The 56,588-nt window shown below is 57.6% G+C and carries 55 protein-coding genes (2 of these 55 running past the window's edge); 13 read left to right on the top strand and 42 right to left on the bottom strand.

Annotation, left to right across the window (positions count from 1 at the left end; all coding sequences use genetic code 11):
- Both BLR97_RS01115 and thiS read right to left on the bottom strand, forming a co-directional pair.
- Positions 1-298, bottom strand: partial view of a thiazole synthase gene (locus tag BLR97_RS01115; RefSeq protein ID WP_089701625.1) — the start only. The gene continues 497 nt to the left of window position 1, outside the view; 298 of the gene's 795 nt are visible here — the first part of the coding sequence; it begins with the start codon at positions 296-298; the stop codon falls past the left edge of the window.
- A 38-nt stretch (positions 299-336) separates the two neighbouring features.
- Positions 337-558, bottom strand: coding sequence for a sulfur carrier protein ThiS (gene thiS, locus BLR97_RS01120; protein WP_089701627.1), 222 nt, complete (start codon positions 556-558; stop codon positions 337-339).
- Positions 559-714: 156 nt separating this feature from the next.
- On the opposite strand from thiS, the gene BLR97_RS01125 reads away from it, so the two are divergent.
- Positions 715-1,104: a DUF423 domain-containing protein gene (locus BLR97_RS01125; protein ID WP_089701629.1), complete on the top strand. Its 390-nt coding sequence runs from the start codon at positions 715-717 to the stop codon at positions 1,102-1,104.
- Here the strand turns inward: BLR97_RS01125 and BLR97_RS01130 are convergent.
- From BLR97_RS01130 to BLR97_RS01180, 11 genes are all read right to left on the bottom strand, one after another.
- A complete protein-coding gene (locus BLR97_RS01130; RefSeq protein ID WP_089701631.1) occupies positions 1,081-3,393 on the bottom strand; it encodes a heavy metal translocating P-type ATPase in 2,313 nt (770 codons plus the stop codon). The two genes, BLR97_RS01125 and BLR97_RS01130, sit on opposite strands and share 24 nt — an antisense overlap.
- On the bottom strand, positions 3,386-3,844 hold the full coding sequence (locus BLR97_RS01135; protein ID WP_089701633.1) for an ATPase: 459 nt from the start codon (positions 3,842-3,844) through the stop codon (positions 3,386-3,388). Before BLR97_RS01135 ends, BLR97_RS01130 begins: the two co-directional genes overlap by 8 nt.
- A 28-nt stretch (positions 3,845-3,872) precedes the next feature.
- Positions 3,873-5,210, bottom strand: a complete 1,338-nt coding sequence (locus BLR97_RS01140; RefSeq protein WP_089701635.1) for an APC family permease — start codon at positions 5,208-5,210, stop codon at positions 3,873-3,875.
- 165 nt (positions 5,211-5,375) lie between these two features.
- Entirely contained in the window at positions 5,376-6,131 is a 756-nt protein-coding gene (locus BLR97_RS01145) for a MauE/DoxX family redox-associated membrane protein (RefSeq protein ID WP_211605018.1), read from the bottom strand.
- A 147-nt stretch (positions 6,132-6,278) separates the two neighbouring features.
- Entirely contained in the window at positions 6,279-7,781 is a 1,503-nt protein-coding gene (locus BLR97_RS01150) for a methyl-accepting chemotaxis protein (RefSeq protein ID WP_089701636.1), read from the bottom strand.
- A gap of 136 nt (positions 7,782-7,917) precedes the next feature.
- On the bottom strand, positions 7,918-10,401 hold the full coding sequence (locus tag BLR97_RS01155) for an EAL domain-containing protein (RefSeq protein WP_089701638.1): 2,484 nt from the start codon (positions 10,399-10,401) through the stop codon (positions 7,918-7,920).
- Positions 10,402-10,603: 202 nt separating this feature from the next.
- Complete coding sequence (locus tag BLR97_RS01160; RefSeq protein WP_089701640.1) at positions 10,604-11,374, bottom strand: copper resistance protein B; 771 nt, start codon at positions 11,372-11,374, stop codon at positions 10,604-10,606.
- 10 nt (positions 11,375-11,384) lie between these two features.
- Positions 11,385-13,202 (bottom strand): copper resistance system multicopper oxidase, encoded by a 1,818-nt coding sequence (locus BLR97_RS01165; RefSeq protein ID WP_089701642.1) that lies wholly within the window; start codon positions 13,200-13,202, stop codon positions 11,385-11,387.
- A gap of 69 nt (positions 13,203-13,271) precedes the next feature.
- Positions 13,272-14,606 carry an ATP-binding protein gene (locus tag BLR97_RS01170; RefSeq protein WP_089701645.1) on the bottom strand — a complete coding sequence of 445 codons (1,335 nt, stop codon included), beginning with the start codon at positions 14,604-14,606 and terminating at the stop codon, positions 13,272-13,274.
- Positions 14,593-15,258, bottom strand: a complete 666-nt coding sequence (locus BLR97_RS01175) for a response regulator transcription factor (protein WP_089701647.1) — start codon at positions 15,256-15,258, stop codon at positions 14,593-14,595. The genes BLR97_RS01170 and BLR97_RS01175 overlap by 14 nt, the downstream gene beginning before the upstream one ends.
- A 9-nt stretch (positions 15,259-15,267) precedes the next feature.
- Positions 15,268-15,777, bottom strand: coding sequence for a cupredoxin domain-containing protein (locus BLR97_RS01180; protein ID WP_089701649.1), 510 nt, complete (start codon positions 15,775-15,777; stop codon positions 15,268-15,270).
- 204 nt (positions 15,778-15,981) lie between these two features.
- Between BLR97_RS01180 and BLR97_RS20080 the strand changes: the two genes are divergently transcribed.
- Positions 15,982-16,116: a hypothetical protein gene (locus BLR97_RS20080; protein ID WP_280140167.1), complete on the top strand. Its 135-nt coding sequence runs from the start codon at positions 15,982-15,984 to the stop codon at positions 16,114-16,116.
- Between the two features lie 28 nt (positions 16,117-16,144).
- The gene (locus BLR97_RS01185) at positions 16,145-16,591 is read left to right on the top strand and encodes a DUF411 domain-containing protein (RefSeq protein ID WP_089701651.1); all 447 of its coding nucleotides are present in this window, start codon (positions 16,145-16,147) and stop codon (positions 16,589-16,591) included.
- 6 nt (positions 16,592-16,597) lie between these two features.
- On the opposite strand, the gene BLR97_RS01190 is transcribed toward BLR97_RS01185, so the two are convergent.
- The gene (locus tag BLR97_RS01190) at positions 16,598-17,014 is read right to left on the bottom strand and encodes a PaaI family thioesterase (RefSeq protein ID WP_089701653.1); all 417 of its coding nucleotides are present in this window, start codon (positions 17,012-17,014) and stop codon (positions 16,598-16,600) included.
- 139 nt (positions 17,015-17,153) lie between these two features.
- Positions 17,154-19,328, bottom strand: a complete 2,175-nt coding sequence (locus BLR97_RS01195) for a malate synthase G (protein ID WP_089701655.1) — start codon at positions 19,326-19,328, stop codon at positions 17,154-17,156.
- Positions 19,329-19,558: 230 nt separating this feature from the next.
- On the opposite strand from BLR97_RS01195, the gene BLR97_RS01200 reads away from it, so the two are divergent.
- Both BLR97_RS01200 and BLR97_RS01205 read left to right on the top strand, forming a co-directional pair.
- Entirely contained in the window at positions 19,559-20,584 is a 1,026-nt protein-coding gene (locus BLR97_RS01200) for an alpha/beta hydrolase (RefSeq protein ID WP_089701657.1), read from the top strand.
- Between the two features lie 112 nt (positions 20,585-20,696).
- A complete protein-coding gene (locus BLR97_RS01205; protein WP_089701659.1) occupies positions 20,697-21,278 on the top strand; it encodes an NADPH-dependent FMN reductase in 582 nt (193 codons plus the stop codon).
- Here BLR97_RS01205 and BLR97_RS01210 read toward each other — a convergent pair.
- The 7 genes from BLR97_RS01210 to BLR97_RS01240 form a co-directional block, all read right to left on the bottom strand.
- Entirely contained in the window at positions 21,275-22,783 is a 1,509-nt protein-coding gene (locus tag BLR97_RS01210; protein ID WP_089701660.1) for a YifB family Mg chelatase-like AAA ATPase, read from the bottom strand. The two genes, BLR97_RS01205 and BLR97_RS01210, sit on opposite strands and share 4 nt — an antisense overlap.
- A 119-nt stretch (positions 22,784-22,902) precedes the next feature.
- A complete protein-coding gene (locus tag BLR97_RS01215; RefSeq protein WP_089701662.1) occupies positions 22,903-23,787 on the bottom strand; it encodes an ABC transporter substrate-binding protein in 885 nt (294 codons plus the stop codon).
- Positions 23,788-23,993: 206 nt separating this feature from the next.
- A complete protein-coding gene (locus BLR97_RS01220; RefSeq protein WP_089701665.1) occupies positions 23,994-24,407 on the bottom strand; it encodes a type II toxin-antitoxin system VapC family toxin in 414 nt (137 codons plus the stop codon).
- Positions 24,404-24,634: a type II toxin-antitoxin system VapB family antitoxin gene (vapB, locus tag BLR97_RS01225; protein WP_089701667.1), complete on the bottom strand. Its 231-nt coding sequence runs from the start codon at positions 24,632-24,634 to the stop codon at positions 24,404-24,406. The genes BLR97_RS01220 and vapB overlap by 4 nt, the downstream gene beginning before the upstream one ends.
- A gap of 873 nt (positions 24,635-25,507) precedes the next feature.
- Positions 25,508-27,616: a TonB-dependent siderophore receptor gene (locus BLR97_RS01230; RefSeq protein WP_089701669.1), complete on the bottom strand. Its 2,109-nt coding sequence runs from the start codon at positions 27,614-27,616 to the stop codon at positions 25,508-25,510.
- Between the two features lie 100 nt (positions 27,617-27,716).
- Positions 27,717-28,736, bottom strand: a complete 1,020-nt coding sequence (locus tag BLR97_RS01235; protein WP_244511098.1) for a helix-turn-helix transcriptional regulator — start codon at positions 28,734-28,736, stop codon at positions 27,717-27,719.
- A gap of 115 nt (positions 28,737-28,851) precedes the next feature.
- Positions 28,852-29,217 carry an accessory factor UbiK family protein gene (locus BLR97_RS01240; protein ID WP_089701671.1) on the bottom strand — a complete coding sequence of 122 codons (366 nt, stop codon included), beginning with the start codon at positions 29,215-29,217 and terminating at the stop codon, positions 28,852-28,854.
- 332 nt (positions 29,218-29,549) lie between these two features.
- Here BLR97_RS01240 and BLR97_RS01245 point away from each other — a divergent pair, with 332 nt between their 5' ends.
- From BLR97_RS01245 to glnK, 3 genes are all read left to right on the top strand, one after another.
- Positions 29,550-29,888: a P-II family nitrogen regulator gene (locus BLR97_RS01245; protein WP_089701673.1), complete on the top strand. Its 339-nt coding sequence runs from the start codon at positions 29,550-29,552 to the stop codon at positions 29,886-29,888.
- A gap of 45 nt (positions 29,889-29,933) precedes the next feature.
- On the top strand, positions 29,934-31,181 hold the full coding sequence (locus tag BLR97_RS01250) for an ammonium transporter (RefSeq protein ID WP_089701675.1): 1,248 nt from the start codon (positions 29,934-29,936) through the stop codon (positions 31,179-31,181).
- A gap of 191 nt (positions 31,182-31,372) precedes the next feature.
- The gene (gene glnK, locus BLR97_RS01255; protein ID WP_089701677.1) at positions 31,373-31,711 is read left to right on the top strand and encodes a P-II family nitrogen regulator; all 339 of its coding nucleotides are present in this window, start codon (positions 31,373-31,375) and stop codon (positions 31,709-31,711) included.
- Positions 31,712-31,817: 106 nt separating this feature from the next.
- Here glnK and BLR97_RS01260 read toward each other — a convergent pair whose 3' ends face one another.
- Entirely contained in the window at positions 31,818-32,594 is a 777-nt protein-coding gene (locus tag BLR97_RS01260; RefSeq protein WP_089701679.1) for a ferredoxin--NADP reductase, read from the bottom strand.
- Between the two features lie 161 nt (positions 32,595-32,755).
- Between BLR97_RS01260 and BLR97_RS01265 the strand changes: the two genes are divergently transcribed.
- Entirely contained in the window at positions 32,756-33,682 is a 927-nt protein-coding gene (locus BLR97_RS01265) for a LysR family transcriptional regulator (RefSeq protein ID WP_089701681.1), read from the top strand.
- Here BLR97_RS01265 and BLR97_RS01270 read toward each other — a convergent pair.
- From BLR97_RS01270 to phnD, 7 genes are all read right to left on the bottom strand, one after another.
- Positions 33,679-35,778: a methyl-accepting chemotaxis protein gene (locus tag BLR97_RS01270; RefSeq protein WP_089701683.1), complete on the bottom strand. Its 2,100-nt coding sequence runs from the start codon at positions 35,776-35,778 to the stop codon at positions 33,679-33,681. The two genes, BLR97_RS01265 and BLR97_RS01270, sit on opposite strands and share 4 nt — an antisense overlap.
- Positions 35,779-35,792: 14 nt before the next feature.
- Positions 35,793-37,640, bottom strand: coding sequence for a methyl-accepting chemotaxis protein (locus BLR97_RS01275; RefSeq protein WP_089701685.1), 1,848 nt, complete (start codon positions 37,638-37,640; stop codon positions 35,793-35,795).
- A 116-nt stretch (positions 37,641-37,756) separates the two neighbouring features.
- On the bottom strand, positions 37,757-38,188 hold the full coding sequence (locus BLR97_RS01280; RefSeq protein WP_089701687.1) for a host attachment protein: 432 nt from the start codon (positions 38,186-38,188) through the stop codon (positions 37,757-37,759).
- A 92-nt stretch (positions 38,189-38,280) separates the two neighbouring features.
- Positions 38,281-39,090, bottom strand: coding sequence for a phosphonate ABC transporter, permease protein PhnE (gene phnE, locus BLR97_RS01285; RefSeq protein ID WP_089701689.1), 810 nt, complete (start codon positions 39,088-39,090; stop codon positions 38,281-38,283).
- Positions 39,084-39,896 carry a phosphonate ABC transporter, permease protein PhnE gene (phnE, locus tag BLR97_RS01290; RefSeq protein WP_089701691.1) on the bottom strand — a complete coding sequence of 271 codons (813 nt, stop codon included), beginning with the start codon at positions 39,894-39,896 and terminating at the stop codon, positions 39,084-39,086. The genes phnE (BLR97_RS01285) and phnE (BLR97_RS01290) overlap by 7 nt, the downstream gene beginning before the upstream one ends.
- Positions 39,883-40,680, bottom strand: a complete 798-nt coding sequence (gene phnC / locus BLR97_RS01295) for a phosphonate ABC transporter ATP-binding protein (RefSeq protein WP_089701693.1) — start codon at positions 40,678-40,680, stop codon at positions 39,883-39,885. The genes phnE (BLR97_RS01290) and phnC overlap by 14 nt, the downstream gene beginning before the upstream one ends.
- 56 nt (positions 40,681-40,736) lie before the next feature.
- Positions 40,737-41,726: a phosphate/phosphite/phosphonate ABC transporter substrate-binding protein gene (gene phnD / locus BLR97_RS01300; protein WP_089701695.1), complete on the bottom strand. Its 990-nt coding sequence runs from the start codon at positions 41,724-41,726 to the stop codon at positions 40,737-40,739.
- Positions 41,727-41,895: 169 nt separating this feature from the next.
- Here phnD and BLR97_RS01305 point away from each other — a divergent pair, with 169 nt between their 5' ends.
- Positions 41,896-42,489, top strand: coding sequence for a histidine phosphatase family protein (locus BLR97_RS01305; RefSeq protein ID WP_089701944.1), 594 nt, complete (start codon positions 41,896-41,898; stop codon positions 42,487-42,489).
- On the opposite strand, the gene BLR97_RS01310 is transcribed toward BLR97_RS01305, so the two are convergent.
- The 7 genes from BLR97_RS01310 to hemE all read right to left on the bottom strand — a co-directional run bounded on the left by BLR97_RS01310 (position 42,486) and on the right by hemE (position 49,443).
- Positions 42,486-42,884: a RidA family protein gene (locus BLR97_RS01310; RefSeq protein WP_089701697.1), complete on the bottom strand. Its 399-nt coding sequence runs from the start codon at positions 42,882-42,884 to the stop codon at positions 42,486-42,488. The genes BLR97_RS01305 and BLR97_RS01310 overlap by 4 nt on opposite strands.
- 123 nt (positions 42,885-43,007) lie before the next feature.
- On the bottom strand, positions 43,008-43,769 hold the full coding sequence (locus BLR97_RS01315) for an amino acid ABC transporter ATP-binding protein (RefSeq protein WP_280140168.1): 762 nt from the start codon (positions 43,767-43,769) through the stop codon (positions 43,008-43,010).
- A 48-nt stretch (positions 43,770-43,817) separates the two neighbouring features.
- On the bottom strand, positions 43,818-44,918 hold the full coding sequence (locus BLR97_RS01320) for an amino acid ABC transporter permease (protein WP_089701699.1): 1,101 nt from the start codon (positions 44,916-44,918) through the stop codon (positions 43,818-43,820).
- Between the two features lie 15 nt (positions 44,919-44,933).
- The gene (locus BLR97_RS01325; protein WP_089701701.1) at positions 44,934-46,124 is read right to left on the bottom strand and encodes an amino acid ABC transporter permease; all 1,191 of its coding nucleotides are present in this window, start codon (positions 46,122-46,124) and stop codon (positions 44,934-44,936) included.
- A gap of 88 nt (positions 46,125-46,212) precedes the next feature.
- Entirely contained in the window at positions 46,213-47,238 is a 1,026-nt protein-coding gene (locus tag BLR97_RS01330) for an amino acid ABC transporter substrate-binding protein (protein ID WP_089701703.1), read from the bottom strand.
- Positions 47,239-47,464: 226 nt separating this feature from the next.
- Complete coding sequence (speE, locus tag BLR97_RS01335) at positions 47,465-48,331, bottom strand: polyamine aminopropyltransferase (protein ID WP_089701705.1); 867 nt, start codon at positions 48,329-48,331, stop codon at positions 47,465-47,467.
- Positions 48,331-49,443: a uroporphyrinogen decarboxylase gene (hemE, locus tag BLR97_RS01340; protein ID WP_089701707.1), complete on the bottom strand. Its 1,113-nt coding sequence runs from the start codon at positions 49,441-49,443 to the stop codon at positions 48,331-48,333. The genes speE and hemE overlap by 1 nt, the downstream gene beginning before the upstream one ends.
- A gap of 229 nt (positions 49,444-49,672) precedes the next feature.
- On the opposite strand from hemE, the gene ribA reads away from it, so the two are divergent.
- Both ribA and trhA read left to right on the top strand, forming a co-directional pair.
- Positions 49,673-50,308 carry a GTP cyclohydrolase II gene (ribA, locus tag BLR97_RS01345; RefSeq protein ID WP_089701708.1) on the top strand — a complete coding sequence of 212 codons (636 nt, stop codon included), beginning with the start codon at positions 49,673-49,675 and terminating at the stop codon, positions 50,306-50,308.
- Between the two features lie 34 nt (positions 50,309-50,342).
- The gene (gene trhA, locus BLR97_RS01350; protein WP_089701710.1) at positions 50,343-51,041 is read left to right on the top strand and encodes a PAQR family membrane homeostasis protein TrhA; all 699 of its coding nucleotides are present in this window, start codon (positions 50,343-50,345) and stop codon (positions 51,039-51,041) included.
- Here the strand turns inward: trhA and BLR97_RS01355 are convergent.
- The 5 genes from BLR97_RS01355 to BLR97_RS01380 form a co-directional block, all read right to left on the bottom strand.
- On the bottom strand, positions 51,038-51,562 hold the full coding sequence (locus tag BLR97_RS01355; protein WP_089701712.1) for a metallophosphoesterase family protein: 525 nt from the start codon (positions 51,560-51,562) through the stop codon (positions 51,038-51,040). The two genes, trhA and BLR97_RS01355, sit on opposite strands and share 4 nt — an antisense overlap.
- A 279-nt stretch (positions 51,563-51,841) precedes the next feature.
- Positions 51,842-52,600, bottom strand: coding sequence for a co-chaperone DjlA (gene djlA / locus BLR97_RS01365; protein WP_089701714.1), 759 nt, complete (start codon positions 52,598-52,600; stop codon positions 51,842-51,844).
- Positions 52,601-52,627: 27 nt separating this feature from the next.
- Positions 52,628-54,553, bottom strand: a complete 1,926-nt coding sequence (dxs, locus tag BLR97_RS01370; protein ID WP_089701716.1) for a 1-deoxy-D-xylulose-5-phosphate synthase — start codon at positions 54,551-54,553, stop codon at positions 52,628-52,630.
- A gap of 3 nt (positions 54,554-54,556) precedes the next feature.
- Entirely contained in the window at positions 54,557-55,450 is an 894-nt protein-coding gene (ispA, locus tag BLR97_RS01375; RefSeq protein WP_089701718.1) for a (2E,6E)-farnesyl diphosphate synthase, read from the bottom strand.
- Complete coding sequence (locus BLR97_RS01380; protein ID WP_089701720.1) at positions 55,444-55,731, bottom strand: exodeoxyribonuclease VII small subunit; 288 nt, start codon at positions 55,729-55,731, stop codon at positions 55,444-55,446. Before BLR97_RS01380 ends, ispA begins: the two co-directional genes overlap by 7 nt.
- A gap of 290 nt (positions 55,732-56,021) precedes the next feature.
- Here BLR97_RS01380 and serA point away from each other — a divergent pair, with 290 nt between their 5' ends.
- Positions 56,022-56,588: the 5' end (the start) of a phosphoglycerate dehydrogenase gene (gene serA / locus BLR97_RS01385; protein WP_089701949.1), read on the top strand. It continues 678 nt past the right edge of the window; 567 of the gene's 1,245 nt are visible here — the first part of the coding sequence; its start codon is at positions 56,022-56,024; its stop codon lies beyond the right edge, outside the window.

Consider the following 56,588-nt stretch of genomic DNA (forward strand, 5'->3'; position numbering starts at 1 on the left):
CGTCAAGCAGCTCGCGGGCCAGGCGGCAGGTGCGCACGGCGTCCTTGGCGGTGTAACAGCCAGCGGTATTGGGTAGCAGGGTGTAGCGCTTGGGCGAAATGACGTCCAGCAGGTTGGGCGCATCAGTCTCTTGGCCAAGGTTGGTGCGACGCACGGCAAAAGTGACAATCTCGGCACCGCTTTGCTCAACGGCAGCACCGGTTTCGGTAAAGTCTTTGTATTTGCCGGTGCCGACCAACAAGCGGGAGCTGAAGTGGCGTCCGGCAATGTTAAACGGGGTATCGGTCAGTGACGTCATAGCGATTCCTTGATAAAGCGCAAGCGGATAAAAACGGTTTAGCCGCCGCCAATGGCATGGACGACTTCTATTTGGTCGCCGCTGGTCAAATGGGTATCAGCGAGCTGGCTTTTGGGCACAATCTGCTCGTTGATTTCCACAGCGATACGACGTCCGCTCAGGCCTAGCTGTTCCACAAGGTCAGCGGCCGTGGCATCAGCGGCAAGGGAATGGGGTTTACCGTTGAGCGTAAGGTGTATCGACTCATTCGAGGTAGACATAAACTAGGCGCGTCCCGTGGTGTGGTAACAAAACGAGTAAGGCGAATCATCTTCTATTGTAGCGGTTTCGAGTCGTTCAAGGTACGCCATGGGTGTAATCAGCACGATGGACGTAAACGAAAATGGGGGGGCAGAGACGTGGCGTCGGAGAGCAACGTGCAACGAACAGAGAAAATGTGGTGGTGTATCGCGGCGCTTTCGGGCGCCATGATGGTGATGCTGGGTGCCTATGCAGCCCACGGCCTGTCAGCGCGAACAACCGAGGCTATGGTGAGCGCTGTTGAAACTGGCGTACGTTACCAAGCCTGGCACACGCTTGCCATGATGATCGTCCTGGTGTGGCGCCAGGTGCAGCCGTTTGCCGGTCAGCGCTGGGTATTGGCGCTGTGGGGGCTGGGCATTGTGTGCTTCTCAGGCTCGCTCTATCTAATGGCGCTAGCGGGCCTTAATTTGGGTATCGTGACCCCCATCGGTGGACTGCTGCTTATGGCAGGTTGGCTGGCGCTGGGGGTGGTGACGTTGCTAACGCAGCTTCGTCATGCGTAATCGTAATGCGTTGCCAATAACGCTCACTGAGGATAGCGACATCGCCGCGGCTGCGATAATCGGCGACAAAAGGATGTCAGTGAATGGGTACAGAATCCCGGCAGCAATGGGAACGCCCGCCGCGTTGTAGGCAAAGGCAAAAAACAGATTCTGGCGAATGTTGCGCATAGTGGCTTTGGAAAGCTGGTGCGCTGTTGCAATGCCGGTAAGTTCGCCTCGCAGCAGAGTTATCCCGGCGCTTTCTATCGCTACATCGGTGCCGGTACCCATGGCAATACCTACATCCGCCGTCGCAAGCGCTGGGGCGTCGTTCACGCCGTCGCCCGCCATAACCACGATGCGGCCTTCATCGCGCAGCCGCTGAATCACTCGGCCTTTATCTTCCGGAAGAACTTCGGCTTCAATCTCGTCAATGCCCAGTCGGCGGCCGACGGCCTCGGCAGAGGTTCGATTATCCCCTGTCAGCATTACCATGCGAATGCCGTCGGCCTGCAGAGACCTGATGGCTTCTTCGGTGGTTTCCTTAACAGGATCGGCGATGGCGAGAAGTCCGGCTAAGCGCCCGTCGACACTGGCAAAAATGACCGTGGCACTGTCGCCACGCAATTGATCGGCGTGGGCGTCTTGAGACTGGGTGTCAACGCCTTCGCTTTCCATCAACAGCCGGTTGCCAAGGGCCACACGCTGGCCATCAACCTGGCCGATTACGCCCTTGCCGTTGGGGGCTTCAAAGTCTGATGCTTCGGTCACTTTAACGTCTGACTGCTTAGCCTTCTCGATAATCGCATGGGCCAAAGGATGTTCGCTACCGCGCTCTAGACTGGCCGCCAGGCGCAGCAGTTCCGCTTCAGCGATGCCTTCGGTGGGCACCAGTTCGGTCACCCGCGGCTTGCCTTCAGTGAGCGTGCCGGTTTTGTCGACAACGACGGTGTCTACCTTTTCCATGCGTTCAAGTGCTTCGGCATCGCGAATCAATACGCCTAACTGGGCACCACGTCCCACACCCACCATAATCGACATAGGAGTGGCGAGCCCCAGTGCACAGGGGCAGGCGATAATCAGAACGCTAACCGCCGCAATTAGCCCGAACGCCATCGGCGGTACAGGGCCCCACACTGACCAGGCAATGAAAGCCACAACAGCAATGAGAATAACGGCGGGCACAAAGACGCTAGCGACTTTATCGGCAAGCCCTTGAATGGGAGCGCGGCTGCGCTGCGCACTGGCCACCATTTGCACAATTTGTGACAGCATGGTGTCGCGGCCCACTTTGTCGGCGCGCATGACAAAGGATCCTTGGCCGTTGATACTGCCGCCGATAACGCTATCGCCTGCTGATTTTTTCACCGCCAGCGGCTCGCCAGTAACCATCGATTCATCGATATTCGAGCGGCCTTCCAGCACTTCGCCGTCCAATGGCACTTTGTCACCTGGGCGCACCCGCAACCGATCCCCCACCTGAACGTTATCGAGAGACACATCCTCCTCATTGCCCTGGTCGTCTAACCGCCTTGCGGTAGCGGGAGCCAGGTCGAGTAAGGCACGGATTGCCCCGGAGGTTTTTTCCCGAGCGCGTAGCTCCAATACTTGACCAAGTAAGACCAGAACGACGATGACCGCCGCCGCCTCAAAATAAACCGCGACCGAGCCGTCGGCTTGGCGAAAGGTATCGGGAAAAATGCCGGGCACAAGAGTGGCCAACAGACTGTAAATCAGTGCGGCCCCGGTGCCGATGGCGATCAGTGTGAACATGTTGAGACTGTGCCGCACAATAGAGCGCCATCCGCGCACAAAGAACGGCCAACCTGCCCAGGCAACCACTGGCGTTGCCAGTACCAGTTGAATCCAGTTAGAGGTTTGTTGGGAAATGAGATAGCTAAGCCCGATCAGGTGGCCGCCCATTTCCAGCACAAACACGGGCAGGGCGAGCGCCAGCCCAATCCAGAAACGCCGGGTCATGTCCTTGAGTTCGTCCGACGGTCCGTTGTCCGCAGACACGGTCTCGGGCTCTAGTGACATACCGCAAATGGGGCAGTCTCCAGGGCCTTCTTGGCGAATTTCCGGATGCATCGGGCAGGTATACATGGTGCCCGGCGGAGCCGGCTCTGCTGAGGGTGCGCGTTCGCTTAGGTACGCCTCAGGTTCGGCAACAAACGTATCCTGGCATTTTTGTGAGCAGAAGTACCAGGTTTTGCCCTTATGACTAGCGCGGTGGTCGGTCGAGTGGGGATCCACATCCATGCCGCAAACCGGATCTTTTACCTGATGATCGGAGCGGGCTTCAGACATCACTCATTCTCCCCGTTTGGCGAGCGAGGCGCATGGCTTCGTGTTCTTCCAGCGCCAACAGCGCTTCTACCAGTTCTTTGGCCTCGGGAATTTCCGCTTTACCGTCTAGGCTCCGATACAGGCTGATGGTTTGTTCATGTAGATCAAATACTTCGCGGCAAATGTCGTCAAAACTAAGGGTTGCATAGGGAGCGTCGCAAGTGCGGTGCGTTTGGATGGGCTGATGCTCTAGATAATCGTAAACATAGGTTTTCAAGGCCTTTTTGTCGGCCTGTTCCTCAAAACCAGCGACAACGCGCTGCATCTCGGCTTCATGGGAAGCGAGGTAATTGAGCAGCATACGAGCCCGCTCTTCTTCGTGTTCGTTGGCACAATGGGCAAGGCAGTCAGCAAGGTGTTGGTGTAGCTGGCGCGTCCAGTCGATCAACTCGCCAAAGGTTTTAATGTCCATGTAAGTCGCTCCTAGTAGGCTGCTGGGGTTAGTGCGTATGCGAATGATGACTGTCTTCTGACGGGTCGTGTTTGGCGAGAAACAGCCATTCGCCGAGCAAAAGACAGGCCATGACCACGCCGGCAACGATAAGAACCAAGGGGTCTGAGATGGCTTTTACCCAAATGAAGCCGATTAGCACAACACCGTCCAGAAGAATCGCGATGCTGGGTATGACCGGGTTGACCCCTACCCTGTCTTTGAGGTGGCGCAGCACGCCCCAGTGAATGGCGATATCCATGATCAGATAAAAAATAATGCCGAGTGCGGCGATGCGGCTTAAATCGAAAAAAGCTGTAAGCACTAAGCCTAGCACGACGGTGTAAACCAACGTGTGCTTCTGCAAGCTGCCGGGCATGTGGAAATGGCGGTGTGGCACCAGCTTCATCTCCGTCAGCATGGCGAGCATGCGTGACACAGCAAAGACGCTGGCAATAATCCCACCTGCCGTGGCCAGCATGGCGAGGATGACGGTAAACGCAACCGCGGCTTCACCGAGCGCGGGCCTGGCCGCGGCGGCCAGTGAGTAATCTTGAGTTTCAATAATTTCAGGCAGGGAAAGGTTGCTAGCAACAGCAAAGCCGACGAGCGCATAAATCACCACGCAAAGCGCAATTGAAATCGTGATGGCCTTGCCGACATTGCGTTTGGGGTCTTTAAGCTCAGAGCCGCTATTGGTGATGGTCGTAAAGCCTTTAAAAGCCAGGATGCCAAGCGCCGTAGCCCCTAAGAAGCCGGTCATCGTCGGCGCGGGTGCATCGCCACCTGAGCCCATTTCCAGGGTGTCGGCGATCAACACGCCGACAATGCCGAACACCACAATACCGCCTATCTTGATGACACCCAGCACCGACGCGACGGTCTCGATCAAACGGTTCGCCGACAAGTTGATCAAGAAGGCCGTTAGTATCAAGCCGACGCCCAGTAGCGGAACAAATAGCGAGCGGTCGCCCAAATCAACCAGCTCAAGGGTATAAGAACCAAAGGTTCGTGCCAGAAAGCTCTGCGCAATCACCATCGAGAAATACATCAGCAGGGCGTGAAAGGCGGTAGGCAGCGTTGGGCCGTAGGCTTTCTGCAAATACATGCCAATGCCCCCCGCTGAGGGGTAGGTATTGGATATTTTGACGTAGGAATACGCGCTAAATGCGACGATGACCGCAGCGGCCAGAAAAGCCAGGGGAAACAACCGGCCCGTCATTTCGGCCATTTGGCCGGTTAGCGCAAAGATACCGGCCCCAATCATAACGCCGGTACCCAGCGCAACGGCGCCTACTAAACTAAGACTCCCTTCTTCGTAATGCGGCGTTCTATCCTTATCAGCCATGGGCAAGTACTCCTTTTACTGAGCCAGCCACGGCCAAGTTCACCGCGCTGATCAGATGTTAATTAAGTCACCTTGCCTATAGCCTGGATGATGTATCTGAATGCAGCCTGAAAACGTTTAACGAAGACATGACTCCGATCAAGCGTTGGGCGAAAAGGGGCTTAATTACCCGATCAGCATGCGCAGCGGCATCCACAGGCCCATGCCCATCATGACCAGGTTTTCGGTCAGCGATACAAAGCCCAGCGGGACGTTGCTGTTGCCGCCCACGCAGGCGCACTTGAGCTCGCGCTTGTCGATGTAGACCGCCTTGAATACCGATACCGCCCCGACGGTGCCGACAAACAGCGCGAGCGGCGCGGCCAGCCAGATTAGCGTGCCCGCCAGCATCAGCAAACCCGCCAGCGTTTCGGCGTAGGGGTAAACGTAGCTGTAGGGGACATAGCGCTGGGCGAGCAGGTCGTAGTTGAGAAACATGCTGCTGAAGCTTTCCACGTCCTGCAGCTTTTGCAGCCCCAGCAGTACCATTGCCGCGGCAACGGCGTACTCCGGCATGCGTGCCGTGAATAACGTACCCTGAGCAGCCCAGCTGACGGCAAAGCCGATAAATAATGCGGTGACAAAGATGGCCAGCACCGGGCGATAGGTGGTCTCTTTGGCGTTAGGGACGCTCATCCCCAGATATTCGCGCAGCTCTTCGTAGCCACCGATACGTTCGTCGCCCAGGTACACTTGGGGTGTTGTATCGACGTTTTCCTGCTGCTTGAAAGCGTCGATTTCCTCCCGCGAGGTCAGGGTGTTGTCGTCGACGTCAAAGCCCTTGCGCTTGAGCAGGTCGACGGTTTTCAAGCCGAACGGGCACATGTGCTCCGCCGTTTTCATACGGTATACCCGGGCAGTAGTGTGCGTGGTCGATGCCATGATCAGCCTCCTTGTTGCGAATCGGCATAATTCCTAACACTAGCCTAGAACCCGGTGTTGCCCTTAGGTCAAGTTTTCGCCGGTAAACGCCGCCACCCGGCGATCTGATGGGCGCCGGGTGAGGGAGCCGTTGTGTGACACCCCGTATTAAGCCTGGGTCGGAGAGCCCAGCATACGAGTGTTGGGCAAGGAGGCGGTCGCCGGCAGGGTGAAACCACTGACGGCCTGCATCATGGCATCGGCGGTCTCGGACAGCTGTTCGGCCATGCTGTGCGAGTTATCCACCGCATCGCGGGAAAGCTCGAGAGCGTTGTAGATCTCGTTGACGCTTTGCTCCAACTCTTCAACGCCCTGATGCTGTTGCTGAACGGCGTTGTCCATATTGGTCAGCCGCATTGCCACTTGCTCAAAGCTTTGCCTCAGCGACTGGGTGGTCTCAGCGAGAGTGGACGTCTGGCTGACGCCCAGGGAAACCTGATCGGTCGTATCGGCGATGGTTTGACGAATCCGCGATGCGGTGTGCTGGGTATTTTTCGACAGCGTACGCACTTCGTTGGCCACGACCGCGAACCCCTGCCCGTGCTCACCGGCGCGCGCGGCTTCCACGGACGCGTTAAGCGCAAGCAAATTGGTCTGGAAGGTGATGTTGTCAATCTCGCTAAGCATTTCGTGGATCTTGCCCGCGTGCTGATTGAGTAAGCGCATCATTTCGCGCATTTCTTCGACCTGCGCGCCGTTCTGGCGTGCGATCTCTTCGGCATGGCCGGCCAGGCGGCGGATGTGCTGGGATTCTTCCGCCGTCTCACGGGTAGTGGCGGCAAGCTCGGCGGTGCACGTGGAGATGCGCTCGGTCTGGCTGCTGTTACGCGCCGTTTGCGTGCGCAGCTGCTCCTGGGCAACGAACAGCTGCTGGCTGTAATCGGCGACCTGACTCGCGGCGCTCTGTGTTTTACGCAGGCTCTCGGCGACCTGGTCGCGCATGTTGACCACCGCGGCGACGGCGGGTAGCTGCTGCTGTTGATCACTGAAGACCATGTCCAGCTTGCCGCCACCCGCCGCCACGGCAAAGCGCGTCACGTGCAGGCCTTCTTTGACCATGCTTTCCAATACCTTGGCCAGGTAGCCGAGGATAATGACCTGGACGACGACAGCACCGCCGTGCATCAGTAAGCAGTAGACCAAGGCGGCGACGCCCTGGCTGGTCTCACTGCTAGCCATGTTGTCCATATCGCCCATGCTGGTGTAGAGCTGGACAACGCCGTGGTATTGAAGCCAGGTGAATAGCGCGTGGTGTAGCGCAATCGTCAGGCCGCCAAACGCGATGACCCGCCAATCGCTGTAGAGAATCAATACGGCGAGCAGGATAAAGATACTGAAGTGGGCCTCGATCAACCCGCCGCTTTGTTCGATCAACACGGCGGCCCAGGCCATCATAACGGCGGCTTTGACGAAACCGTTGATAATGTGGCCGTGCCATTGGCGCTGCACGAGGTACGTCAGCGGGAGGGTTATGGCCGCTGCGACCACCGCCAGCCATAGCGTTTGCGTGAAGATACCGACAACCAGGCACAAAAAGGCGACGAAGCCCAACGGCAGCCACATCAGCCGGTCGGTGCGTGCAATATGGTTTGAAAAGGATGCATCTGACATTGTTATCGTATCCTTGCTTTTCGGGGAGGGGGAGCAGTGCAGGGGGATAAGATATTTATCGACGCAGCTTGTGATAACTTTAAAAAACCAAGCAATAACTTTTTGTTATATAAATACGCAATTATTGATACTGGTATTATTTATCTTGATGGCATTGTATAGCTTTTGAGAAACTTTCTGGCTGGACGGGTCGCCCAAACAGGAATCCCTGGTAAATACGGCAACCCAGGTTGGCAAGTACCAGGCGCTGGTCTTCGGTTTCCACCCCTTCGGCAATGACCCCCAGTCCCAGGCTCTCGGCGAGCGCCACAATGGTGGCGGCAATCGGGGTGGCTTGCATGTCCAGGGTCAAATCCCTGACGAAGGTAATGTCGATTTTCAGCGTATCCAGCGGCAACAGCTTGAGGTAGGCAAGGGATGAATAGCCGGTGCCGAAATCATCCAGCGCAAAGCTGACACCCCTTTGCTGCAGCTGCTGCATTTTGCAGATGGTGCCATCGGGGTCGCTCAGCAGCAGCGACTCGGTAAGCTCCAGCGTCAACCGCTCGGGAGGCGCATCATACTGCTGGATGACCGCCAGCACTTGATCGGCAAAATCGGGCTGCTGAAACTGACGAACGCTGACGTTCAACGACAGTTTCAAATGACAACAGGCGGGCTGATGGCGCCACTCTCCCAGCAGACGACAGCCTTCCTTCAACACCCAGTGGCCCAGCGGCAGAATGAGCCCCGTCTCTTCCGCGATGGGAATAAAGCGTCCCGGTGAGATCATGCCGCGTTCCGGGTGTTGCCAGCGCACCAGCGCCTCGGCGCCAATCACCTGCCGATGGGCATCCACCTGGGGCTGTAGATGGAGACATAGTTCGTCGTGGTCAATGGCGTGTTTCAGTTCACGTTCAAGGGTTAAGCGATCTTCCAGTTCATCTTCTTGCGCCTGCTGAAAGAACTGGGCCTCCCCGTCCCGCTGGCGCTTGGCTTCCAGCAGTGCCAGGCCCGCCCGCTTGAACAGCTGCGCGGCAGGTAGGTCTTCGTGAGGGCAGAAAACGAGCACCCCCACGTTGAGTCGGCATGGATAGGTGTGGCCCTGGAGCTGATAATCAGCCGTCAACGAGGCCTGCATCGCGTTGATTTGCCGCTGTGCTTCGCGCTCGATACCGGCGGGGTCGCGGGAGGCAAGCTCGCCGACCAGCGCGAACTCGTTGCCATCCAGGCGTGCCACGTACAGCCGGGCTCCCGACCATTGCTGCAGTCGCCTGCCCAGTTGCCGTAACAGTTCATCGCCAATGTCCTGGCCCAGGCTGTCGTTGAGCATCTTGAAGCGGTCAATATCGAGCAGCGCCAGGAAGGCATGCGCGTCGGGCGATGGGTGTTGTCTGGCGAATCCGGCTAAATGTTCCTGTAGTGCCCGGCGGTTGGGAAGCTCGGTGAGCATGTCGTGATAGGCGAGGTAACGAATTCGCTGCTGGGCTTGCTGCTCTTCCGAACGATCGCTTAAGAGCGCGACATAATCGCGGTCGTCGCTATCCGCATAGGTGACCCGGCTCACGCTCAGCCACGCCGGGAACCCGTTACCGTCCGACCGTAGGGCAGTGATCATCCCACCCCACTGGCCTTTTTTATCCAATGCTCGGCGGATGTGCTGACTCAGCGTGTGGCTATCCTCGGCGTAGGCAAGCTGTGATACGGACAGCCCCATCAATTGATCTGAACGCAGCCCTACCTGGCGTTCAAACGACGCGTTACACAGGCGAATGCGGGCCTGTTCGTCGAGCAGGATCACACTATCCTGAAGCGAGGAGACGACTTCCAGCAGACGGGTGTGGGTCATGTGTTCATGGCGCTCGCTGGCCTGAAGCCGCCTTTGCACACTGGCCGCTATCAAAGCGAGCAGGGCGGTCAGAACCCCCACGCCGCCGATCAGGAAAATGATCCAGTGGGAAGCGGGTGATATAGACGGAGTGGCATCTGGCAAGGGTAAAAACCAGGCGGCCTGCATAGCGACATAATGCATGCCACATACCGCAATGGATACGCACAGTGCGGCAATGAAGGCGCAGGTTCTGGCGCGCTGCATGCCCCACTCATGCTGGCAGAGCCGATAGGCGTAAACGCTCAACATACCCAGGCCAATCGCGACGAGCAGCGATACCAGGAAAAGATCCAGAACGTGATACAGCTCGGCCGGTGCGCGCATTGCGGCCATGCCGCTATAGTGCATCACCCCGATACCCGCCCCGAGGGCTAGCCCGGCTAACAGCAGGGCGCGATGCGATGGGGCATCACGGGAAAGCACCCACATGGCGCTAAAGCTGCCCAGTATGGCGGGAATAATCGACAGTAAGGTAGGCACCGGTGCGTGGCTAACCGGAAAATCTAGCCGGTAGGCATGCATGCCGATAAAGTGCATGCTCCAAACGCCCAGCCCCATGGCACTGGCCCCAGCCCAGAGCCATGCCCGGCGCCATGCCGGTTGAGATCCTTTGCTCACCAGCTTGATGATATCCAGGCCCGCGTAGGATGCCGCCAGCGCCACAAGCCATGAGAGCAATACCAGCGAGGCGGAGTGCTCCCCCTGCACGGCATTCAGGGTTTGAGGATCGGGCAAGATATTGAATAGCATCTAAATACGGTCAACCCATTATTCATGGTAAAAAACAGCTGTACTGACAGTAGCGCTGGCGTGGTGATGGGTCGCTGGGGCGATGGGCAGAAAATTGCACGCTGAAAACCACCGGAGATTAACATGAATAACGCCCCAGCGGCGTCGTTACACCGTTGGGGCGTTAGTGAAGGCGGTTTAACGCAGGGGGTTGACGGCAGGTTCAGAACATCAGCTTGACGCCCGCGACGACGCCGGTGTCTTCAGTACTGTCGCCGCTGGCACGAGAAAGGTCGGCGGTATCGCCATACACTTTTTGCCAGTAAGCGCCCACGTAAGGTGCTATGCGGCGAGTCACTTCGTAGCCTAATCGAAGGCCCACACGCACCGAGTTCAGGCCTTCGCCCACACCAAACTCATCGACTTCACTGGCAGCTACAGCAATTTCCGTGCGTGGTTGCAGGTAGAGTCGCTGGGTCAGGCGCAGGTCGTATTCGCCCTCGAAGCTGGCCGCCACGTCGCCGTCGTCGCTCAGCTGCAGGGCGACGTCCGTTTCGATACCGTAAGGCATCACGCCTTGCAGGCCGACCACCGCGTAGGTGCGCTCGGCGTGGTCATCGGAAAACACGCCGCCCTGGTAGCCTATACCGCCCTGTAGCTCCCAAAAGTCGGCGACCAGGCGGCTGTAGAGCAGTTCAAGCGATTCAAACTCGGCGTCTTCGCCGTCGCCCTGGACGTTCTCGCCTTCCGACTTCACGTACACGCGGTTGACGTCACCACCGTACCAGCCTTGGAAGTCCCAGACTACGGCGTCTTGGCCTTTATCGGGCACGCTGTACTCAAGGCGGTCGAACAGGCCCATGCCCATATTGTGTTCCTGCATGGGCGCGGGCCAACTGTCTGGGGCGTCGTAGCCGTCGTCGGCGTTGGCCGTTGCCATAGTGGCCACCATGAGCGCCGCGCTGGCAGCGGTTAGGAAATGCTTGATCTGCATAAATGCCTCCTTAAGAAACCTGAACAACGCGGAACATGCCGGCATCCATGTGATAAAGCAGGTGACAGTGGAAGGCCCAGCTGCCTTCGGCGTCGGCCGTGATCAACGCCGAGACGCGCTCGCCGGGTTTCACATTCAGGGTGTGCTTGCGCGGAATCAGCTCGCCCTGTCCGTTTTCCAGCTCCATCCACATACCGTGCAGGTGAATGGGGTGTTCCATCATGGTGTCGTTGACCAGGATCAGGCGCAGGCGCTCGTCCTTTTCAAAGTGGATGGGGCCGGAGACCTCGCTGAACTTCTTGCCGTCGAACGACCAAATGTAGCGCTCCATGTTGCCGGTGAGGTGCAGCTCAAGCTCGCGGCCGGGCTCGCGGCGGTCGGGCCAAGGGGTAAACGCTTTTAGGTCGCGGTAAACCAGCACGCGGCGCTCGTCGGGGTTAATACCAATACCCGCCTGGCCGTAGCGCGATCCCGGCTGGGCCTCGCCTGCCGCCAGCATGCCGTTTTCGCGGGTTTTGGCCCGTTCACTTGCCATGCCCTGCATTTCACTATCAGACATGCCTGAGTGATCCATGCCTTGCATATCACCGTGGCCCATGGCCTCCATTTCACTAGCTGACATGTTGGAGTGATCCATGCCCTCCATATTGGACATGCCCGAATGATCCATACCGTCCATGTGGACGCTCATCGCCTCCATGCCCCGGTCGGCAATCTGACGTCGCTCGGGAATTTCCGCCTGCATGCCTTCGCGAGGGGCCAGGGTGGCGCGGGCGTAGCCGCTGCGATCCATAGATTCGGCGAAAATCGTATACGCCTGATCGTCTTCGGGTGACACCAGGACGTCGTAGGTCTCGGCAACGCCGATGCGAAACTCATCCACGGGCACGGGCTGTACCGGCTGCCCGTCGGCGGCCACCACGGTCATTTTCAGCCCGGGAATACGCACGTCGAAGTAGGACATGGCCGATCCGTTAATCACCCGCAGCCGAATGCGCTCCCCGGCCTTGAACAGCGCGGTCCAGTTTTCCTCGGGGGAATGGCCGTTGAGCAGATAGGTGTAAGTGCTGCCGGTAACGTCGGCAATATCCCTCGAGCTCATGCGCATCTTGGCCCACATGCCACGCATTTCGGCTGTTTGTTCCAAGCCGTTTTGGCGCACGTCGGCGAAGAAATCGGCAATCGTGCGTTCCTGGAAGTTGTAATAGCCTTCCATGGTTTTAAGGTTGCGAAACACCGACATGGGGTCTTCAAAGGTCCAGTCTGTCAGCAACAGCACATGCTCGCGGTCGTAGCGGAAGGGTTCGCGTTCGGCGGCGTCGATAATCAGTGGCCCCACATGCCCCACCTGTTCCTGAAGGCCCGAGTGGCTGTGGTACCAGTAAGTGCCGTTCTGGCGCACCGGGATACGGTAGGTGAAGGTTTCCCCGGGAGCGATACCGGCAAAGCTGACCCCCGGCACACCGTCCATTCCCGGAGGCAGAATCAAGCCGTGCCAGTGGATAGAGGTCGGTTCATCAAGCAGATTGGTGACGCGCAGTACCGCGTCCTGTCCTTCCTTCAAGCGGATCAGCGGGCCAGGGCTGGTGCCGTTAATGCTGAAGGTACTAGCCGTCTTGCCGTCAATCGGGAGGATTTCGCGGCGGATGGCCAGCGCTATCTCAGGCCCTTCTTCAACGCCCTTGGAATAGACGCTTGAGTGGCCCCAGGGGGTGGCCCAGGCGGGGCTCAACCCCATGGCGGCAGCCGAACCTAGCCCCAACGCCGCGCTGCCTTTCAGCACCTGACGGCGCGAAAGTGGGTGACGGATAATGGTCGAACGCGACATGTGCAACTCCCCTCAATGATCAATATCGCCATCTTGCGGGAGTAAGCTGAATCAAGGCTGAAAAAGCCGTCAGGGGGATTTAATGTCCGGCAATGGCAGGCAGGTAACGACCCGCAAGCCGCCGAGTGGGCTGCGCTCGAACCGGCAGTGCCCCGCGTAACGCGCCACCAGCTGGGCCAGGATGGCAAGACCCAGGCCGTAACCGGGGTGGCGCTCATCCAAACGTGTGCCGCGCTCGCCGAGGCGTCCCATGTCGTTTTCGGCAACGCCGGGGCCGTCATCGTCGATCGTCAGGGTCAGGGCCTCGGAGGTAGCGCTGACATGACAACGCACCTCGCCGACGGCCCATTTGCCAGCGTTATCCAGCACAATGCCCAGCATCTCGGCGTAATCATGGGCGTCGATGGGTACTTGGTCGCGGTCGTTGAGCGACTGCGTGAGCTTGAACCCCTTTTGAGGGTGAAGGCTGCGAAACATGTCTATCAGGCGCTGGCTGTCACGCGTCAGGTGCGTCATGTGTCCCGTATGGGGGCCAGCAATCCGCGCGCGGCGAAGTTCGGCATCCAATTGGGCGTTGATGTTTTCTATGCGCATCAGTAGTTTGCGACGACGGTCGTCGTCTATCGGTCGGCCACCTCTGAGCACCTGGGTGATCGCCGCCAGTGGGGTCTTAAGAGCATGAGACAGGTTAGCGACCGACTCCCGCGAGCGCTGTAATCGCAGGTCGATATCATCCATAAAACGGTTGAGCTGGGCGACGAGGGCGTCAAGCTCGGCGGGCGCGGTGAGAGACAGGCGTTGGCGCTTCCCTGCTTGTAGGTCTTCAAGCTGGTGGCGCAACTGCCAAAGCGGCCGCAAGCCGCGGTTAACCGCCAGCATGTTAAGCGTGACCAGCATCGCAAGCAGGCCCGCGGCAATCCCGCCCACCCACCAGTGCAAAGTGGCAAGCCCCGCTTCCACCTGGGAAAAATCCTCACCAATCAGCAATACGCCATTGGTGTCTTGCCACTCAAAGTGGCGGCGATACACCAGCAAATGGTGCTCACCGCGTTCCACCTCAAGGAGCGCGTTACCATCATCGTCGAGCAGCGGGGCAAGCTGGCGCTGCCAAGCTGGGTCTGAGGCGCTGAGCTCACCGTTGAGTTGCAGCAAGTAAAGATGGTGGAAGACTTGATAGCCCTGGCTTGTCGAGGCGAGCGATGCGGGAACCGCCAGGCGGTCTTGTTCCAGCTGTGCCACTGCGTGGTCGGCTTCACGCTTGAGGCGCTCACCCAGGAAATCCTTGGCCAGATTTTGCAAAAATACACCGTGTAGTAGCCACGTCAGGCCAACCACCAGTATTGCGACGCCGCCCAGCCAGGCCAGTAGGCGAAACCGGAGACTGCGTTTATCAACGTGAAACAAAAACGTACCCCTGACCGCGTCGCGTCTGGATGATCGATTTGCCAAGATAACGTCGCAGGCGCGCAACGTATACTTCGACCAGATTGGGGGCTGCGGCGTCTTGCTCCAAGGCGTAAAGCTGTTCCAACAACCGCTCCTTGGAGTGAATGCGGTCGGGGTGGAGCATCAGGTAGCGCAGTAGTCGAAACTCGGTGGCGGTTAGCAGACGCCACGCGCCCCCGTCGCTGGAAACGCGCTGGCCAGCCTCTTCCAGGGATACGCCGTTAAGCGTGATTACCTGGGAGAGTTGGCCGGATTGCCTGCGTAGAAGGGCCTTCAGGCGGGCCATGAGTTCGGCTTCGTGGAAGGGTTTGGTGAGGTAGTCGTCGGCGCCGGTTTCCAGGCCGACCACCTTGTCCTCCCAGGTATCGCGCGCGGTGAGTATCAAAATAGGGATGGCGCGTTTTTGTTGGCGCCATTGGCCGAGCAGTTCCAGCCCTGAGCCATCGGGCAGCCCAATGTCGAGAATGGCAAGCGCGTATTCTTCGGTGGCCATGAACGACGCTGCCGCCTTGACTGAGGCGGCCACGTCGACCAGGTAACCGTTGTCTTTCAGACTCTCCGCGAGGCTTTCGGCCAGCAGGTCATCATCTTCTAATAGCAACAGTTTCATCGCATAGCGTCACAGGTTGATGGTGCCGTACATGCCGGATTCGTAGTGCCCTGGAATATTGCAGGCGTATTCAAGGCGCTCGACTTTTTCGGGTGCTGTCCATATCAGCGTTTTGGTTTCACCCGCCCCAATCGTAACCGCAGGCATCTGACCACCGTGCTCGCCTTCGGCCATATTATGACCGCCATGGCCACCGTGGCCACCCTCGTGATGACTGCTGCCCATCATATCCTGCATCATTTCCCGGTGTGCTTCCTGAGCTGCCTTGTCGCCAATCACGAACTCATGCTCTAGATGACCATTGTTGGTGATTTCGAATTGGACAGTTTCGCCCGCGGCGATGCTCATGTCCTCAGGGTCGAACCACATGTCGCCCGCTTCAACGCTGATGGTGCGTTCAACGTCGGCGTCGTTGGCCACACCATGGCCGCCGCTGTGCTCGCCTGAAGCCCCAGCGGTGGCAACCATGCCTGTCATGGCAATGGCAAAAAGGGCTAACGTCATGGATGTGTTACGCATAGTGGATAGTCTCGCAAAGAGGGTTTAAAAAACTGACAAGGTGTTTATAAGCTACCAACCTGAAATGAGCCTGAACCCAACGGGGCGATATTGATCTGCGTCAAACAATACGCGGCGTTCACTGCCTTCGCTTGACCTTGGGGTAACCCATAGGTTGTAAGCTTTTAACGAACATGTTCATCACGCTATTGTCAGGAGGCTATCATGATGAATGCAGATTGTTTCGCGCTAATGGGTTCAATGGGCTGGTTGGGCTGGCTCATGCCGCTCACAATTTTGCTGCTCGCCGGGTTGGGTATCGCCTCGCTGGCCAAATACCTGTTCAGCCGGGCTAATTGATCTCGTCGTTACCACTGAGGAAATGCTCATGAATCGAAAAACTGCCTCGCTATGGGTGTCTGGTGTGCTATTGCTGGGCGCCACTACGGCGCATGCCGACTTGCCTGACGAAGCCACGCTGTACAAGAACCCCCAGTGTGGCTGCTGCGATGGCTATGCTCGACACCTGGAGGAACTGGGGATCGATGTCACCATTGTGGATAACGTTGAGCTGGGCGACATCAAGCTGCAGGCGGGCGTGCCCTATGGCCTGGGCTCATGCCACACCATCGAAATCGGCGAGTATTGGATTGAGGGGCACGTGCCGATGGAAGCCGTCACCAAGCTGTTTGAAGACCAGCCCGATGTCGGTGGCATTGGTCTGGCCGGTATGCCCATCGGCACGCCAGGCATGCCAGGGCCGCAGGCAGAGCCCTACAACGTCTACGCGTTTAGCGACCAAGAAAACGAGCCGTTTATGACGCTTGAGCCGTGAAGTAGGCTAGGACTTATCCGGCAGCATATAGCTGGCGGTGACGTGTATCACCGGCTTGGTCTCATCGGCGGCAGAGACAATCTGAACTTCGCCGACTGCTAAGCGGCGGCCGAGCTTGAGCAGTTTGGCATGGGCGATGATGTCGTGATCACCCGATGCTGCGCGTAAAAAGTGGCAGTTCAAGTCGCTGGTCACCGCCATGGGCTCCGGGCCTATCTGCGCCAGAATGGCCACGTACATCGCCACGTCGGCAAAGCCCATCATGGTGGGCCCGGAAACCCGCGGGCCAGGGCGCAGATGTTCAACGCCAATGCTCAGGCGCATGGTGGCGCTCATCTCGCCTACGCTTTCGATCTTGCCTATCCGCTGGGGAAACACTTCGTCTAAAAAGTGTTCTATTTGCTCGGCAGTCATTACCGTCATTGTTGTTATTCCTCGCTGTTTTTCTTCTAGGCACTGGGCCTGTAGCGCCATCTTCCCTTAACGTTAAGGTAAGTCAGCATAAATAAAAAAGCCCCAAGGCGCGAGCCTTGGGGCTTAGGTGGCCAGTGCGCGATTGCGCTTATTTGGCCTTATGCACCTGACGCCACTCGTGGAGTAGCGGTTCGGTGTAACCCGAAGGCTGTGCGCGGCCTTTGAAGATCAGGTCGGACGCGGCCTTGAACGCGGTAGAGTCTGCAAAGTTAGCGCTCATGGCGGTGTAGGTGGGGTCGCCGGCGTTCTGCTCGTCGACCACCTTGGCCATGCGCTTGAGGGTTTCTTCCACACGCGGCGCATCGACAATGCCATGGTGCAGCCAGTTGGCAATGTGCTGGCTGGAAATGCGCAGCGTGGCGCGGTCTTCCATCAGGCCGACGTTGTGGATATCCGGCACCTTCGAGCAGCCGACGCCGTGTTCGACCCAGCGCACTACGTAACCCAAGATACCCTGGCAGTTGTTGTCCAGCTCCTGCTGAATCTCGTCATCTGACCAGTTGGCGTTTTCGGCTACCGGCACAGTGAGTAGATCATCTAAGTAGTCAGGCTCACCCAGCTCTTCCAGCTCGCGCTGAACGTCAGTCACGTTGACCTGGTGGTAGTGCAGCGCGTGCAGCGCCGCGGCTGTCGGCGAGGGCACCCAAGCGGTGTTAGCGCCGGCTTTTGGATGACCGATCTTCTGCTCGAGCATGTTGTGCATCAAATCGGGCATCGCCCACATGCCTTTACCGATCTGGGCGCGACCGCGCAGACCACAGGCCAGGCCTACCTGCACGTTGTTCTTCTCGTAGGCGGTAATCCAGGCGGCGCTCTTCATGTCGCCCTTGCGCACCATCGGGCCGGCTTCCATGGCGGTGTGCATCTCGTCGCCGGTACGGTCGAGGAAGCCGGTGTTGATAAACACCACGCGCGAGGTAGCCTCGGCGATACTCGCCTTGAGGTTGACGGTCGTGCGGCGTTCTTCGTCCATGATGCCCATTTTCAGGGTGTCACGGCTCATGCCCAGAATATCTTCCACGCGGCCAAACAGCTCGTTGGCAAACGCGACTTCTTTAGGTCCGTGCATTTTCGGCTTAACGATATACACCGAGCCGGTACGCGAGTTACGCGGCTGGTCGGCGTCTTTCTTGAGATCGTGCAACGCCAGCAGCGAGGTCACCACGGCGTCCAGAATGCCTTCCGGCAGCTCATTGCCGTTCTCGTCGAGAATCGCCGGGGTGGTCATCAGGTGGCCGACGTTACGCACGAACATCAGCGAACGGCCCGGCAGGGTAACGCTGCTGCCATCGCTGGTTTGCCAGGTACGGTCGGCGTTAAGCTTGCGGGTGAAGGTCTTGCCGCCCTTGTCGATGTTCTCTTCCAGGTCGCCCTTCATCAGGCCGAGCCAGTTGCTGTACACACCGACCTTGTCTTCCGAGTCCACCGCGGCGACAGAGTCTTCGCAGTCCATAATCGAGGTCAGTGCCGCTTCGACGACCACGTCCTTAACGCCCGCCGGATCGGTTTTACCGATCGAGTGGTTGGCGTCGATCTGGATTTCCAGGTGCAGGCCGTTATTGCCTAGCAGGATCGCATCAGGCGCGGCGGCATCGCCGTTAAAGCCAATCAGCTTGCCCGCGTCTTTCAGGCCGGTTTCGCGGCCGCCTTCCAGGGTCACGACCAGGTGCTCGTCGCGGATGGCGTACTTCACCGCATCGCGGTGTGAACCGGTCGCCAGTGGTGCCGCGCGATCTAGCACGCCACGGGCGTAAGCAATGACTTTTTCGCCCCGCTTGGGGTTAAAGCTGGTGCCTTTTTCCGCGCCGTCTTCCTCGGAAATCACGTCAGTGCCGTAGAGCGCGTCGTAGAGGCTGCCCCAGCGAGCGTTGGCGGCGTTGAGCGCGTACCGCGCGTTGCTCATCGGCACGACCAGCTGTGGGCCTGCCTGGACGGCGACTTCGCGGTCAACGTTGGCCGTGGTGGCGCTGACGTTGGCGGGGGCGTCCACCAGGTAGCCGGCGTCTTTCAGGAAGCGCCGATAGCCGGGCATATCGCTCACCGGGCCGGGGTTTTCGCGGTGCCAGGCATCTAGCTTTTCTTGAAGCACATCACGTTCTTCTAGTAGTTGACGATTTTTGGGCGTTAAATCGTGAAATAAAGCATCAACGCCGGCCCAAAAAGCGCTTTCGTCGACGCCGGTACCGGGCAAGGCCTGCTTGCTGATGAAATGATCTAGGTCGGCGGCCACCTGTAAGCGGTGACGCGTGATACGCTCGTTCATAAAGACTCTCCTGTTAGGGTGACCATGACGCCGTGTTGCTCAGCAGATGCACCGTCACAGTCAGAATAAATACGCATTTAAAAAATATTTGTGGAAAATAATTCCACAAATGGTTGGGCATGTAAACAGCGTAGACCTTAAAGCGCCTTTATGCTCGACTAAAAGATAAGGAAACAAGGCACAGGGCAGCCACTGACCCATTGCCAACGAGCGGTTGAAGGAGAGTAGCCATGCGCGAGTTCGATCATTTAGAGGCACTGTTTCGTCACCATGCTGGCGACGCAGCACTCTCCCGCTTGGTGCCTGGTGACATCCTTGCCACGGCGATGAATGACTATTTTCAGCATTATGGTCTAGAAACGCTGCGCCATGACACTCGCGAGGTGTATGCGGGGTTTATTGATACCGGACGCTTCGCGCTGTGGTGCCAGGTATGGAGCCCACCCAACCCTAGGGGGACTGCCTTCGTCGTCCACGGTTATTTTGATCACCTAGGGCTTTACCGGCACTTGCTGGAGCGCCTGTTGGATAAGGGCTGGCGCGTGGTGCTGTGGGATCTACCTGGTCATGGGCTTTCCAGTGGGGCTCGTGCGGCGATAGATGACTTTGACGACTACCAGCACTGCCTGACGCATGTGCAAACTATCCTGTCCCAGCAGTTGATGGCCCCTGCGCCCTGGTTGGGTGTCGGGCAAAGTACCGGCGCGGCGATTTTGGCCACCGATGCGCTAAACCGCCGTGACGCAGCAGGCTGGGACGGCTTGGTACTGTTGGCACCACTGGTGCGCCCATGGGGCTGGAGCCAGTCGAGCTGGCTGCACCTAATTGCCAGCCCGTTCGTTAAAGCGTTGCCGCGCAAATATAGGGCCAACTCGACCGACGAGCAGTTCACCGAATTTTTGCGCGAGCACGACCCCTTGCAGCCCAATCAGCTGAACGTAGCTTGGATCACCGCGATGCGCCGCTGGATTCCAAGGCTGTTGGCCCGCGATCCGCTGAACTTGTCGGTGCTTATTCTACAGGGTGAGCAAGACGTTACCGTGGACTGGGAGTGGAACTTAGCGATTTTGGAAGATAAGTTTCCCGGCGCACAGATATATCGCCATCCAGATGCCCGCCATCACTTGGTCAACGAAGCCGAGCCGATTCGTCGCGCTTTGTTCGACGCCCTGGATGCCTTTGTCGATCAAGTGGCCGCTATGCCAGAGGCAAAGCCGTTGGGCGGCGTTATTCCTCATCCCCCGCACCATGATTAATAACTTTTAACTATCAATCCCTTTAGGTTCTTAAGGGTTAATGCTATCGCCTAGTGCTTGTGCGAAACTGATCATCTACTTAACTTCGCTTCTTTGTGACTAGGATCGTGTGATGACACATAACCCACCGAAAGTGCTGGTATTTGCCGGCAGTGCCCGTGAAGGTTCGCTCAACAAACAGCTTGCCCAACTCGCCACAAGACGTATCGAGGCCCTTGGCGGCCAAGCCACTTTTATTGATTTAAAAGATTACCCCTGCCCGCTGTTCGACGAAGACATCGAAGCGCAAGGCATGCCCGAGAACGTGCAGAAACTGCGTGCACTCCTCGCCGAGCACCAAGCCGTTTTTATCGCCTCTCCTGAGTACAACGGCTTTATCACGCCGTTACTCAAAAACACCCTGGATTGGCTGTCCCGCCCCTATGGCGATACCCCGGGTCTGGGGCTATTTGCCGGTAAATGGGCAGCGCTGGTGGCGGCATCACCCGGTGGACTTGGCGGAATACGTGCCATGCCCCTAGGCCAGCAGCTTTTAGCCAACTTGAGCCTGACGGTACTGCCGCAGCCGCTTTCACTCCCTCAGGCGGGCAGCGCCTTCACCGATGGCGGCACGCTAAAGGATGAGGCGACGGCGAGCAAGCTAGATGCCCTCTGTCAGCGCCTGGTGGATCGCCTCGCGCAAACCCACCGCTAAGCGCCTTTCAACAACCGATCCAGTTGCCGGTAGCCGATGGCTTCGATCAAGTGCGGTTGGGTGGGTTTGGGCACGCCCTGTAAGTCGGCCAGCGTCAGCGCGACGCGCAGCACGCGGTGGTAGGCGCGGGCGGAGAGCTTTAGCTTTTCCAGCACATCGGCGAGCCAGGCGCGCTCTTCGTCGTTTAGAGCGCAGGCGCTTTCCAGCGCCTTGCCGCTGAGTTCGCTGTTGAGCGCGCCACGAGCCATCTGGCGTTCGCGGGCGGCCATTACGCGCTTGCGCACGGCTGCTGATGATTCGCCCTGGGTCTGGGCGGTGAGTTGTTCCGGTGGTAGCGCGGGCACTTCCACCTGTAGATCGATGCGGTCTAATAGCGGCCCGGAGAGCCGTGCCTGATAGCGCTGAATCTGGCTGGCGGTACACTGGCAGCGCTGGCGGGGGTCGCCCAGATGCCCGCAGGGGCAGGGGTTCATCGCGGCCACCAACTGAAACTGAGCGGGGTAGCGGCGTTCGTGGCTGGCGCGGGCCAGATGGATTTCGCCGGTTTCCAGGGGCTGGCGCAACACTTCCAGGACGCTGCGGGAAAATTCCGGCAATTCATCCAGAAACAGCACGCCATGGTGGGCCAGCGAGATTTCACCCGGTTTGGGTTTTGAGCCGCCGCCTACCAGGGCAGCGGCGCTGGCGCTATGGTGGGGCTGGCGGAACGGGCGCTGCCCCCAATCGGCGTTCAGCGATAGCCCACATACCGAACGCACGGCGGCGACTTCCAGCGCGTGCTCTTCGCTCAGCGGCGGCAAAATGCCGGGCAGGCGGCTGGCGAGCATGGTCTTGCCGGTGCCTGGAGGGCCTGCGAAAAGCAGATTATGACCGCCGGCGGCGGCGACTTCCAAGGCGCGCCGGGCTTGCTGCTGGCCGCGAACGTCGGCCAGGTCGGCCATGGGCTCGGTGGTTTTCACCGACGCCGGTAGCTGGTGGGGTGGAATTTTTTCCTGGTCGAGCAAATGAGCAACCACTTGCCAAAGGGAGTCGGCGGGCAGCACTGGTAGGTCGCCGGCTAGTGCCGCTTCATCGGCGCAGTCGCGGGGCACTATCAACGCTTTTTTGGCCCGCCGCGTGGCCAGCGCAAACGGCAGAATACCGGGCACGGCGCGTAATTTGCCGTCTAGCGCCAATTCGCCTGCGCACTCCATGCCTTCCAGCGCATCAACGGGAATCTGCCCCGAGGCGGCGAGGATGCCGAGAGCAATGGGCAGATCAAAACGACCGCCCTCTTTAGGTAAATCGGCCGGGGCCAGGTTCAGGGTGATGCGGCGGGTATTGGGAAAGTCAAAGCCGGCATTGACCAGGGCGCTACGCACCCGTTCGCGGCTTTCTTTTACCGCTGTTTCCGGCAGACCGACGAGCGTCAAGCCGGGCAGGCCGTTGGCCAAATGTACCTCTACATGTACGGCGGGTGCATCCAGGCCGACCCCGGCCCGTGTCGCCACAATGGCAAGCGTCATGAGCGTTCCCTCGCTGGTTTTTCGTACAAACCCAAATTCTAATGTAAGCAAAAACTACTTTAGCTTAAGCGTTTAACCTACCGTAATTAAAAACGCTTTGATAGCTTCCGCATTTCCCGCTAGTTATTGGGTTGGCGGTTATTAGCAGGCGCTTCCAGCGCCGCAGTCAGTTCCTGAGCAAAGCGCTGGGCAGAAGGCAGCGCGCCAAAACTCCATACCGGCGGTAAGCGAACCAGCTTGTCTTGCTTAACGCTGGGCAGTTGCTGCCACAGGCCGCTTTCATCAAGCTGCTCCTCGACCCCGGCGGGCAGCGGGTCGACAATCACTATCGTGGCATCCGGATAGCGCGTGAGTTCCTCGACGCCAACCAGCGAAAACCCCCAGGCATTGGTGGTTTGATCCCAGGCATTGGGCAAGTCAAGCTGCTCAAGCACCGCGTTGTAGAGACTGTTGTCGCCAAATACGCGCACGTGGCGGGCGTCCATGAACTGGATCATCAACAGCGGGCCGGTGTCGGGTCTTTCATCGCGCAGCCTAGTCATCAGGGCTTGAGTCTGTTCGATCAGCTGCTCCGCTTGGGGTTGCCGGTCGGCCAGCTTGCCCAGCCGCTGGGTAATCGACTGCATTTCGTCCCAGGTGTCGCTACCCGGGGTATAGAGACCGATCGAAGTGACCGGGGCAATCCGCTCCAGGCGTGGCGTTAGCCCCGCAAACATCGGCGAGATGAGGGTGCGCTCGGGCTGCGTTTGGGCCAGTAGCTCTAGGTTGGGCTGCATGCGCAGACCCAAGTCGGCGATATCGTCTGGCAGTCGGGGCTCGCCTACCCAATCGTGGTAGGCCTCTTTCTGGGCGGCGCTGCCAATAGGGGCTTCCAGCGCCATTAAGGTTTCGGCCACTGTCCAGTCGACCGTCGCCAGCTGCGCTTGGGCGGGCGAAAAGCCGAGCAGGCATAGGCTAAGCAAGCCAATGCGGGCGAGCAGTGGTAACACAATGAAGCAGCGCATGGTAATGGCATCAATAGATAATGGGGTGTATTTAAACGATAATATTTATTGTTTGCAAACAAAACGCCCAGGTGGGCTGCCTGGTAACCAGCTGCTCGGTTACCTCCAGGCGCACCCTGATACTTTTTGCGGTGACGGTCATAGCACGACACTGCTCGAGCATCATCTCGACGTGATCGATGAGGCGGCTCTCAGCTTTTCCTTTGTTAATGAACCCAATCTTCGTAAACCAGCCCAGGAACGCGGCTAAATTCACGAACGTTGTTTGTCACCACGGTGCAAGCTGAGGAGATGGCGTGCCCTGCAATTGCTGAATCGTTTGCTCCAATCGGGGTGCCTGCTTTTGCTAAAACCTGCGTTAGCTCTACTGTCGCGTCCACGGCTTGCTTATCCCAGGGCAGTACAGCATCTAACCGCTTCACAAATTCATCTACCAGAGACGTGTGCTTAGCAGAGGCTTTTTTACCGATTTGGCCATAGCGCATTTCTGCATAGGTAACCGCAGAAACGACAATGCGATTGCCACGCTCAACCTCGGACGCAAGGCGACTTATAACCGACGCAGGTTGTTCACGCATGATGAATGAACAGATACAAGTGTCGAGCATATAAGAGGTCACAGATTGAACCTGCCTTCATCACTTACAACGTCTGGACGATCAATAAGAAAGTTGTCATTCGCTTTCGGTAGCTCAGAAAAGGACGCCCAAGAGGGTCGCGCAGGTCGCAATGTAATTACGTCACCTTCTCGGCTGATTTCAAGCTCACCGATACCCTCATATGCCATATCATTTGGCAAACGAACGGCCTGATTTTTGCCGTTTTTAAAAATGGAAACTGTGCGCATAAAACCTCCTGCATATGCCGTACATATGCAATATAGCAACGACTTAAGGCATATGCAATACATATGCTGAGCTAGGGTGCTATACAAACTTGGTACTGTGTGGCCATGGAAGCCCTCTGTCAGGATTGATGCTTGATCGCGTGCATTCCTGGAGAGTTGATGGCCTGCCTGCAGGCACTGACGGATGATGTACGATAGCTCGGGCTTGGCGCCATGGGTGCCGGTGTTCTGAGTCTCTTCGCTCCTAGCGAGAAAATCACCTTTGGGGCATGAGTTGCCCGGTTTGTTCTAGGTGCTATCATTTGGGTAACAGGCATTGCGCTTCATGCATAATTCGAGCGCAACAGTGCAGAAATAAAGGTTTGAATCTATGAGCCCTTTTGGATGGATAGTTACAGCTTTTGCAGTGTTTATGGCGATTGTGAGTTTATTCGCGTTTGTTCAAATTGAACGCAGCAAGCATGATAACCATCAGAACGGCAGCAGCAGTTAGCCGAATCCTGGCGATTGTCATTCTCGTCAGGACAAGAGACATTGATCTCATACTCAACAAGCTCTTCCTTTGCGAAGAGCTTTTTTATTTCCGGTTATCGAAGACTGTCGGCTGGTTCAACTAATCACGTCCTTGGCAAGGGGTAAACCCGCGACCACCAACACTAGGCAAGTCCACACCATAGGGTTGGTTAGCAGCCGATGCGCTGCAAAGAACGCTGACGGCAACATGATGGGCTTCAAGGTGCTTGTTGCCATAACTGCTGCTACCTGGGAGGCATTGGTGGCATGACAGTACAAGCCCTCATGAGATGCAACAGCAAGAGAAAAAGCGACGCCTAAGGTATCTAGACGCGCCTGGGTTTCAAAAACGCCTCAATCTCAAAAACGGTAATGCACGCTGGCGGTGATCCCGCGCTCGGCCCCGAAGTAGCAGTACTCGAGCGAGTTGCACGAGGCCACGTAGTCTTCATCCAGCAGGTTGCTGACGTTGAGGCGGGTGTCGACACCGTTTAGCCCCACTTCGCCAAGGTCATAGCCGAGGGTAGCGTCCACCAGGGTGTAGTCGGGCACGCTTTGGGTATTGGCGCGGTCGGCGGCAATGTCGGCGTAGTGGCGAACGCCCGCGCCGATGTCGGCACCGCTCAGCCAGCCGTCGTTAAACGCATACTGCGCCCATAGCTGTATCTGGTGGCGCGGCGAATAAATCGCGTTGTTGCCCTCGTTGCCGTCGTCGCTTTTAGCGTAGGTGATGTCTGTGAAGCTGTACCCGGCCTGTAGCGACAGCGCCTCGGTTAGCTGCGTGTGCGCTTCAAGCTCGATCCCTTGGGACTCGATTTCACCCACCGCGCGGTAGGGGTCGGTGGGCTGCTCCTTGGTGGCCACGTTTTCCTGGCTGATGTGAAACAGCGACGCGCTGTATTGGTTTTGGCTGCCGTTAGGCTGGAATTTAACGCCAGTTTCCCACTGTTCGCCTTCCATGGGGGCCAACAGGTCGCCGTCGGCATCCACAAAGCTGGTCGGCGTGAAGGCCGTGGAGTAACTCAGATAGGGCGCGACGCCGTTTTCGAACAGGTAGACTGCCCCGGCCCGGCCGCTGAACTGGGTGTCGTCGAGGGTGCTTGCCTGGTCAGTGTCCTGATTGGTATTACGAATATCCACCCAGTCGTAACGCCCGCCCAGGGTGAAGCGCCAATTATCGAGGGCAATCTGGTCTTGCAGGTAAACGCCGGTTTGCTCCATTTCGTGGCGTTCGTTGGTCGGTGCGTACATCGCCGTAGGCTCCGCGCCGTAGACTGGGTCGAAGGCGTTAAGCGAAGGAAACGCTCCCGACGGCCAACTGACGTCGTTATCGCGTTGCTGATAGTCGACCCCCGCCAAGACGGTATGCTCTATGAATCCATCGCTGAGGTTGGCTTCCAACTGGTTATCGACGGTCCAGGCGTCGAGCGATTCCTGGCTGCCGGAATAGTAGCGGGTTAGCTTATCCGAGGTGGGCGAGGTCCAGCCAAAGCCGTAGACCTGGTTCAAGGTCACATCAGAATTGAGATAGCGCAGTTGCTGGCGAGCGATCCAGTCATCGTTGAAGCGATGCTCGAAGGCGTAACCCACCATGCGCTGGGTGCGCTCGTAGGCGTCGTAATCTTCTTCTCCGTCGAAGAAGTTATTGCTGATCTTGCGCCCATTGCGTGCTTCAACAGCACCATCAAAAGGCACCCCGGAATGGTAGCCGCCTTCGGGCTCGTCCTGCAGATAGGCGTCAAGGGTCAGGCTGGTGGCGTCGCTGATATCCCAGGTGAGCGATGGCGCAATGGCGTAGCGTTCCTCCTCCGTGGGGCCAAACTGGGTATCGGCAGCGCTGGCAATGCCCACCAGTCGATAGGCCACGCGCTGCTCGTCACCCAGTGGCCCGGTCAGGTCAAAGGCCGCGCTACGCTGGTTATTATTGCCTACGCGAAAGCGCAGTTCACCGCCGGACTGGAACTCGGGCCGCTTGCTGTTCAGGGCCACCACGCCGCCGGGCGAGGCCTGGCCGTATAGCACCGAGGCGGGGCCCTTGACCACTTCAATGCTGTCCAGAAACCACGGGTCGACCCGCAGCGAGCTATGCGAGTTGGTATCGCCGAAGAGTTTCAAACCATCGAGAAAGGTGTTGCTCAAGCTGCCGTCGGAGAAACCGCGCAGCACCAGGTAGTCAAAGCGGTTCGAAGCACCAATTTGGTTGCTGTAGACACCTGGCGTGTAGTTGGTGGCCCGCTGAACGGTGCTCACCCCGCGTTTATCCATCTGTTCGCGGGTAATCGTGGAGACGCTTTGGGGTATTTCGATCGTCGGTGTTTCCACTTTTGTGGCGGCCTGTTGAGCGGTCACGGTGACGGTGCCAAGCGTTTGGTCGTGGTTCTGTGCCAGCGCAAAGGGCGCTGTGCCACTGGCGATGGCCACCACAAGGGGCAGCAGACGCTGGCGGAAGTGGCAAGGTAAGATTGGCATGATAACGATCCCTGACTAGTTTTTAGTAATGAGAATTATTACTTTGTACTCAGGGATATTGGTATGCGTTCTGCCAAATTGCCTATGCGCAATGCCATGTTTACCGGGCGACGCGGTGTGTGACCACTTCGTGAGGGGCGATGCCGAAGCGGCGGCGAAAGGCTGTCGCGAAATTGGTGGCATGGCGATAACCGCAGGTATGCGCTACCTGTTGAACGCTCATACCGCGCTGAAGGTCTTGGTGCGCCTGGGCTAAGCGGCATTCGCGCAAGTGGTCAAAAATCGAGCAGCCATAACGCGAGCGAAATTTCTGGCGCAAGCTGCTGGGGCTCATGGCCGCTTCCCGAGCCAGGTCGTTGAGGCAATAGTGGCGAGCGGGGTGGGCCGCTAATTGGGTGTGAAGTGCGGCTAGGCGTGGCTCGTCACGTGCGGAAAGGCCATGACTCGCCTGAGCTGACGATGGGTTTGCCGACGCTTGTAGCGCCTGGTCAGGTAATCCTGCGCCTAACAGTTGCAGCGCTAAGCCTTGCCAAATAAGCGGCTGTCGCCAGTTCGCCAGCGGCTCGGCTGTTGCCTGGCGCAATGTTTGGGTGAAGGCACTCGATAAACGCCAAGGGTACAGCCCTGGGGTGGCGGGTAACGGGGGTAGCGCCAAGGAGGTCGTCGCAAGCACCGCTAGGTTGACCGTATGCAGCCGTGCCTGGGCGGGTTGGTAAACCGTAAGCGGTTGCTCAGGCGTGAAGTGGGCAGAAACGCCGTCTCCCTCGTTAAGTTCAAGGCGTTGAGAGCCCAGGCGGGCATTAATGTGGCCTTCCAATACCACGCTGATAAACCAGGGCGCCGTCTGGCGCGAGGATGAGCTATAGGCGAAGTTCACGGATAAGTCGGAAAGCGTTAAATGCATCGCTTGGGGAAGGGCAACGTCGCGAACGCTTCCCGTGGCAACGCTTGCCTCAGCGGGTGCATTTCGCACGCGATAGTCGATACCGAAACGCTGGCCTAGCTGGGCTAGCGTCCCTGGCGTGAGCTCGTGAAGCGGTTGGTTGGCCTGGGAGTCATAAGTGGCGGTGGTCATGCGTGCATCGCGGTAGTGAGAAGAAGCAATGAAGCCGCGATGCATCAAAATGGGGCATTGGCAGAAGGAATGCCGCGCTAACAACCGTGCACCGCTGGTTTCATGGGTTGCGAATCACGTTACCACGTGCACGATGTTAGTCAATGATATTTATTCGCATTTATGATGACGACTTAGCGGCGTCATCAGCCTCTTGAGAGTCGACGCTGTCGTTATCCGTATGAGGCTCCACCGGCAGCGGTGGGGCTTCTGCTTCGACGGGAGTCGACGCATCCGCCGCCTGGGCATCCACCGCGGCTTCTAAACTGGCCACTTGGCGTTCAAGCGCTTCTACCCGCGAGCGGGTGCGCTGCAATACATCCATCAAAATATCGAAGTCTTCGCGAGAAACCAGTTCCAAGCGATCGAAGGCCCCGCGCACCACCTGCTGGACGCCCTTTTGGATATCTTCCGGCGCTTGAGACGCGTTTTGTAAGCGGTCGCCAATCTGCTGCGCGAGTCGGTTGATACGGTCTTGAGGCATCATGGCTCTCTCCTAAATGTCGGTGTCGCGATACGGATTACTGATAGTCAGGATACCCAACCCAAGCGGGATTCGCATGTTTCTCGTCTCAATTCGTTCGTTGAGTAAATGCGTCAAATTGGGGCGCCTGCGTTTTGTCTTTGTTCGATTTTGGTGCAAAGGCAGGCTGGGCAACGCGCGTTAAATCAATAGCTAACCGTCATGACAAGTTTTATTTATTTTAAGTTTCTGAAATATAGGGATAAAAAATTCAGTGGCACGGTATGCGCATTAGTGATGCAGGCACTCTTTTCGGGCGGCTCGGCCGCTCCTTAAACCAGCAGGGGAGATTCGGGATGAAACTCATCACCGCCATCATTAAGCCATTCAAGCTCGACGACGTTCGTGAAGCGCTGGCCGACAACGGTGTTCAGGGCATCACCGTCACCGAAGTCAAAGGCTTTGGTCGTCAGAAAGGGCACACCGAACTATACCGTGGTGCTGAATACGTGGTCGATTTTTTGCCCAAGGTAAAAGTGGAAGTGGCCGTGGACGATGATCGCCTTGAAAGCGTGCTCGACGCCATTTGTAGCGCGGCCAACAGCGGCAAAATCGGCGACGGCAAGGTGTTTGTCACACCGCTTGAAGACGTTATTCGGATTCGGACAGGTGAACGCGGAGCTGACGCTGTTTAAGCCTGACTTATCGAATCATTTCTTTAGTTCAACGGGGAACTTCCAATGAATGAATTGGCTGATCTGAGCTATGCGCTCGATACGTTTTACTTCCTAATTTGCGGTGTGCTGGTCATGTGGATGGCCGCAGGCTTCTCCATGCTGGAAGCGGGCCTGGTGCGTTCTAAAAACACCGCTGAAATTCTAACCAAGAACATTGCGCTGTTTGCGATCGCCTGCACCATGTATCTATTGGTGGGCTACTACATTATGTACTCCGGCAACGCCGGGGGCTTCCTGCCTAACCTGGGCTTCTTGATCGGCGCTGAGAACAGCGTGGATGCTGTCACGGCGGGTGGTGATGACGCGCCTTACTATTCCATGCGCTCTGACTTCTTCTTCCAAGTGGTATTTGTCGCCACTGCCATGTCGATCGTATCGGGTGCTGTCGCCGAGCGTATGAAGCTGTGGGCTTTCCTGGCGTTCGCCGTGGTGATGACCGCAGTCATCTATCCGGTGTCTGGCTACTGGACTTGGGGCGGCGGCTGGTTGGCCGAAGTCGGTTACTCTGACTATGCCGGTTCGGGCATTGTGCACCTCGCTGGTGCGGCCGCTGCGCTGGCAGGGGTTATCGTGCTTGGTCCACGTAAAGGCAAGTACGGTAAAGACGGCTCGATCCACGCTATCCCCGGTGCCAACATGCCGCTGGCCACGCTGGGTACCTTCATTCTGTGGATGGGCTGGTTTGGCTTCAACGGTGGTTCGGAGCTGAAGTTGGCGGCGATTGATTCTGCTAACAACGTTGCGCAAGTCTTCGTTAACACCAACGCGGCGGCAGCCGGTGGCGTCATCGCTGCGCTTATTCTGGCCAAACTGTGGTTCCGTAAAGCGGATCTGACCATGGCGTTGAACGGCGCACTCGCAGGCCTGGTGGCAATTACCGCTGACCCGCTTTCACCTTCTGCGTTGGGTGCAACAATCATCGGTGCCATTGGTGGCCTGATCGTGGTCGCTGCCATCGTCACGCTGGATAAAGTAAAACTGGACGATCCCGTCGGTGCCATCTCCGTCCACGGTGTCGTGGGTATCTGGGGTGTCCTGGCCGTACCGCTGAATAACGACGGTGCCTCGTTCGGCCCGCAGCTTATCGGTATCGTGGGTATCTTTGCTTGGGTCTTCATTGCCAGCCTGATCGTGTGGCTGATCCTGAAAGCCATCATGGGTGTTCGGGTTAGCGAAGAAGATGAATACGAAGGTGTCGATATCGCCGAGTGCGGTCTTGAAGCCTACCCTGAATTTGGTATTAAGAAATAAATAGCGGCATTAAGAAGTAAACCAATGCTGACCAGGTGAGCCCGAGTGCTCGTCTAAGGCCTCCCCAGATAGGGAGGCTTTTTTTATTCTCCGTCGGTAGCGGTGTATGCTGAGAAGTAAGAGATAGTGAGCGGCTACGCGACGCTCCTTATCTTCAAACCATTATGGCTACCTAGCTAGAGGATCTCGCAATGAAATTAATCTCTGCCATTATCAAGCCGTTTAAGCTTGATGACGTGCGCGAATCGCTCTCCGACATTGGCGTACAAGGCATTACCGTCACCGAAGTGAAAGGCTTTGGTCGCCAGAAGGGGCATACAGAGCTTTACCGAGGCGCCGAATACGTGGTCGATTTTCTACCTAAAGTGAAGCTTGAAGTGGCGGTTGATGACGATATGGTCGAACAGGTCATCGACGCGATCACCCAAGTGGCCAATACCGGTAAGATCGGCGACGGCAAGATTTTTGTGATGCCGTTGGAGCAAGTGATGCGTATCCGTACCGGCGAGACCGGTAAAGACGCGGTATAACCCCGCCGCGCGCTAGAACATAAAACCCCCGCCAAGCAGTGCTGTTATGCACCGGTTGGCGGGGGTTTTTACTGAACGGCGGCCGTCAGAGGGTTATTTCTCGACCTTATTTTTCAACAAATGCGCGCTCGATGACGTAGTCACCCGGCTCACCCATACGCGGCGAGATGTTCAAGCCCAGCTCGTCGAGCAGCGCGCTGGTGTCGTCGAGCATCGCCGGGCTGCCGCAAATCATCGCGCGATCCTGACGGGGATCAATGGGCGGCAAGCCAGTGTCTTCAAACAGCTTGCCGGTGCGAATGTGATCGGTCAGGCGGCCCGTGGTGTGAAACTCTTCTCGGGTCACCGTGGGGTAGTAGATCAGTTTCTCGGCAATGTCTTCGCCCAGGTACTCGTGGGCCGGCAGTTCTTTAGTGATAAAGTCGGCGTAGGCCAGTTCCGAGACTTCGCGCACGCCGTGAACCAGCACAACATTTTCAAACCGCTCGTAGACTTCCGGGTCTTGAATCAAGCTTAAAAAGGGCGCAAGACCCGTGCCGGTTGAAAGCATGTACAGGTTGCGGCCTGGTAGCAGGTCGTCGGTGACGAGGGTGCCGGTTGGCTTGCGGCTGACCATGATCTGATCGCCGACTTTGAGGTGCTGCAGGCGTGAGGTAAGCGGGCCGTCAGGTACCTTGATGCTAAAGAACTCAAGGTGATCTTCGTAGTTTGGGCTGGCAATCGAGTAAGCGCGCATTAACGGTTTGCCATTGACTTCCAAACCAATCATAACGAATTGACCGGTTTTAAAGCGCAGGCTGCGTTCCCGGGTAGTGCGGAAGCTGAACAGGGTGTCGTTCCAGTGATGAACGCTCAGTACGTCTTCCAGGGCGAACTTACTCATGCCAATTCCTCCGTCGAGTAGCGGTGTCAACGCCACGAATATGCTTAAAAAGAATAAAAAATATGTATTAAGTTGCCAGTAAGTCTAAGCAAAGGGTGGTATATCTGTTAAGTAAATTATATTGATAACGGATATCTTAAAAATAGATATAGGCGAGTGTTATGCACTATACCTTGCGTCAACTCGAAGTATTCGTTGCCGTCGCGCAACACGAGAGCGTCTCCCACGCGGCGCGTTCGCTTGCCATGTCGCAGTCGGCGACCAGTACCGCGCTTGCCGAGCTTGAGCGCCAGTTCGACTGTCAATTGCTCGACCGTCTGGGCAAGCGTTTAAAGCTTAACGCCCTGGGCTTTCAGCTGCTGCCCAAAGCCGTTGCGCTGCTAGACCGTGGTGAGGAGATCGAAGAACTTCTGCGCGGCCAACAAGGTGTGGGGGCGTTAGACGTTGGCGCTACGCTGACGATTGGCAATTATCTGGCCACGCTTTTGATCAGCGATTTTATGCAGCGCCATCCGGGGAGTCGTGTACGGCTCGCGGTGCGCAATACGCGGCATATTATCGAAGGGGTGCGTCAGCACTCCCTGGATTTAGGGCTGATCGAGGGGCAGTGCGACGACGAAATGATCATCAGCCAACCCTGGGTCGAAGACGAGTTGTGTGTGTTCTGTTCGCCGCGTCATCCACTGGCGGGTAAGGCGCACCTGGAGCTAGAGCAGCTGCTGCGGGAGGACTGGATTATGCGTGAGGAGGGCTCGGGTACGCGCATGACGCTGGAGCACGCCGCACGTCACCGCCGCAGCCGGTTCAATACGCTACTTGAGCTGGAGCATACCGAGGGCATTAAGCGGGCGGTGGAGTCGGGGTTGGGGATTGGCTGTGTTTCACGGCTAGCGCTGCGCGACGCGTTTCGGCGGGGCAGCTTGGTTCCGCTGCCCACGCCGGAGTTGGACTTAAAACGTCAGTTCACCTTTATTTGGCACAGGCACAAATATCTCTCCACTGGGGTGCGCGAGTTTCTGCGCCTGTGCCGGGAGATGACCGCTGGTGCTAAGCGCAGCGATGATATCTCCCTGCCCCCGATCCCTTAACCGCGTGTTTTAGGCGCGGGTAATGCCGAGCCATGGCGATCTGGCTCCAGCGTGAAACCGCCGACCAGCTCGGCAAGGTAGTCGGCTTGATCTTTTAACTGCTCGGCAGCGGTGGTCGACTCCTGCACCATTGCTGCGTTCTGCTGGGTCATTTGGTCTAGGTCGGTGACCGCTATGCTGACCTGACTGATGCCGTCACTTTGCTCGCTGGCAGCGGTGCTGATATCGCCGAGCATTTGGGTGACCCGTGAGACGCTTTCGGCGAGTTCATGCATGGCGGCTTCGGCATCTCGCACCATTTGAGTACCGCTTGCTACCTTGTCGGTCGAGGTATCGATACGCTGACGGATGTCCTTGGCGGCGTCGCTGGCGCGTGATGCCAACTGACGTACTTCATTGGCGACCACGGCAAAGCCCCGGCCCTGTTCACCCGCACGGGCCGCCTCAACAGACGCATTCAATGCCAACAAATTGGTTTGAAAGGCGATGCCATCAATGACACTGACGATGTCCTGAATTTCCGTCGACGTCGTGCGAATGTCATCCATGGTGGTCACCACCTGCTTAATGGCCGTATCGGTTCGCCCTGCCAGCTGCGAGGCGGTCTGCGAAAGACCGCTGGCCTCTTGCGAAGCGTTGGTGGTGTGGGCCACGGTGCTGCTGATTTCCTCCATGGCAGACGACGTTTGCTGCAGACTGGCCGCCGCTTGCTCGGTTCGCTGCGATAGATCGCGACCGCCTTGGGTGATTTCATTGGCGGCGTGATTAACCGATGCACTGCTGCGCTGAACGTCGAGCAGGATGGCCTGAATTTTGTTGGCAAAAGCGTTGAACTGTTCGGCTACCGCCGCACTTTCGTCGCGCCCATGAACCGGCAGACGCTGGGTCAGGTCTCCGTTGCCCGACGCGATTGCTTGCATGCGGTTGGCGAGGCGCTTGAGCGGGCGGGCAATCCGGCCACCTATCCACCAGAGTGCCAATAGGCCCAGGGCGGCGACAATGAGGCCTATCACCGTCATACCCATCGCATCGTTTCGACGCTGCTCGCCCAGCACGTTTTGCAGGGCATTAATTTCGGCCAGCACGGCCTCTTCGGGCAGTTGCACCATCAATACCCAGGGCAGTTCGCTATCGCCGATGGTGATCGGCTGGTAGCGCTCAATCATGCCGTCGTGGGTATCGCTTTGCAGGCGTTGCTGTTGGGCTGCCGTCGTCACACGCTCTAATATACCGGCGTCCAGCACCGCCTCAGCGTGCTTGCCTAACGCCTCCGTGCCTTGGGTATCCGCTACCAGGCCGCCTCGGCCGGCCACCAGTGCCATCCGTCCCGCGCCGTCGTAGAGCGATTGGTTGGCGTCCTCAAGGAGTTCCTGGATAAAGTTGAGCGACAGGTCGACCCCGGCTACGCCACGAAACTCCCCGTTGACCAGGATAGGCGCATTGAAGGACGTTACCAGTAGCGTCTCGCCGTCGTAGTCGTAAGAGGCGGGATCGATGATGCACGGCGCGAGTGTTTCGCGGGGGCAAAGATAGTATTCACCTTCGCGTACGCCAGAGGCCATCAGCGACTGGCTTTCCATGGTGTCGCCCAGCGGCAGCACCGCTAACTCGCCGCTGTCGGTGCGGTACCACCAGGGCATGAAGCGTCCGCTGCCGTCGTGACCGTAGCGTTCGTCACCGGCAAAGCGCTCATCGTTGCCGAAGGCATCGGGTTCCCAGCCAATGAAGGCATCCAGCAGCGCGGGGTTTTGCGCAACGGTGTTGCGCACCATGTTGGATAGCTGGCGGCGGCTCAACGACAGCGCTTGCTGGCCTTCTCCGTCCTCTTGGCCCATCAGCGCATTAGTATCGGCCAGTTGGGCGGCCAGCGTCATGGCATTTTCCAGTTCGCGCTGGATACGCTCGCCTTCGGCGCTGGCCACTGCATCCAGGCGGGCTCCCAGGGCGCCTTCCAACAGCTCGCTGGTGTGCTGCTCCACGGTCTGCTGGGTGCGTGAGGTGGCGATCAGGTTGTAAGCCACCAAGACCACTACCATCGCCAGCAAACATGGGCCGGCCAGTGCGAGGACGAAGGTGCGTAACGAACGAAAGTGCATCAGCGATCTCCCGATCAGTACGCTTTAGGGGCATTAAGGGCTGGCGCTGAACTGCTCTGCGACAGCTTGAAGCGGCTGATGGCACCAGTGAGATGATCTGCCTGATCTTTGAGCTGCTCGGCCGCGGTGGTCGATTCCTCAACCATGGCGGCGTTTTCTTGCGTCATCCGATCAAGTTCGGCAACGGCTACGTTCACTTGGCTGATACCGTCGTTTTGCTCGCTGGTGGCGGAGGTGATTTCTCCCAGCACGTCGGTCACGCGGGTGATGTGGTTGACGATGTCATCCATGGTTTCACCGGCGCTTTGCACCAGCGTGGTGCCGTTTTGAACCTTGCTTTGGGAATCTTCGATCAAGTTTTTGATGTCGTTGGCAGCGTCAGTACTGCGTTGTGCCAATTTACGGACCTCTTCCGCCACGACGGCAAACCCACGACCTTGCTCACCGGCGCGCGCCGCTTCCACCGAGGCGTTGAGCGCCAGCAGATTGGTCTGGAAGGCGATACTGTCCATCAGCGTGACGATATCGCCGATTTTGCCCGATGACTGGGCGATATCTTCCATCGTCGACGTGACCTGCGACACGGCCTCACCGCCACGCCCTGCCACGTCCGAGGCGGCCTGCGACAGCTGGTTGGCTTCCTGAGCGGACGACGAGGTGTGCTCGACTGTGCTCGTGATTTCTTCCATTGAGGCGGAGGTTTGTTGCAGGCTAGACGCGGTATTTTCGGTACGGCGCGATAAATCCTGGCCGCCGTTGGCGATTTCCGTGGCCGCGTTGTGAACTGCTTCACTGCTGGAACGAACATCTTGCAGCACTGTGTCCATGGTCGCGACAAAGCGGTTAAAAGCGGCGGCGATATGGGTGATTTCGTCGTTACCTTCTTCCGGCAGACGCTGGGTTAAGTCGCCTTCCCCGGAAGCGATGTCGTTCATGGCATCGCGGGCAGAGATAAGACGGCGCAGCAGCCACTTGAGCAGAAAGCTAAGGGCGACGGCGGTGATACTTGCAACAATCAGTAGGGTAATAATTGATGTACTGGCAACTCCGCGCAGACCAGCGGTAGCCTCGTACTCATCCATTGCGACAACAAGTTGCCAGCCGCTGTCGCCACCCACGCCTCGGCCTTGCAGTAAGGTATCGTTTCCATCGAGTGCCAGCGCTAGGGGCTGCTCACTGGCGGCAATCTGTTGGAGATAGTCGGCGTCGAGCTGGTCGCTAAGCGCGGAAGACGGTTCCAGGATTAGATCGGCGTTGGGGTGGGCGACCAGGGTGCCGTCGCCAGTGGTTAGAAAGCCAAAACTTGAAGGGGTGGGAGCGATACTGTCGACAATACTGATCACGTCTTCAATGCTGATATCAGCGCCTACCACGGCTGCCAGTTCGCCGTTTTGATAGTAAGGGCGAGCAAAGGTCACAATTAACCCGCCGCTTTGAGCATCCACATAGGGGTCGGTGATAATCGTGTCTTCGGCAGCGACAGCATCTTTGTACCAAGGGCGCTGGCGTGGGTCGTAATCACTCGGTGGCTCCCAGCCATCCGAAAAAACGGCGTCCGATGTCTGTGGGTAGGCCATGTAGGCCGTCATGAAGTTGCCGGAGTTGGCTAATTGCTGCAGCGCTTCCAGCGGGGCGTCACTATCGGCTGCATTGTCCATGCTGGATAGCATGGTGAAACGGGCGTTAAACCACTCATCAAGCGCCTGGGTATTGCCGTTGGCAACCGCGTTGAGATTGCGGGTCACCTGCTCGGTGTTGTGGTGCTTGACGGTGGTGTAACTGGCAATGCCATTAACTACTAGGGCAAGGATAATCGCGACGAGGGTCGCAAGTAATAGCTTGGCGCGCAGGGATGCAAACATAATCGCTCTCTGGTCGAAGTGCGGATCAGGGCGCTTGTGATGCGCCCTGATAGTGAGTACGCACTACTATCGGCAAGAGCGATGATTTCTTTAGTGAAGGCGAATGTTATAAATTGTTAGCGGAGATCGCTGACCGCGGCGGTAATAGTGTCCACGGCGCTTTTACTGTGGTCTTTGGCGAGGGTATGGATCACTAGCTTCTGGGTGGGCGCATCCATTTTCTCGCGCAGTAAACCTAAAAATTTGGGCGGTGCGACCAGGATCAGCTTGTCCATGTGATGATCCACCCGGGCGGTATATAGCCGCTGAACCACCTGTTTGGCGAATAGCTCGTTTTCGTGCTGAGAAGCGGCCCCTTCCTCGCCGGAACTGCGGGCGCTGGTCGAGTTTGACTCGTGGACGTCGGCTCCCGGGCGGTCGGTGACCAAATCGCCTTCGTGCAACCGCCCTTCGGCGTGTACCAAGCTCTCCTGCTCGGTGAGCGTTAGCGCTTCACGGGTAAATATACGGGCGCGAGCGGCGTCGGCGACGACGATGTACGTGGTCATCGTGGCGCATCCTCCTTGTCGTTGATCGTTATTCAACCATGGCAAGCGTTTGGCGTTTGGTCAAACGCTTGCCCCGGTTTAAGAAACGTCGGTTAAAGCACCTTGCTACGCAGCAAGCTCGTCACGGCCTCGCCAATCAGCACCAGCACGATGATGGCGATCAAGATGGTGGCCACAGTGGGCCAGGCGAAGGTATCAATCGCCCCCTGAAGGATAACCCCAATGCCGCCAGCGCCGACCAGTCCCAAGACCGTCGACTCACGGATATTGATATCCCAGCGCAAGATCACAATGGCAAAAAACGCCGGCATCACCTGCGGTACTACGGCGTAGGCAATTACCTTGGCCTTGGAGGCTCCGGTGGCTTCCATGGCCTCGACTGGACGACGGTCGATTTCCTCAATCGCCTCGCCCATTAGCTTGCCGATAAAGCCGATGGAGCGAAACACGATCGCCAAAATGCCCGCCAGCACCCCAGGACCGAAAATCGCCACGAATAGCAGCGCCCAGATAATCGTATTCACCGAACGGCTCGAGACCAGAATAAAACGCCCCAGCCAAAGGCATGCCCGGTTAGGCGTGGTGTTCTGGGCGGCAATGTAGGCCACCGGCAGCGCCAAAAAAATCGTTAGGAAGGTGGCTAGGGTGGCAATATGCACGGTCTCAATCAGCGCGGCGATAATGCTGTTTAATCCGGCTGCACTGGGCGGCCACATGCGCGCGCCAAGCCCGGAGATTTGATTGGGTGCATCCCATACCCAGGGCCAGAAGATATCAATATCGCGTACTGCCCAAAACACCACCATCACAGTGGCGAGCAGCACGGCGTAGCGGATAAGGCGTTGTTTACGGTCGTAGCGTTGCCAAACATGGTCGGCAAGTTGCTGTGCGTGATCTACCATATTTTTTTCCTCACCCAGCCACTAATCCCTTCGCTGAGCAAAATGACCGCGATGATAACGAGCAAAATGGCAAAGGCGAAGTCGTAATCGTAGCGTCCAAAGGCGTTCATCAGCGTGCTGCCGATACCACCCGCCCCGACAATCCCAACCACCGCCGAGGCGCGTAGGTTGCTGTCCAACTGGTACATTGAAAGCCCCACCTGGCGTGGCAGTATCTGCGGAAAGACCGCGTAGAACAGAATAGCCCCGTAGCCTGCGCCAGCGGCCTTCATGGCTTCTACCTGGCCCCAGTCAATCTCCTCGATCTCTTCGGCGAGCAGTTTGCCTACAAAGCCGATCGAGTAGAGGGTGAGGGTCAAGATCCCTGCTAGCGGGCCAAACCCAACGGCGGCGACAAACAAAATGGCGACGATGACCGGGTGAAAACTACGCGAGACAATAATCACCGCCCGACCAATGATATAAATCGGCATTGGGGCGATATTACGCGCTGCCATCACCGCAAAGGGGATCGACAAAAAAACGCCCAACAGGGTGGCCATAATGGCGATTTGAAAACTTTCTTTAAAACCGGTTATCAGCAGTTCGTAGCGCTCAAGGTTGGGCGGAAAACCACCGCCAAATATGCGTGCTGCGCGAGGCAACCCTTCTGCAATGCGCGCCCAGTTGAACGGCAGTGAGCCAAAGGCCCAGACCAGGTAAACGATCGCCACGATGATCAAGCCGTAGCGCAGTAGCGGGTTGGCGATAAACGGCGGTTTTTTCCAGGTTCGCGGCGTTGATGAAGAGGCGTCAGGCGGAGTCATGAGCGTGCTCCTCCGCTGGCGTGTCGGTGATAGCATCGTCCGGCGCATCAATCCCGCCATAGATGGCGTCGAGAGCGTCTTTATTGAAGTCGGCGGGCAGCCCGTCGAAGATCATTTTGCCGTGACGCAAGCCCACGATGCGCTCGGTGTAGGTTTTGGCCTGCGCAACGTTATGGATATTAATCAGCACCGGTAGCGACAGTTCGCTAGCCAGGCTTTGCAGCAGCACCATAATCTGTTCGGAGGTTCTCGGATCGAGGGAGGCGGTGGGCTCATCGGCGAGCAGAACTTCGGGTTCCTGCATCAGCGCGCGTACAACCCCGACCCGCTGGCGCTCGCCGCCGGAAAGCTCATCCGCGCGCTTGTTGGCGTAGTGGGCGATGCCCACGCGTTCCATCAGGCTGAAGGCGCGCTCAATATCGCTTTGCGGGTAGCGCCGCGTAATCGCCTGATAAAGATTCACGTAGCCCAGGCGTCCGGCGAGCACGTTCTCCATCACGGTTAACCGATCCAGCAGGTTAAAGCCCTGAAACACCATGCCAATTTTGCGTCTTGAACGACGCAATTCAGCACCCCTCAGATGCACGAGCTCGTTGCCGTTGAGTTTGATCGAGCCGGAGGTCGGCTCCACCAATCGATTAATGCACCTCAGCATGGTGCTTTTACCTGCACCCGAGGCGCCTACGATCGAAACAACACTGTTTCCCTCTACCTTGAGGTCAAGCCCTTTCAGCACGGCTTCATCGTGGCCATAGCGTTTGACCAGATTGGTAATTTCCAGCATGTATCTGCTTCCATCGTCGAGAAAATCACCGCACCGCCGGTGGCGGTGCGTTCCGCTTACTCCAAGTCTTCGGGCGTATAGCTCACGTCATTGGCGGCTTGGATGGCACGAATGACTTTCCAGTTATCCTGATAGTTGATAGGGATGAATTTCTCGACGCCTTCAAACTCATCGCCCAGTTCGGTACCGACAAAATCGAAGCTGAAAAAGGCTTCTTCAATCTTGTCGACCAGATCAGGGTGCAGGTTATGTGCGTAATTGTAGGATGTGGTGGGGAAAGGGTCGGATTCATAGATCAGGCGCACATCGTCTTCGTCATACAGATCGCGTGCGGCCATACGCTCCACCACTTCTGACGCCACGGGGGCAGCATCGTAGTCCTGGGCAACGACACCCAGCATGGACTGGTCGTGACTGCCCGAGTAGATCACTTCGTAATCTTCACCAGGAGTAATGCCGAGCTCAGGCAGCAACGCGCGAGGTGCCAGGTTTCCTGAGTTGGAAGTCGGTGACGTGTGGGCGACCCGCTTGCCCTTAAGGTCTTCAACCTCATGAATATCCGAGTCGACGTGCGTGAAAAGCTGCAGGGTGTAACCAAATCGGCCGTCGTCGGAGCCCATTAAGGCAAACGGCACGGCCCCGGCAAGATTCACTGCGAAAGGCGTGGGGCCCGTGGAGAAGCCGGCAATATGTAGCCGCCCGCTGCGCATGGCCTCAACTTGAGCCGCATTGGACTGCACCGCGAAGAAACGCACATCGCGCTCGGTCACCTCGGCCAAGTGGTCGATGAAGGGCTGCCAGATATCCGAATAAATCGCTGGATCCTCGACCGGAGTGTAGGCAAAGATCAGCGTATCGGGGTTGGCCCATTCCGACTCATCGCTGGGCCGGTCGGCGACCATGTCACCATCTTCGTCACAATAGATGTCAGCCAGATCGCCGCGTTCGCATTCGGCGTAGGCCTGAGTTGATAGCAGTGCTAATGGTAGTAGAGATGCGGCGGTCAGCATCGCAAGCGGGCGCTTGCGGAAAAGCGACGTAGTCATAATAAGCCTCTTGTGTACGTTGTTTTTGTATTCTTGCTGTTAGTCGTTGTGTGCCTTCACTGGGATTTTCTACTAGGAAAGCGGAAAATGTTTCATAAGTAGACATTTGGCGTGAAGGATGATTATTTTCGAAAACAGACACCTTCAATCTAGAGTTTATTACAAACTTATGTCAAATACTTTACATGCGCTCTCCGACCATTGGCGCAACCGCTATTTACTAATGCGTCACGGTCATAGTCAGGCTAACGAACAAGGTATGATTGTCAGCTCTCCGGAGCGCGGGATTGAAAACTTTGGCCTTTCCGAGCTTGGCGAGCAACAACTTGCCCAGCGGGTGGCCGACTGGCAATGGTCAACGCCAACCCGTGTGGTGCATTCGGATTTTCTACGCACGACGCAAACAGCAGCGAGGGTTGCCGCCGCGTTTCAGCTTACTCCGCGCGTGGATACGCGATTACGCGAGCGCCATTTTGGCGAGTTAGAGGGCCAGGGGGACGATCGCTACCCGAGCATATGGGCGCTGGATGCCCAGAACTCCGAGCATCAACGCCACCAGGTGGAAGCGGTGAGCGCGGTGGCGAAACGTATGCGGGCGGTGATAGACGACTGGGAGCAGCAGGTCAGCGGGGAAACTATCCTGCTGGTCAGCCACGGTGATCCTTTGCAAATCCTACTAACGGTGCTGGCTAATAAGCCCCTTACCCAGCACCGTGATCAGCTCGCGTTAGTTCCCGCGAGCGTTACGCAAATAGGCGGTTAGGCGCTGCTGTCAGCAGGCGGAATCCAGGCAATCATATCCACTTCCACATCGGCACCGCCGGCTAAGCCGGTAACGCCAATGCAGGTGCGAGTGGGGAGTGGCTGGGGGAAGTAGCTGGCGTAAACCTGATTCACTTCCTCGAAATGGCCCATATTGGTAATAAACACCCGTGATTGAACCACGTACTCGAAGCTGCTCCCCACTTCCTCCAGCACAATCGCTAGGTTCTGCATTACTCGATGGGTCTGCTCGGTGAAGGTGCCCAGCAGCATCTCATTGGTTTCCGGCACGGTGGGCATTTGACCGGTGATGAACACCAGATCGCCTACCCGGCAGGCGTGAGAAAAAGGTGCAATCGGTTGAGGCGCGCGGTCGATGAACAGCTTTTCGATCATCTTATTATCCTTTTTAACCTGTGTGTGACAGCTGTTTTTAAAAGGCGTTTAAACATCATGGGCCTCACGCGAGGCCCATGGTGGTGTACTTGTCCACAGCCGTTCTGGTGGCAGGGTTGTGGATTAATGGCCGAGGATCTGGCTCAGGAACAGCTGTGTACGCTCGGACTGGGGGTTATTGAAGAATGGCTCAGGCGCGTTTTCTTCAATGATTTGCCCCTGATCCATAAAGATCACCCGGTCGGCCACGGTTTTGGCGAAGCCCATTTCGTGGGTCACACAAATCATGGTCATGCCCTCTTCCGCCAGCTCCACCATGACGTCCAGCACTTCTTTGATCATCTCGGGATCAAGCGCTGACGTTGGTTCGTCGAACAGCATGACGTCCGGGTGCATGCACAGCGAGCGGGCAATCGCCACGCGCTGCTGCTGACCGCCGGAAAGCTGCCCCGGGTACTTAGTCGCCTGCTCGGCAATGCGAACCCGCTCCAGGTACTGCATGGCCAGTTCTTCCGCTTCTTTGCGCGGCTTTTTCTGCACCCACATTGGCGCGATGCAGCAGTTTTCCAGCACTGATAAATGCGGAAACAGGTTGAAGTGCTGAAACACCATGCCGACGCTGCGGCGAATCTGCTCGATCCGCTTGACGTCTTGGGTCAGCGGGACGCCGCCCACGACGATGTCCCCTTTTTGGTGCTCTTCAAGGTGGTTGATACAGCGAATCAGCGTTGATTTACCCGAGCCCGAGGGGCCGCACACCACGATACGCTCGCCGCGCTTGACCTCAAGGTAGATATCTCGCAGTACGTGGAAATCGCCGAACCACTTATTGACGTTGTGCATCTCGACCATCAGGTCGGAGGCGTTGGTGGCTGCTTGTGTCATATTGAAATCCTACTCAAAACCTGAAGGTTTAAACGTATAAAAGCGACATTACTGCTTATGACCGGTATTTAGCTTGCGTTCCAGGTACTGGCTGTACCGCGACATGCTGAAACAGAAGATCCAGAACACGAACGCGGCAAAGACATAGCCCTCTATCGAGAAGCCCAGCCAACGTGAGTCGGAAAGCGCCGCTTGCACGATGCCCAACAGATCAAACAGCCCGATGATCATCACCAGCGTGGTGTCTTTAAACAGCGAGATAAACGTATTGACGATACCGGGGATCATCATCTTCAGCGCCTGGGGCATGATGATCAGGCCCATGCGCTTCCAATACGTCATCCCCAGCGCCGCCGCGGCTTCATCCTGGCCTTTGGGTATCGCCTGCAAGCCACCGCGAATGACCTCGGCCATGTAGGCACTCTGGAACAGCGTTAAGCCGATCAAGGCACGTATGAGACGGTCGATGTTAATCTCTGAGGGTAAAAACAGCGGCAGCATCACCGACGCCATGAACAGGATGGTGATGAGCGGTACGCCGCGCCAGAACTCGATGAAAATCACACAGAAGGTTCTGACGATGGGCATGTTGGAGCGTCGTCCAAGCGCTAACACAATGCCGATGGGTAACGCGCCAATCATCCCCACGCTTGCCAGCAGCAGCGTCAGCATCAAGCCGCCCCAGCGATGGGTGGGAACGCGCGGAAGGTCAAAATAGCCGCCGTGTAAGAGCACATAGGCAGCAACCGGGAAGCCCAGCAAGGCAAACACGGTCATCCAGCGCTTAAACGGCAGGCGCGGAATCACCATCCAGGCAATAATGCCCGCGAACATGGCAAATACGATGTTGGCGCGCCAATACTCCTCGCTGGGGTACAGGCCGTAAATGAACTGCGAAAAGCGGGCATTGACGAATACCCAACAGGCGCCCACCCGTGAACAGTCCTCACGGCTATCGCCTATCCAGTCGGCATTAATAAACGCCCATTGGATCGTTGGCACCAACAGCAGATACAGAACATACAAGCCTAATAGCGTGAACAGGCTATTGATGGGGCCGTTGAACAGGTTGCCGCGTAGCCAGCCGATGGGGCCAATGGTGCCTTTCGGGGCCGGCTGCTCAGGTATCATATCTTTGTTGTGAATCATAAAGTCGCCTCCGGCCTAGCGTTCGACCAGTGCAACGCGAGCGTTGAACCAGTTCATGAACATGGACACCAGCAAGCTGATGATCAGATAAACCGCCATGGTCATGGCAATCACTTCGATGGCCTGACCGGTTTGGTTAAGCGTGGTGCCGGCAAACACCGAGACGAGGTCGGGGTAGCCGATGGCGGTGGCCAGTGACGAGTTTTTAATCAGGTTGAGATATTGACTGGTAAGCGGTGGAATAATCACCCGCAGGGCTTGGGGAATCACCACCAGACGTAGCACTAACTTGCGCGGCAAACTGAGTGCCTGTGCCGCCTCCGTTTGGCCATGGGGGATGGCCTGAATACCCGAGCGCACTATTTCGGCAATGAACGACGCGGTGTAGATAGAAAGCGCCAGCCATAGGGCTAAAAATTCGGGAATAATGGTGATCCCACCACCGAAATTAAAGCCGCGCAGTACCGGCATCTCCCAGGTGACCGGGACGCCGGTAACGACCAACACCAGCAGCGGGAGGCCAAAAATAATCACCAGCGACATCCAGAAAACTGGCAAGCGCTTGCCGGTGGCTTCGTGGCGTCGCTTGTTCCACATAACCAGCGCGATGCTAGCCACGATCGCCACAATGAACGTAGCCGGGATCAACCCGAACCCCGACTCAAACAGCGGTTGAGGTAGGTACAGTCCGCGCACGTTCAGAAAAATAGCCTCGCCGAACGCCATGCTCTCTCTGGCGCTGGGTAAGGTACGCAGGACAGCGAAGTACCAGAAGAAAATCTGCAGCAGCAGCGGAATATTACGGAAGGTTTCGATGTAGGCGTTGGCTAGCTTAGCGATCAGCCAGTTGGGCGATAACCGCGCAATACCGACGATAAAGCCAATAATCGAGGCGGCCAACACCCCCAATCCACCCACCAACAGCGTATTGAGCAAGCCAATCACGAAGGTGCGGCCATAGCTGCTTTGGGAGGTGTACTCGATTAAGGTTTGGCCAATACCGAAGCCGGCTGTGTCACTCAGGAAGCCAAAGCCGGTGGTTATACCGCGGGCCTCCAGGTTGGCTTGGGTATTGCCAATAATGTAGATCAGGAAAGCCGCGACAACGGCGACTAATATGAGCTGAAAAATAAGCGCGCGCTTAGCGCGGTCTCGCCAAAACGGCGGCTTGTGGCCGGCGGGGCGAGCGTCGGGTCGTACAGACATGGGTGGCGTCTCCGCTATACGGAAGGTCAATCAAACGGCCCGCCAGACACTTGAATAAGAGCGGCGGGCCAGGGGTCAAGCGAGACGCTTAGCGAATCGGCGGTGCGTACTGTAAGCCACCTTCGGTCCAGAGCTTGTTGATACCGCGCTCAATTTCCAGCGGCGAGCCCATACCGACGTTACGGTCAAAGCTTTGGCCGTAGTTACCCACTTGGCTGATGATGTTGTAAGCCCAGTCAGCTTCAAGGTTCATGCCTTCGCCATAGTTGCCGTCCTGTCCCAGCAAACGCGCGATGTTGGGGTTTTCAGATTCCAGCATTTCGTCCACGTTATCGCTGTTAATGCCTAACTCTTCGGCGTTAAGCATCGCGAACAGCGACCACTTGACGATGTTGAACCAAGTGTCGTCGCCTTGGCGAACCACAGGGCCTAGCGGTTCTTTGGAGATAACGTCCGAGAGAATCATAGAGGTTGAGGGATCGCTAAGCTGAATACGCAGAGCAGCCAGTTGCGATGTATCGGAGGTCAGCACGTCACAGCGGCCGGCTTGGTAGCCACCCACGGTTTGCTCAGAGGTATCAAACACGATCGGGTTGAATTCCATGTCATTGGCACGGAAGTAGTCGGCCAGGTTCAACTCGGTGGTGGTACCGGACTGGATGCAGATAGAGGCGCCATCGAGTTCATCAACACTGGTAATGCCCAGGTCGCTAGGCACCATGAAGCCCTGGCCGTCATAGAAGGTAACGCCGGTGAAGTTAAGGCCCAGGGTGGTATCGCGGGTGGTGGTCCAGGTGGTATTGCGTGAAAGCACGTCAACTTCGCCAGACTGTAGGGCGGTGAAACGCTCCACTGCGTTGAGTGAAATGTAGTTAACCGCCTCTGAGTCGCCGAGTACTGCTGCTGCTACTGCGCGGCAAACGTCAACGTCGATCCCTTGCCAGTTACCGTCGTCATCCGGTGCCGAGAAGCCAGGTAGGCCGTCGCTGACGCCACACTGAACCGCGCCGCGCTCCATGGTGTCTTCCAAGGTATCGGCTTGAGCGGTCGACATTCCCGCTAGGGTGATTGAGCCAGCAGACGCCAGCAGTACTAGGTGTTTTTTGTTGAACATTTAAGTCCCCTCGAATTAATTGAAATCATTATTTATGCCGTAGCATGCCATAAACCTAGCAAGGAAGATGCCAACAGGGGTACAGGCCTTAATTCAGCGCTTTTCAACGCTACTCAACGAAATTGAGACGAACGTCTAGGTGCAAAAAACAGGACTGCCCACTTTGCTTTGCACCGTTGTGGAGCAGGCAGAGGTGGGCAGTGATCTAAACGGGCGTTTGGCGGGTTTATTTAGCCGCAAATGCCTTGCGCATAAACGGCGGTAGGGCGAGCGCGCCGCGGTGGGCTTCAACGCTGTAGTACTCAAGCGGCAGGTCGTGGCTGGCGGCTGCCTGTTCGCGAAACGCGTTAACATCAATGGCTTTACCGGCCAGCGTCACGCTCCACCAGCCCGACGGGTAAACCGGTTGTGGGAAGGGCAGCGTGGCCACGCTGTCAAAACCGGCTTCCTGCATGTCGCGGCGCAACTCACGGATGATCGAGCCGCTGTGATAAAGCGGTGATTCACTTTGCTGCACCATCACGCCGCCACTTTTCAAGATGCGATGGCAGCGCTTTAAAAAGTCGGTTTTAAACAGTCCTTCGGCGGGGCCGACGGGATCAGTGGAGTCGATAATCAGCAGGTCGATGCTCTCATCAGGCGCATCGTCGACCCACTTGACGCCATCGGCAAACAGCAATTCGGCGCGTGGGTCTTGGTTGGATGCCACCAGTGCTGGGAAGAAGCGCTCTGAGGCTTTGGTAACTTCTTCGTCGATATCGATCTGGGTGACGTGTTCAACGCCTGGGTGGCGTAGCACCTCTTTTAAGGTGCCACAGTCGCCACCGCCAATAATCACCACCCGCTTAGGGTCTTGGTGGGTAAATAGCGCAGGATGAGCAATCATCTCGTGATAGAGAAAGTTATCGCGATCGGTCAGCATCACGCAGCCATCCAAAACCAATAGATTGCCGTAGGTCTCGGTGGCGTAGACTTCCAGGTGTTGGTAGGGGCTTTGCACATCCAGCAGTTTTTCAGAGATCTTCAGCGAGAAAGCACTGCCGTGGCTATCAAACACCTCGGTGAACCACTGGTCATCGCGTAATTCGCTCATTACTTTACTCCTGAGTAGGCATCGCTTGATTGAGTCGGAATGCCCTGATGATACTGCGGACTGAGGTCGTGCAGAGCCTCCATAAAGGCGGTGACGTGGTCGGGGTTGGTAAACTGGCTGATGCCGTGGCCCAGGTTAAATACGTGGCCCGGGCCGTGGCCGTAGCTTTCCAGCACGCGGGCCACCTCGGCGCGGATAGCGGAAGGACGAGCGAACAGCACGTTGGGATCCAGGTTGCCCTGTAGCGCCACTTTATGACCAACCCGAGCGCGGGCATCGGAAAGCTCGGTGGACCAGTCGATCCCCAGTGCATCAGCACCGGCGCAGGCGCTATGTTCGAGCCACTGACCGCCGTTTTTGGTGAACAGAATCACCGGTACGCGGCGTCCGTCGTGCTCGCGGATCAGGCCAGCGACAATCTGTTCCATATAGCGCAGCGAGAACTCCAGGTAAGCAGGCGTTGATAGCGCTCCGCCCCAGGTATCAAAAATCTGCACCGCTTGGGCGCCGGCACGGATTTGCGCGTTGAGGTAATCGGTCACCGCGTGGGCCAGGGTATCCAACAGCTGGTGCATGGTGTCCGGCGTGTCGTAGAGCATGGTTTTGAGGTGGCGGAAATCTTTGCTGGAGCCGCCTTCGACCATGTACGTCGCCAGCGTCCAGGGGCTACCGGAAAAACCGATCAACGGCATGCGGCCATTCAATTCGCGACGAATCGTAGACACCGCACGCATCACGTAATCCAGGTCGCGCTCGGCGTCGGGTACGCTCAACGCGGCGACTTCTTCCTGGGAGCGCACGGTTTTTTTAAATTTGGGCCCTTCGCCGGTTTCGAAATAAAGCCCCAGACCCATGGCATCGGGGATGGTCAAAATGTCCGAAAATAAAATGGCCGCATCCAACGGGAAGCGCTCAAGAGGTTGTAGCGTCACTTCGCAGGCCAGGTCATGGTTGCGGCACAAGTCCATAAAGCTGCCGGCGTCGGCGCGTTTAGCGCGGTATTCCGGCAGGTAGCGGCCTGCTTGGCGCATCATCCACACCGGAGTGCGGTCAACGGGCTGGCGAGCCAGCGCGCGAAGAAAACGATCATTTTGCAACGGTGTGGTGGTCATAAACACTTGCTCTTGAGAAATTTACCCGCATTGTAGTGGAGCAATTGTACTTGAAGATAGGGCGCCAAGCGGCGTTAAACATGGCAAAAATCGTCGCACCCAGGCAACTTTTCTCTCCAGTTGCTCATCAACCTAACCGTGAGCTGGCCTTCGCTTCCTGCTAAACTAGCTTCCCCATTCTTCCAACACTGGTTTGGTTAACTGGTTTGGTTAATCAGCGAGGTAACCTGTGACCATTCGCTTTATCGCCGCTTCCCGGCTGCCCACGCCCTGGGCTACATTTACTATGCATGGCTTCGAAGATGAGGCCACCGGCAAAGATCATATCGCCCTTACCTTGGGCGACGTGACTGGCGACGAGCCGGTGTTGGGGCGTGTTCATTCGGAGTGTCTGACCGGCGATGCGCTGTTCTCGATGCGCTGCGACTGCGGCTATCAACTGCAGGAAGCGCTGAAGCGGATTGCCGAGCAGGGGCGTGGCGTGCTGCTATACTTACGCCAGGAAGGCCGTGGCATTGGCCTTTTGAACAAAATCCGTGCTTACCATCTGCAAGACCAAGGGGCTGATACCGTCGAAGCCAACGAACAGCTGGGGTTTGGTGCCGATATGCGCCGCTACGACCTGTGCGTGCCGATGCTCGACCATTTGGGCGTCAGTGCGCTCAAGCTGATGACCAACAACCCGCGCAAAGTCGATGCCCTGACCCGCGACGGGGTTAACGTTGTGGAACGTCTATCGATTACCACGGGTCTAAACCCTCATAACGAGCAGTATCTCTCCACTAAAGCTGGCAAGCTCGGCCATATGATGGCGTTGGATGACTTCACCCAAGCCAGCGATGTCGATATTGAGCGCAAGGGGTGATTTTGACGAGGGTTGACGACCAGGAGGCCCTGATATGGAAGTCGAGCGTAAAGAACAGAGTGAAGTCTTTTCTGAAGGGCAGGGCGAATTTAGCGCTCTCGAAGAGCGTCTAAACAGCATTTCCCACGGTTTCGGGGCTGCTCTCAGCCTGGTGGGAATGGTGGTGCTGTTGGTCGTTGCGAGCTTAGCGGTCAAAGTGGATCCGTGGAAAGTGGTCAGCATGAGCCTATACGGCACCACCCTAGTACTGCTGTATAGCGCCTCAACCCTTTACCACGCTATCTCGCACCGGCGCTGGAAGCAGCGTCTTCAATTACTCGACCACTGTGCGATTTATCTACTCATCGCGGGGACTTACACGCCCTTTCTGCTCGTCAATATGCGCGGTACCACGGGCTGGGTGTTGTTTTCCGTGGTATGGTCGCTGGCGCTAGTGGGCATTGGCTGCAAACTACTTTGGCCCCAGCGCCTTGGGGTTCTACGCGTGGTGGTCTATCTGTTGATGGGTTGGATGATTGTGCTGGCTGCCGACGAAATGGCGGCTAGTTTATCGACCACCGGCATTGCATTGCTGGCGGCTGGGGGCATTGTCTATACGCTGGGCGTTGTGTTTTACGCCGTGCGGGCTATCCCATTCAATCATGCGATTTGGCATCTGTTTGTAATCGCCGGAAGCGCCTGCCATTACTTTGCCGTTTACAGCGCCGTTTTGCCCCACGCCACGGTGACTTAGTGTTCAGCGGCGGCGACGCCCGGTATATATAGAGGGAGATGAATGATCGCGCTGCGTATGCCGCGTTGATCTATCCATAACTTGCCTAAGGTGATGGGGAGTTTGAAACGGCGCTTCCCGGCGGCGCCAGGGTTAAAGAGTAGCTTGCCAGCTAGGTATTCGTTGCGCGGTTTGTGGGAGTGGCCATGCAGAATGGCATCACATGGCGTCTCCGGATCAAAATCCTCTAAACGATGAACAAGATGCAGGCGTTGACCATTGACGATAATGTCTTGGTGCATCGGCAAACGCGTCGCCCACGACGCTTTGTCGATATTACCTCGCACGCAGTGAACCGGCGCCATTGCGTCCAGGCGTTCTAAAATAGCGCTATCGTCTTCTTTGTTGCCCACATCGCCCAAATGCAGAATTAGGTCGCATCCCTGCAGCAACACAAGTGCCTCATCGCGCAGCAACCCGTGGGTATCGGAAATCACGCCGATGGGAGAAGTAAGCCGATAACGCGCTGTCGGTGGGCACATTAATAACCTCTGCCACTAATTTGCCGTGTATAGCGCCGTTTTACCCCGTGCAACGGTGCCTTAGTGTTCAGCCGCGGCTTTTTCACGCTCCATGGCTTTGACAATCCCCGTACTTCTCAGCCAGGTAACGGCAAATGGGCAGCGACTCAAACAGCCTAAGCTCACCGTCCTTCAGCACCTTGCCGTCGGGGGGCCCGCCAAGTGCTCGGGCGGCTGCCCGAGGGCTTGTGAAGTTGCGTTTTCAATCTAAGACGCTGAACCATTACCTGTCATGGTTCTTTATCCCCGCGCTTCACGGATCCGGTCATAAGCATTACTGATTTCGCTGGTTCGCGCCTGGGCCACTTCACGCATGCTTTCAGGCAGCCCTTTGCCCGCCAGTTTGTCCGGGTGGTTCTGGCTCATCAGGCGTCGATAGGCCTTTTTAATCTCGGCGTCGCTGGCGTCTTCCGATACGCCCAGCACCCGGTAAGCATCTTTAAGGGCTTCTTCGCTGGCGCCTTGCGAGTTGGCGGCAGCGCCGTGCAGCATGGCTTCGATTTGCTGTACTTCGGCTTCGCTACAGCCCACGCCGCGCGCCACGCGTAGAATCATCTCCTGCTCGGCATCGTGCAGCACGCCGTCGGCGGCGATCGCCGACAGCTGCACCTGCAGAAATACCTGACGCATCACGGGCTGGTGGCGGGTGAGACGGTTCACGCTGGCAAGCTCAGCGTCTAAATCAAAGTCATCGGCGCGGCCGCGTTCAAAAGCGGCGCGTGACTTGTCGCGTTGTTCGCCTTGCAAACGCATCTGGTCGAAGAGTTTTTCGGCAATATCCAGCTCGCCTTCGGTCACTTTGCCGTCCGCCTGGCACAAGCAGCCCATCACCGAAAAAATCGATTCCAAAAAGCCTTCTTGAATGCGCATTCGCGCGACATTTAAGCGCCGCTTGATACTCCGTCCAAGCCACCAGCCCAAGCCACCGCCCACTAACAGGCCAACGGGGCCGCCCACAGCGAGGCCGATCAGTCCAAATACAATAATCAGAAATAACATGGCAATCTCTAACGTTGATGAAAAAAGTTATGGTAGCCGGGCGCGGATCGCGCGCTCGATGCCGTCGGCATCCAGGCCGCAGTCGCGAAGCAGTTCGGCGGGGGTGCCGTGTTCCACAAAGGCATCCGGCAAGCCGATATTAAGCACCTCTACCTGAACGCCTTCAGCATGCAGGAGCTCATTTACCGCGCTGCCCGCCCCGCCGGCGACGACGTTTTCCTCCAGCGTGACCAGCAGTTCGTGCTCGTCGGCGGCGTGAAGGATGGCGTCACGATCCAGCGGTTTGATGCTGCGCATGTTGATGTGCGTGGCGTCGAGCCTGTCGGCCACCTCGGCAGCGGCGCTGTTCACGCTGCCAAAGGCGAGGAGCGCGATGCTGGCACCTTCGCCGGTCGCTTTGCGGCGCACCTCGGCCTGGCCAATGGCTAACGCTTCCAGGTGGTCGGGAATTGTCACGCCAGGGCCAGTGCCACGGGGGTAGCGCACGGCGGCAGGGCCAGGATGATGGTAGGCCGCACTCAACATCGCCCGGCACTCGGCTTCGTCGGCCGGGGCGAGAATCACCATGCCCGGCACGCAGCGCAGAAACGACAGATCCATGCTGCCGTGGTGAGTGGGGCCGTCTTCGCCCACTAAGCCAGCGCGGTCAATGGCAAAGGTGACGTCGAGGTGCTGTACCGCAACGTCGTGAATCAACTGATCGTAGCCGCGCTGCAAAAAGGTGGAATAAATCGCCACCACCGGTTTCATACCTTCACATGCCATGCCCGCCGCCAGCGTCACCGCATGCTGCTCGGCAATTGCGACATCGAAGTAGCGCTCTGAGTACTCTTTTGAGAACCGAATTAGGTCAGAGCCTTCGCGCATCGCCGGGGTAATGCCTATCAATCGTGAGTCGGCGGCGGCCATATCGCACAACCAGTCGCCGAACACGTTGCAGTACTTTTTCTTTGGCGCGGCCTCTTTAATGATGGGCTTCTTGAGCGGTCCGGTATTGGACGCAACGCTGGGCTTTTCCAGCTTGGTGATGGCGTGGTAGCCAATCTGATCTGCTTCGGCGGGCAGGAAACCTTTGCCCTTGACGGTTTTGACATGCAGAAATTGCGGGCCCTCAAGGTCACGCAGGTTTTCCAGTGTCTCGGTCAGCGTATCAAGGTCATGGCCATCAATGGGGCCGACGTAGTTAAAACCCATCTCTTCAAACAGCGTGGCGGGGCTGACCATGCCTTTCATGTGTTCTTCGGTGCGCCGCGCGAGCTCAAGCGCCCCGGGCAGGTGGGACAGCACTTTCTTGCCCTCTTCGCGCATTTTGAGATAGGGCTTGCTGGACAGCACCCGGGCCAGGTAGGTCGCCATGCCGCCGACGTTTTCGGAGATCGACATTTCGTTGTCGTTGAGGATCACCAGCATGTTGGCGTCGACGTGCCCGGCATGGGCAAGGGCTTCAAAGGCCATGCCCGCGCTGAGCGCACCGTCGCCAATAATGGCGCAAACCCGGCGGTTTTCCCCTTGGGCGCGAGCGGCGAGTGCCATCCCCAGCGCCGCTGAAATTGACGTGCTGGAGTGACCAACACCAAACGTATCGTAGCCAGATTCGGCACGCCGCGGAAAAGCCGCGAGACCGCCGTGCTGACGAATGCTCAGCATTGCTTCGCGGCGGCCGGTGAGAATTTTGTGCGGGTACGCTTGGTGGCCGACGTCCCACACTAAGCGGTCGTCGGGCGTATGAAACGCGTGGTGCAGCGCCACGCTAAGCTCGACCACCCCCAGGCCTGCGCCAAAATGGCCGCCAGAAACCCCTACGCTGTAAAGCAGGTAGGCGCGCAGCTCATCGGCCAGTTGGGCCAACTGCTTGTCGTTCATGGCCCGCAGGGCAGCAGGATGGTCAAAAGAGTCGAGCAGCGGCGTCGCGGGACGCTCGCGGGGTATCTCGTCGAACAGCTTCATGGGCATTGTCTAGTGGTCGCGCTCGATCATGTAGTGGGCAAGGTCGGCCAATGGCTGCGCGTTCTTGCCCAGCGGGGCAAGCGCGGCGATGGCCTCGTCAATTAGCGTCTGGGCTTTGTGTTGTGCGCCCTCAAGTCCCAGTAAACCGGGGTAAGTGGGCTTAGCGCGGGCGGCATCGGCGCCCGATGTTTTGCCGAGCGTGTCGGTGTCGCCGGTCACGTCGAGCACATCGTCATGAATCTGGAAGGCTAGCCCAATGGCGCGGGCGTAGCGAATTAGCGCTTTTAAACGCGGGTCGTGCTCGTCAACGGCGATCAATCCGCCCAAGCGAACCGCCGCCACAATCAGCGCGCCGGTTTTATGGGCATGCATGTGGGCCAGGGCGTCAACATTAGGGTGGCCACCAACGGCGGCTAGATCCAGCGCCTGACCGGCAACCATACCATCTCGGCCGGAGGCGGTGGCCAGGGTGGTGACCAAACTGCCCAGCCGTGGATGCGCCGTGCGCGCCAAGACTTCAAAGGCCAACGCTTGCAGCGCATCACCGGCGAGAATGGCGGTGGCTTCGTCGAAGGCCTTGTGGACGGTGGGCTGGCCGCGGCGCAGGTCGTCGTCATCCATGGCGGGCAAGTCGTCGTGAATCAGCGAGTAGGCATGAATCAACTCGATGGCGGCCGCCGGCGCGTCAAGCTCTTCGTCGCGAGCCCCCAGTGCCTGACCGGCTAAATATACCAGCAACGGGCGTAGCCGTTTGCCGCCAACCAACAGGCCATGGCGCATCGCGGCTTCAAGACGCGGTTCAGTGGCCGTGCGTGTATCAAACAGCGCGGATAGGGTGGCGTCGACACGGGCGTTGCTGGCATCACGTAATGTGGCCAGTCCAGCGGCGTGGGTCGCTACCATGGCGGCGTCTCCTTGCTGTCGTCTGCATCGTCCGTGGGATTGTCGGGGCCGGCAAAGGGCGCAACGTTCAAACGGCCTTCGCTATCTTCGCTTAGGGCGCGCACTTTTAACTCGGCGCTATCCAGGCGCTGCTGAGCATCGCGGGTTAGGCGGACACCTTGCTCGAAGGCCGTCAGTGCATCTTCCAATGAGAGTTCGCCGGACTCAAGGCGTTCCACGAGCGTTTCGAGTTGCTCGACCGTGGCGGCAAAATCTTGTGCGGGGGGTGTCGTGTCGCTCATTGGGCAATGCCTGCTGTTAGTCCTGGCGCTCTGATGCGGGCGCGGGTGCCTGCAAATCGTATTTTCAAACCGTGTCTGTCAATAACAGGCCCACAGTATACACCGAGGCTGGGGGGTGGCGTCTGCCCTCATTGCCTTGGAAAGACGGCGACTTGCGCCGCGTTCATCTTGTAAACGCAGACTTTTCATCACGCGGGCAGGGCGTGTACGGGGGCGGATGTGCTACCCTACGAGCCTCCCACGAACCGAATACACGGCGCATGCCGCCGACCATAGAGGTTGATTCAGCCATGGCCAAAACGTCCCTGGACAAGAGCAAGATCAAGATCCTGCTACTCGAGGGCGTCCACCAAAGCGCGGTGGACAATTTTCACAACGCAGGCTACGAAAACATCGAGCACCTGCCGACATCGCTGGATGAAGACGCGCTGATCGATAAGATCCGCGACGTGCACTTCATCGGCATTCGTTCCCGTACTCAACTGACCGAGCGCGTGTTCGAGGCGGCGGAAAAGCTGGTGGGCGTTGGCTGTTTCTGTATTGGTACCAATCAGGTTGATCTCAATGCGGCCCTCAAGCGCGGCATCGCGGTGTTCAATGCGCCTTACTCCAACACCCGCTCGGTGGCGGAGTTGGTTCTCGCCGAAGCGATTATGTTGCTGCGCGGTATTCCTGAGAAAAATGCCCGCGCCCACCAGGGCGGTTGGTTGAAGTCGGCCAAAAATTCCCACGAAGCGCGGGGCAAAACCCTGGGTATCGTGGGTTATGGCAGCATCGGTGCGCAGCTGTCGGTGCTCGCCGAATCGTTGGGCTTTAACGTTATTTATTACGATGTCATCACCAAGCTAGGCATGGGC

This window comes from Vreelandella arcis (assembly GCF_900103865.1).
Taxonomy (GTDB): domain Bacteria; phylum Pseudomonadota; class Gammaproteobacteria; order Pseudomonadales; family Halomonadaceae; genus Vreelandella; species Vreelandella arcis.

Coding starts and splice junctions, on each gene's coding strand:
- thiS (WP_089701627.1), bottom strand. CDS start 558: ATGTCTACCTCGAATGAGTCGATACACCTTACGCTCAACGGTAAACCC.
- BLR97_RS01130 (WP_089701631.1), bottom strand. CDS start 3,393: ATGTCTGAAGCCCGCTCCGATCATCAGGTAAAAGATCCGGTTTGCGGC.
- BLR97_RS01135 (WP_089701633.1), bottom strand. CDS start 3,844: ATGGACATTAAAACCTTTGGCGAGTTGATCGACTGGACGCGCCAGCTA.
- BLR97_RS01140 (WP_089701635.1), bottom strand. CDS start 5,210: ATGGCTGATAAGGATAGAACGCCGCATTACGAAGAAGGGAGTCTTAGT.
- BLR97_RS01145 (WP_211605018.1), bottom strand. CDS start 6,131: ATGGCATCGACCACGCACACTACTGCCCGGGTATACCGTATGAAAACG.
- BLR97_RS01150 (WP_089701636.1), bottom strand. CDS start 7,781: ATGTCAGATGCATCCTTTTCAAACCATATTGCACGCACCGACCGGCTG.
- BLR97_RS01155 (WP_089701638.1), bottom strand. CDS start 10,401: ATGCTATTCAATATCTTGCCCGATCCTCAAACCCTGAATGCCGTGCAG.
- BLR97_RS01160 (WP_089701640.1), bottom strand. CDS start 11,374: ATGCAGATCAAGCATTTCCTAACCGCTGCCAGCGCGGCGCTCATGGTG.
- BLR97_RS01165 (WP_089701642.1), bottom strand. CDS start 13,202: ATGTCGCGTTCGACCATTATCCGTCACCCACTTTCGCGCCGTCAGGTG.
- BLR97_RS01175 (WP_089701647.1), bottom strand. CDS start 15,258: ATGAAACTGTTGCTATTAGAAGATGATGACCTGCTGGCCGAAAGCCTC.
- BLR97_RS01180 (WP_089701649.1), bottom strand. CDS start 15,777: ATGCGTAACACATCCATGACGTTAGCCCTTTTTGCCATTGCCATGACA.
- BLR97_RS20080 (WP_280140167.1), top strand. CDS start 15,982: ATGATGAATGCAGATTGTTTCGCGCTAATGGGTTCAATGGGCTGGTTG.
- BLR97_RS01185 (WP_089701651.1), top strand. CDS start 16,145: ATGAATCGAAAAACTGCCTCGCTATGGGTGTCTGGTGTGCTATTGCTG.
- BLR97_RS01190 (WP_089701653.1), bottom strand. CDS start 17,014: ATGACGGTAATGACTGCCGAGCAAATAGAACACTTTTTAGACGAAGTG.
- BLR97_RS01195 (WP_089701655.1), bottom strand. CDS start 19,328: ATGAACGAGCGTATCACGCGTCACCGCTTACAGGTGGCCGCCGACCTA.
- BLR97_RS01200 (WP_089701657.1), top strand. CDS start 19,559: ATGCGCGAGTTCGATCATTTAGAGGCACTGTTTCGTCACCATGCTGGC.
- BLR97_RS01205 (WP_089701659.1), top strand. CDS start 20,697: ATGACACATAACCCACCGAAAGTGCTGGTATTTGCCGGCAGTGCCCGT.
- BLR97_RS01210 (WP_089701660.1), bottom strand. CDS start 22,783: ATGACGCTTGCCATTGTGGCGACACGGGCCGGGGTCGGCCTGGATGCA.
- BLR97_RS01215 (WP_089701662.1), bottom strand. CDS start 23,787: ATGCGCTGCTTCATTGTGTTACCACTGCTCGCCCGCATTGGCTTGCTT.
- vapB (WP_089701667.1), bottom strand. CDS start 24,634: ATGCGCACAGTTTCCATTTTTAAAAACGGCAAAAATCAGGCCGTTCGT.
- BLR97_RS01230 (WP_089701669.1), bottom strand. CDS start 27,616: ATGCCAATCTTACCTTGCCACTTCCGCCAGCGTCTGCTGCCCCTTGTG.
- BLR97_RS01235 (WP_244511098.1), bottom strand. CDS start 28,736: ATGCATCGCGGCTTCATTGCTTCTTCTCACTACCGCGATGCACGCATG.
- BLR97_RS01240 (WP_089701671.1), bottom strand. CDS start 29,217: ATGATGCCTCAAGACCGTATCAACCGACTCGCGCAGCAGATTGGCGAC.
- BLR97_RS01245 (WP_089701673.1), top strand. CDS start 29,550: ATGAAACTCATCACCGCCATCATTAAGCCATTCAAGCTCGACGACGTT.
- BLR97_RS01250 (WP_089701675.1), top strand. CDS start 29,934: ATGAATGAATTGGCTGATCTGAGCTATGCGCTCGATACGTTTTACTTC.
- glnK (WP_089701677.1), top strand. CDS start 31,373: ATGAAATTAATCTCTGCCATTATCAAGCCGTTTAAGCTTGATGACGTG.
- BLR97_RS01260 (WP_089701679.1), bottom strand. CDS start 32,594: ATGAGTAAGTTCGCCCTGGAAGACGTACTGAGCGTTCATCACTGGAAC.
- BLR97_RS01265 (WP_089701681.1), top strand. CDS start 32,756: ATGCACTATACCTTGCGTCAACTCGAAGTATTCGTTGCCGTCGCGCAA.
- BLR97_RS01270 (WP_089701683.1), bottom strand. CDS start 35,778: ATGCACTTTCGTTCGTTACGCACCTTCGTCCTCGCACTGGCCGGCCCA.
- BLR97_RS01275 (WP_089701685.1), bottom strand. CDS start 37,640: ATGTTTGCATCCCTGCGCGCCAAGCTATTACTTGCGACCCTCGTCGCG.
- BLR97_RS01280 (WP_089701687.1), bottom strand. CDS start 38,188: ATGACCACGTACATCGTCGTCGCCGACGCCGCTCGCGCCCGTATATTT.
- phnE (WP_089701689.1), bottom strand. CDS start 39,090: ATGGTAGATCACGCACAGCAACTTGCCGACCATGTTTGGCAACGCTAC.
- phnE (WP_089701691.1), bottom strand. CDS start 39,896: ATGACTCCGCCTGACGCCTCTTCATCAACGCCGCGAACCTGGAAAAAA.
- phnC (WP_089701693.1), bottom strand. CDS start 40,680: ATGCTGGAAATTACCAATCTGGTCAAACGCTATGGCCACGATGAAGCC.
- phnD (WP_089701695.1), bottom strand. CDS start 41,726: ATGACTACGTCGCTTTTCCGCAAGCGCCCGCTTGCGATGCTGACCGCC.
- BLR97_RS01305 (WP_089701944.1), top strand. CDS start 41,896: ATGTCAAATACTTTACATGCGCTCTCCGACCATTGGCGCAACCGCTAT.
- BLR97_RS01310 (WP_089701697.1), bottom strand. CDS start 42,884: ATGATCGAAAAGCTGTTCATCGACCGCGCGCCTCAACCGATTGCACCT.
- BLR97_RS01315 (WP_280140168.1), bottom strand. CDS start 43,769: ATGACACAAGCAGCCACCAACGCCTCCGACCTGATGGTCGAGATGCAC.
- BLR97_RS01320 (WP_089701699.1), bottom strand. CDS start 44,918: ATGATTCACAACAAAGATATGATACCTGAGCAGCCGGCCCCGAAAGGC.
- BLR97_RS01325 (WP_089701701.1), bottom strand. CDS start 46,124: ATGTCTGTACGACCCGACGCTCGCCCCGCCGGCCACAAGCCGCCGTTT.
- BLR97_RS01330 (WP_089701703.1), bottom strand. CDS start 47,238: ATGTTCAACAAAAAACACCTAGTACTGCTGGCGTCTGCTGGCTCAATC.
- speE (WP_089701705.1), bottom strand. CDS start 48,331: ATGAGCGAATTACGCGATGACCAGTGGTTCACCGAGGTGTTTGATAGC.
- hemE (WP_089701707.1), bottom strand. CDS start 49,443: ATGACCACCACACCGTTGCAAAATGATCGTTTTCTTCGCGCGCTGGCT.
- trhA (WP_089701710.1), top strand. CDS start 50,343: ATGGAAGTCGAGCGTAAAGAACAGAGTGAAGTCTTTTCTGAAGGGCAG.
- BLR97_RS01355 (WP_089701712.1), bottom strand. CDS start 51,562: ATGTGCCCACCGACAGCGCGTTATCGGCTTACTTCTCCCATCGGCGTG.
- djlA (WP_089701714.1), bottom strand. CDS start 52,600: ATGTTATTTCTGATTATTGTATTTGGACTGATCGGCCTCGCTGTGGGC.
- dxs (WP_089701716.1), bottom strand. CDS start 54,553: ATGCCCATGAAGCTGTTCGACGAGATACCCCGCGAGCGTCCCGCGACG.
- ispA (WP_089701718.1), bottom strand. CDS start 55,450: ATGGTAGCGACCCACGCCGCTGGACTGGCCACATTACGTGATGCCAGC.
- BLR97_RS01380 (WP_089701720.1), bottom strand. CDS start 55,731: ATGAGCGACACGACACCCCCCGCACAAGATTTTGCCGCCACGGTCGAG.